The sequence below is a fragment of the Kitasatospora sp. NPDC085895 genome, from assembly GCF_040702125.1.
GTDB lineage: Bacteria > Actinomycetota > Actinomycetes > Streptomycetales > Streptomycetaceae > Kitasatospora > Kitasatospora arboriphila.
Genome location: NZ_JBFBJY010000075.1, coordinates 1 through 42867 on the forward strand (window position 1 = coordinate 1; position 42867 = coordinate 42867).

29 protein-coding genes and 4 pseudogenes are annotated in these 42867 nt (G+C 70.8%); 17 read left to right on the plus strand and 16 right to left on the minus strand.

All coding sequences use genetic code 11. From position 1 onward, the window contains the following. A pseudogene (locus AB0442_RS32800) lies at positions 1–389 on the minus strand (hypothetical protein); the annotation flags it as partial. 370 nt (positions 390–759) lie between these two features. Between AB0442_RS32800 and AB0442_RS32805 the strand changes: the two are divergent. Beyond that, positions 760–2034 (plus strand): glycosyltransferase, encoded by a 1275-nt coding sequence (locus AB0442_RS32805; protein ID WP_366167271.1) that lies wholly within the window; start codon positions 760–762, stop codon positions 2032–2034. Positions 2035–2267: 233 nt separating this feature from the next. Here AB0442_RS32805 and AB0442_RS32810 read toward each other — a convergent pair whose 3' ends face one another. After that, the gene (locus AB0442_RS32810) at positions 2268–2696 is read right to left on the minus strand and encodes a hypothetical protein (protein ID WP_366167272.1); all 429 of its coding nucleotides are present in this window, start codon (positions 2694–2696) and stop codon (positions 2268–2270) included. Between the two features lie 811 nt (positions 2697–3507). Between AB0442_RS32810 and AB0442_RS32815 the strand changes: the two genes are divergently transcribed. Together AB0442_RS32815 and AB0442_RS32820 are read left to right on the plus strand one after the other, a co-directional pair. After that, entirely contained in the window at positions 3508–4176 is a 669-nt protein-coding gene (locus tag AB0442_RS32815; RefSeq protein WP_366167273.1) for a beta-glucanase, read from the plus strand. Between the two features lie 770 nt (positions 4177–4946). Further along, positions 4947–6176, plus strand: a complete 1230-nt coding sequence (locus tag AB0442_RS32820) for an IS21 family transposase (protein WP_366167274.1) — start codon at positions 4947–4949, stop codon at positions 6174–6176. Between the two features lie 406 nt (positions 6177–6582). Here the strand turns inward: AB0442_RS32820 and AB0442_RS32825 are convergent, their stop codons facing one another. Further along, positions 6583–7674, minus strand: a complete 1092-nt coding sequence (locus AB0442_RS32825) for a right-handed parallel beta-helix repeat-containing protein (RefSeq protein WP_366167275.1) — start codon at positions 7672–7674, stop codon at positions 6583–6585. Between the two features lie 588 nt (positions 7675–8262). On the opposite strand from AB0442_RS32825, the gene AB0442_RS32830 reads away from it, so the two are divergent. Continuing rightward, complete coding sequence (locus tag AB0442_RS32830) at positions 8263–9417, plus strand: methyltransferase (protein WP_366167276.1); 1155 nt, start codon at positions 8263–8265, stop codon at positions 9415–9417. Between the two features lie 1148 nt (positions 9418–10565). On the opposite strand, the gene AB0442_RS32835 is transcribed toward AB0442_RS32830, so the two are convergent. Then, positions 10566–10757, minus strand: a complete 192-nt coding sequence (locus AB0442_RS32835; RefSeq protein WP_366167277.1) for a hypothetical protein — start codon at positions 10755–10757, stop codon at positions 10566–10568. 832 nt (positions 10758–11589) lie between these two features. Next, on the minus strand, positions 11590–12606 hold the full coding sequence (locus AB0442_RS32840; RefSeq protein WP_366167278.1) for a glycosyl hydrolase family 28-related protein: 1017 nt from the start codon (positions 12604–12606) through the stop codon (positions 11590–11592). Between the two features lie 882 nt (positions 12607–13488). On the opposite strand from AB0442_RS32840, the gene AB0442_RS32845 reads away from it, so the two are divergent. Next, positions 13489–14481, plus strand: coding sequence for a family 20 glycosylhydrolase (locus tag AB0442_RS32845; protein ID WP_366167279.1), 993 nt, complete (start codon positions 13489–13491; stop codon positions 14479–14481). A gap of 586 nt (positions 14482–15067) precedes the next feature. Here AB0442_RS32845 and AB0442_RS32850 read toward each other — a convergent pair. The 9 genes and pseudogenes from AB0442_RS32850 to AB0442_RS32890 all read right to left on the minus strand — a co-directional run bounded on the left by AB0442_RS32850 (position 15068) and on the right by AB0442_RS32890 (position 27616). Further along, positions 15068–15549, minus strand: a pseudogene (locus tag AB0442_RS32850) (winged helix-turn-helix domain-containing protein). After that, a complete protein-coding gene (locus tag AB0442_RS32855) occupies positions 15546–18095 on the minus strand; it encodes an ATP-binding protein (protein WP_366167280.1) in 2550 nt (849 codons plus the stop codon). The pseudogene AB0442_RS32850 and the gene AB0442_RS32855 overlap by 4 nt, the downstream one beginning before the upstream one ends. A gap of 175 nt (positions 18096–18270) precedes the next feature. Beyond that, the gene (locus AB0442_RS32860) at positions 18271–18906 is read right to left on the minus strand and encodes a potassium-transporting ATPase subunit C (protein ID WP_366167281.1); all 636 of its coding nucleotides are present in this window, start codon (positions 18904–18906) and stop codon (positions 18271–18273) included. A 12-nt stretch (positions 18907–18918) separates the two neighbouring features. Continuing rightward, entirely contained in the window at positions 18919–21018 is a 2100-nt protein-coding gene (gene kdpB / locus AB0442_RS32865) for a potassium-transporting ATPase subunit KdpB (RefSeq protein ID WP_366167282.1), read from the minus strand. After that, a complete protein-coding gene (gene kdpA, locus AB0442_RS32870; RefSeq protein WP_366167283.1) occupies positions 21018–22679 on the minus strand; it encodes a potassium-transporting ATPase subunit KdpA in 1662 nt (553 codons plus the stop codon). Before kdpA ends, kdpB begins: the two co-directional genes overlap by 1 nt. Positions 22680–22681: 2 nt before the next feature. Next, the gene (gene kdpF / locus AB0442_RS32875) at positions 22682–22771 is read right to left on the minus strand and encodes a K(+)-transporting ATPase subunit F (protein ID WP_097237446.1); all 90 of its coding nucleotides are present in this window, start codon (positions 22769–22771) and stop codon (positions 22682–22684) included. Between the two features lie 333 nt (positions 22772–23104). Beyond that, positions 23105–25090, minus strand: coding sequence for an APC family permease (locus tag AB0442_RS32880; protein WP_366167297.1), 1986 nt, complete (start codon positions 25088–25090; stop codon positions 23105–23107). Between the two features lie 244 nt (positions 25091–25334). Next, positions 25335–26377, minus strand: a pseudogene (locus AB0442_RS32885) (amino acid permease); the annotation flags it as partial. Positions 26378–26704: 327 nt separating this feature from the next. Continuing rightward, complete coding sequence (locus AB0442_RS32890; protein ID WP_366167284.1) at positions 26705–27616, minus strand: SDR family NAD(P)-dependent oxidoreductase; 912 nt, start codon at positions 27614–27616, stop codon at positions 26705–26707. Between the two features lie 108 nt (positions 27617–27724). Here AB0442_RS32890 and AB0442_RS32895 point away from each other — a divergent pair, with 108 nt between their 5' ends. The 6 genes and pseudogenes from AB0442_RS32895 to AB0442_RS32920 form a co-directional block, all read left to right on the plus strand. Next, a complete protein-coding gene (locus AB0442_RS32895; RefSeq protein WP_366167285.1) occupies positions 27725–28390 on the plus strand; it encodes a TetR/AcrR family transcriptional regulator in 666 nt (221 codons plus the stop codon). A gap of 67 nt (positions 28391–28457) precedes the next feature. Then, entirely contained in the window at positions 28458–28772 is a 315-nt protein-coding gene (locus AB0442_RS32900) for a hypothetical protein (RefSeq protein WP_366167286.1), read from the plus strand. Between the two features lie 59 nt (positions 28773–28831). Beyond that, complete coding sequence (locus tag AB0442_RS32905; RefSeq protein ID WP_366167288.1) at positions 28832–29662, plus strand: transposase family protein; 831 nt, start codon at positions 28832–28834, stop codon at positions 29660–29662. A gap of 465 nt (positions 29663–30127) precedes the next feature. Beyond that, positions 30128–30619 carry a hypothetical protein gene (locus tag AB0442_RS32910; RefSeq protein WP_366167289.1) on the plus strand — a complete coding sequence of 164 codons (492 nt, stop codon included), beginning with the start codon at positions 30128–30130 and terminating at the stop codon, positions 30617–30619. A 97-nt stretch (positions 30620–30716) separates the two neighbouring features. Further along, a complete protein-coding gene (locus AB0442_RS32915; protein WP_366167290.1) occupies positions 30717–32261 on the plus strand; it encodes a Na+/H+ antiporter in 1545 nt (514 codons plus the stop codon). A 348-nt stretch (positions 32262–32609) separates the two neighbouring features. After that, positions 32610–33827: pseudogene (locus AB0442_RS32920) on the plus strand (KUP/HAK/KT family potassium transporter); the annotation flags it as partial. A 213-nt stretch (positions 33828–34040) separates the two neighbouring features. On the opposite strand, the gene AB0442_RS32925 reads toward AB0442_RS32920, so the two are convergent. After that, the gene (locus tag AB0442_RS32925) at positions 34041–35465 is read right to left on the minus strand and encodes a hypothetical protein (RefSeq protein ID WP_366167299.1); all 1425 of its coding nucleotides are present in this window, start codon (positions 35463–35465) and stop codon (positions 34041–34043) included. An 849-nt stretch (positions 35466–36314) separates the two neighbouring features. On the opposite strand from AB0442_RS32925, the gene AB0442_RS32930 reads away from it, so the two are divergent. Genes AB0442_RS32930 through AB0442_RS32940 form a run of 3 tightly spaced genes read left to right on the plus strand, consistent with a single transcriptional unit; the run spans position 36315 to position 38434 of the window. Beyond that, positions 36315–36677, plus strand: a complete 363-nt coding sequence (locus AB0442_RS32930; RefSeq protein WP_366167298.1) for a MarR family transcriptional regulator — start codon at positions 36315–36317, stop codon at positions 36675–36677. Then, positions 36674–38107 (plus strand): MFS transporter, encoded by a 1434-nt coding sequence (locus AB0442_RS32935; protein ID WP_366167291.1) that lies wholly within the window; start codon positions 36674–36676, stop codon positions 38105–38107. Before AB0442_RS32930 ends, AB0442_RS32935 begins: the two co-directional genes overlap by 4 nt. Positions 38108–38140: 33 nt before the next feature. Continuing rightward, positions 38141–38434, plus strand: coding sequence for a DUF1330 domain-containing protein (locus tag AB0442_RS32940; RefSeq protein ID WP_366167292.1), 294 nt, complete (start codon positions 38141–38143; stop codon positions 38432–38434). A gap of 412 nt (positions 38435–38846) precedes the next feature. Here the strand turns inward: AB0442_RS32940 and AB0442_RS32945 are convergent, their stop codons facing one another. Beyond that, entirely contained in the window at positions 38847–39776 is a 930-nt protein-coding gene (locus tag AB0442_RS32945) for an alpha/beta hydrolase (RefSeq protein WP_366167293.1), read from the minus strand. A gap of 109 nt (positions 39777–39885) precedes the next feature. Between AB0442_RS32945 and AB0442_RS32950 the strand changes: the two genes are divergently transcribed. The 3 genes from AB0442_RS32950 to AB0442_RS32960 all read left to right on the plus strand — a co-directional run bounded on the left by AB0442_RS32950 (position 39886) and on the right by AB0442_RS32960 (position 42854). Further along, positions 39886–40344: a MarR family winged helix-turn-helix transcriptional regulator gene (locus AB0442_RS32950; RefSeq protein ID WP_366167294.1), complete on the plus strand. Its 459-nt coding sequence runs from the start codon at positions 39886–39888 to the stop codon at positions 40342–40344. 1121 nt (positions 40345–41465) lie between these two features. Further along, positions 41466–42047, plus strand: coding sequence for a TetR/AcrR family transcriptional regulator (locus AB0442_RS32955; RefSeq protein ID WP_366167295.1), 582 nt, complete (start codon positions 41466–41468; stop codon positions 42045–42047). Positions 42048–42125: 78 nt separating this feature from the next. Beyond that, a complete protein-coding gene (locus tag AB0442_RS32960) occupies positions 42126–42854 on the plus strand; it encodes an SDR family oxidoreductase (RefSeq protein WP_366167296.1) in 729 nt (242 codons plus the stop codon). The last annotated feature ends 13 nt before the right edge of the window (positions 42855–42867 follow it).

Here is a 42867-nt window from a genome sequence, read left to right on the forward strand (position 1 = left end):
GCGCCCAGGGTGCCCTCGGCGCTCAGGGTCCGCAGGGTGACGTGGGCGCCCAGGGTGCCCTCGGCGCTCAGGGCCCGCAGGGTGACCTGGGTGCCCAGGGTCCGCAGGGCGTCCAGGGTGACGTGGGCGCCCAGGGTGCCCTCGGCGCTCAGGGTCCGCAGGGTGACGTGGGCGCCCAGGGTGCCCTCGGCGCTCAGGGCCCGCAGGGTGACGTGGGTGCCCAGGGTCCGCAGGGCGTCCAGGGTGACGTGGGCGCCCAGGGTGCCCTCGGCGCTCAGGGCCCGCAGGGCGAGGTGGGCGCTCAGGGTGCCCTGGGTGCCCAGGGTCCGCAGGGCACCGCCGGTCCGGGCGGGGCCCAGAGCACCGTCGTCACGGCGGTCGGCGCCCAAGGTGTCGCAACGGCGAGCTGCCCGGTGGGCACCTTCGCGATCGGTGGCGGGTACTCGAACTCGGGTGGGACACCCGTCCTGTTCGACGGTCCCGTCGGTGGCTCGCCGGCGACCGGATGGCAGGTGCAGGTGTCCGACGGCACGGCCACACCCACCGCGTTCGCGATCTGCTCAGCGTAGTGCCCGACAGTTGGTGACAGCGGCTGACCGGTCCAGCGCCATGGCCGCCAACGCATGACGGTTCCCCGGGCAGGCCAAATCCCGGGGAACCGTCAGCACAACGGCCCACCGGACACGGTGCGTCCGGGCCGCCCTGTCCGAACAGTCACATCGTCAGAGTTCTCCATGATTCTCAGGCAGGTATCAACAGATGACGTCATCCGCAGCTCCGAGGTTCTCCGTCTTCACCCCAAGCCACCGGCCACGCTTCCTGGACGAGTGCCTCGAGTCGCTGAAGGCACAGACCTGGTCCGACTGGGAGTGGATCGTCCTTCTCAACAACGGAGCACGGTGGCGCCCCGAGCACCCGGACGACCGCGTCCGGGTGGAGATCGCCGACGACGCCACGGGCGTCGGTGCGGCGAAGCGTCGCGCCTGCGAGCTGGCGCGCGGCGAGATCCTGGTGGAGCTCGACCACGACGACCTCCTCGCCTCGGACTGCCTGAGGTCCCTCGCCCAGGCGTTCGACGAGCATCCCGAGGCGGTCTTCGCCTACAGCAACACCGCGCAGATCTCCGAGGACGGCAGCCGGGACGACACCCGCTTCAACGAGGCACACGGCTGGCGCTACGAGGAGGTGACGGTCGACGGGCGTTCGCTGCTGCAGGCCGTTGCCATGGCGCCGGTCCCGCACAACGTGTCGTACATCTGGTACGCGCCGAACCACGTCCGGGCCTTCCGCAAGGACGCCTATGAACGTGTCGGCGGATACGACGCGACGCGCACCGTGCTGGACGACCAGGACTTGATGTGCCGGCTCTTCCAGGAGGGGGAGTTCGTCCTGATCCCCCGCTGCCTGTACCTGCAGCGCATGCACCCGGGCAACACCCAGCGAGACCCGGAGATCAACGCACACATCCAGCGCGAGACCGTGGCCCTGTACGACAAGTACATCGAGGCGAACGCCCTCGCCTGGACCAGGCGCAGGGGCCTGCTGGCGGTGGACCTCGGCGCGGCGCACCGAAAGCCTCCCGGCTACCTGGGCCTGGACCAGTACTCGGGAGACGGTGTGGACATCGTCGCGCAACTCCCCGGTCGGGTGGAACTGCCCGACGGCTCCGTGGGTCTGCTGCGCGCGGTGGACTTCCTGGAGCACGTACCCGCGAAGGTGCCGTTGATCAACGAGCTCTTCCGGCTGTTGGCGCCCGGCGGAATGCTGATCACTCTCACCCCGAGCTCGGACGGCCGCGGCGCGTACCAGGACCCGACGCACGTCGCCTTCTACAACGAGAACTCGTTCTGGTACTACACCGACGACCAGTACCGGGTGTTCGTGCCGGAGATCGAGGCCCGCTTCCAGACGTCGCGGCTGGTCACGTACTACCCGAGCGACTGGCACAAGAGGAACGACATCTCCTACGTCCAGGCCAATCTGATCGCGGTCAAGGACGGAGCACCACGCTGTGGCGGTCTGCTGCTGGTTTGAGGCTTCCCGCTGCGGCCGGATCCGTTGCTGCCGATCGAGGACAGCCGGCAACTCGGCCTCGTGACCCTTCTTCCCTGACACGTGCTGCACTAAGGAGTTCGCACCGCAGTCACCATGGACCCCGGGGGACCTTGAAGAGGAGACGGTCGGACACCGACCTCGGTTCGGCCCGCGGCGTGCGGCTCCCGCGGCCGCTCCCACTTCTCGGTGGGAGCGGCCGCGGGAGGCGGCCGTCAGGTGAGGGTGATCTGCGCCTCGGCCTCAGCGGCGGGACTGCATTCGAGTACCGCGAACACGTCGACCGGTCCTGCCTGCCAAGTGGCGGCGACCGGGGCCGTCGGTTCGGCGGTCAGCTTGGCGGTCACCGTCTGCGGCGCGCCGGTGCAGTTCACGTCCGTGGTCGCCCAGCCCCACACGGGGATCGGCGTCGCATCGAGCTGCCGCGCAGTGACGAAGACGGAGTGCTGCTCCCCGACGGGGCAGGTGACCGTGAGGTCGACATCGAGCTCGGTGGGGTCCACGGCGGAGATCTGCGCACCGGTGATCGAGAGCGAGGACGGGGCCGGGACCGCGGCGTCCGCCCAGCTGGGCGCGACGAGGACGGCTTGGACGGCGATGACGGAGGCGACGCCGGCAGCGCGAAGAACAGAACTGAATCGCATGGTGCAATTTCTTTCTGGTTAAGGGGTGTTGAGGGACGCCGATGGTCGGCGTCCGCTCTGCAAGGCTCGACCGGCCTCCTGCAGGTCGCAACTTTTAGTGCACTGTCGACTTCACAGTGCGATGACCCGGAGCCCTCAACTGGCGCCCCGCTCGGGCTCGATGCCTGGAGGGATCCTTCAGTCGGCGGACGATCGCGGCCGCTCCCGCCTTCGAAGCGGGTTGCCCCGGGTGGCCCCTCCCCCTGCAGTGAAGTCCCGGACCGCATCAGGGCGGTGGCACATCTCACGGTGCTTCCGGTCTCTACCATCTGGGTAATTTCCTTCGTCCCCCAGCGGGGCTCGCCGAGCCGCTCGGGCGGCCGCTCACCACGTGCCCGAATGATTCAACCCTCGACGATCTGAAGAGATTTGAGAGCGCATGCGCGGGGCTTTCATCCCGCCGCCACGGATCAGTTGACACACCGGCGAGAGCGGCATGAACGTCTGAATGACGAACAGCTGGAGCTCGGCCCGGGCGCCGACAGTGCGACAGGGATCCCGAAATCCCCCTGCCCCTGCTGTTCCATTCGCACCGACCGCGGCTCGGCCCGCACGGTCGGCACCGCCCTGGTGGGTCCGAACCAGCTGCTTGAGGGAGTTTTTCATGTTCTCCACCTCCGCCATATCCAGGCCGGGCCGTTGCCTGGTGACCTTCTCCGCTGCACTGCTCGCTCTCGCCGTGGCGGGCCCTGCCGTCGCCGCGCAGGACGGCCGACCTGCCGACGCGGCTGCGTCGGCGTGCTCCGGGGCTGCCGCAGGCGGGAGGACGCTGGTGTTCGACGAAGAGTTCGACGGCCCCGTCCGGTGGGGGACTCGCTGGATCGGCAACTCCACCAGCGCCTACCGGTACGGGAACCACAACCCGGGCGACGACAAACTGGATTGGCTCAGCCCGTCGGCGGTCACCGTGGCGGACGGCGTCGCCACCTTCACCGCGAGGCCGGGCTCGCGCACCTTGGAGAACGGGAAGCGTTCCTGGACCACCGGGCTCCTCACCACCGAGGGGTCCGCCGAGGGCTTCATGGTCCACGTCGGGGACTACCTGGAGACCCGGGTCAAGCTGCCGTCCGCCGCCGGTGCTTGGCCCGCCCTGTGGACGTGGTACAACGGCACGAACGAGATCGACTCGTTCGAGTACCACCCCGACAATCCGGACCTGTTGGAACTCACCAACGGCCTCCGCCGTGTCGCCTTCTCCTATCGTGACGCAGCCGTCGTCCGCCCGGGCGACTGGGTGGAGGTCGGTGTCCACTACGGGGAGGACTGCAACGATTGGTACGTTGACGGAGTCAAAGTGTTCTCCGACAACGCCGGTACGGGCAGCGGATGGGCCGCCTACCTCATCCTCAACCTGTCCGTGGAGGCCGGCAGGTACCACCAGCCCCCCGCGGGTCCGACCCCGTTCACCTTCTCGGCCGACTACGTCCGCGTGTGGCGCTGATCGGCCGGAGTCGGGCCGGAGCCGGTTCGGGCGCACCCCGCGACCGGGCCGGCTACCTGGCGCCCGGACCCGAGCCCCGGTCGGGTTGCACCCTCCACGAATGCGGAGCAGGCCGCCCGAGACGGCGCCGGCAGCATCCCGCGCAGCCGCAGCCGCAGCTACCGGCGGCGGTCGGGCAGCACCCGTGTGCGCCGACGAATCGGCTTCCCGCCCTGCCGGAGGCCGTCTCCGTCCAGGGTTGCGCACCATACGGACTCCATTAAATAGTCGGTATCTCCCATGCTTGACGAAATTCCCTGAGGCGGCGAAGATCGGCGCGCGGCGCGGCAGGGATTCATACCTGCGCCGGGGAATTCCGTTAGCGGACAGAAGGGCGGGGCGTGGAAATTGCGGCATGGCGCTCCCGAAACTCCCCGGCCGCCACCCACGGCCACCGCCGTGCCGTCACCTCCGGGCCAGGGAGCCCGCGGCGCCCCGCGCTCGGGCAGCCCTCCATCGACACGCTCCGTAGCAGGGCTGAGCGAAATTACCCAGAAGATCACCGACATGGACGTGCAGAAACATTTCTCCGAGGGTTCCGAAATCGAATTGCCCGAACTTGGGTCGAAGACGGCGCAAGGCGCTCGGCGAAACTACTCAGAGGCGCGCGACGATTCGTGCAGAGCGCCCCTTATCCGCGTGTTGCACCGCCGTCGCGTGCTATATTTCCGGCCTCCTTGTGTGTCATCAATTCAGTGCCTGCGTGGCGTGGGCCGGATTGCGAGGTGCTAGTGCTCACCAGAGAGGAATACGCGGAGGCGCGGAGACTGTACGGCGAAGGCTGGTCGCTCTCGGCGATCGCCAGGTCTCTGGGCCGCGACCGCAAGACCCTGAGGTCCTACCTCCTCGGGGGACGGACCCCGGGGGTCAGGAACTCCCCGCAGGACACCTTCGGCCAGTTCGCGCCGTACTGCCGGGACCGGCTGCGCGACGACCCGCACCTGGAGGCGACCGTCCTTCTCAAGGAGATCGCCGAACTCGGCTACCGCGGCGGCTACTCGACGCTGACCCGGGCACTACGCAGATACCACCTGCGACCCGCCTGCACCCAGTGCCGATGGACCGTCGCGAGCCAGGGCCCCGGCAACACATCGACTTCCGGCGACGAGCTGCGCTTCAGCTGGCTCAAACTGCCCGACCCCCCACCACCGTGGGGAGCCGGCAGACACGCCCACATCCTGATCGGTTCCCTGGCGAGCGGCCCCTGGCGGGCGGCCCTGGCCGAGAACGAGCAACCGGCCCAGCTCATCGAAGCCATCGACCTGATCCTCAGACGGTTGGGCCGGACCGGCCGCTACTGGTGGTTCGACTCGGTGCCGGCGGCGATCTGCCACACGGACGGCACGGTCAGACCCGGACTCCTCCACGTGGCCAGACACTACGGCGTGGAACTCGGCACCGGCCCACGTCGCTCCACCACTGCGTCCCCTCCCGCCCCCGACCCACTGCGCCCCATCGAGGACTTCTGGTGGCGTACCATCCGTCCGGACACACGTCTCCAGACGGCACAGGAGAGCCTGGACCACTTCGCCGCCTGGCTCGACTCACGGCACTCGGAATCCGGTGGCTCCGTGGGAGATGCCGGGAGGCGCGGGTCCGGGAGGCTTCCGGCTCCGTTCCCCGCCACGATCCGGGTCGCCCGGACCGTCACTCCTCACGACCTCGTCCCCTTCCGCGGGAACCACTACGCGGTGCCCTCCGGCCTCGTCGGCACCACGGTCGAAGTCGCCTGGCGGCTGGACGAGTCCCACCTGTCGGTCTCCACCACCGGGGGAGCCGTCGTCGTTCGTCACACCGTCGCACCCCGTGGCGCCGGCCGAATCGTCGGCGGCCCCGCACAAACCCTTCCGCTCGAACACCTCGAAGGCCGCGATCAGGGCAACCGCACACCGTGCAACGGCAGGACGCGCTTCCCACCCTCCACGGAGGCCCTCCTCCACGCCCGCGCAACTCGCTGCTGACCCGCAGGGCCCACCCGGGTCCGGCAACGGGACGGCACCTGCCCGTGATCGGTGCTGATCCTCTGCGGCGCGGGAGCGCCGTGGGTCGAACGAGGGCGGATCCGGGACGACGTCCCGCCGAATGGTGCAGCAGAGCTCTTGGTGTGACCCCTGGCCGTGCGGCAGCCATCGCGCAACTCTCCGAGTGGACGAGCTCGTTGAAGTGAGAGGTGCGCGATGGCCTTGTCCCGGTCTGACCTGCTTCGCCTCATGGAGTCACTGTGTTCGGCGGACGGAATCGAGTTGATCAGGGCGCTCGCCCAGCGGATCCGCAGGAGCTGATCGAGGCGGGTACGGCCAGTACCTGCTGGACCTGTTGCAGGAGGAGAAGTCGATCATCGGCCGATCCGCAGGGACTCCGGTGGGGTCAGCACCGACCGGCCGGTTCGGAGACGGTGCAGTGGTTGAGGGTGAACCTGTTGGAAGGGTCGCCCTCGCGGTCGACCAGGTCGGCAGGCGCGTTGCCGGACGCGTGATTGCCGTCGACGGTGTTCCGGGTGTTGGGAACGCCGACCAGACTGTGGAAGAAGACGACGCCGCCGGACATCGGTGAGTCGCCGACGTTGTCACGGAGCTCGTTCTGCGTGACCGAGACGTCGTCGGCGCCGGTGAGGAGGATGCCGGTGCCCTGCATGTGTGCGAGCCCGGCGTAGGGTGCGCAGTACCGGTTGTTGGCGATGACGCGGTTGCGGGTGACGCGCAGCGAACCGGCGCGGGGCACGGTCTCGTCGCCGACGACGAAGATGCCTCCGCAGTTGTCCCGGATCTCGTTCTGCTCGACGTCGAGACCACGCAGGCGGCGGACGGCGACGCCGATCCGGTTTCCGGTCAGGCGGTTCCCACTCACCACGGTGCCGCCGGTGTCGATGGCACCGTTGCCCTTGCTGTCCACGACGTTGGCGAGGAAGATCCCTGACTGGCCGTTGCCGGTGGACTCGTTGCCGACGATCACGGCATGGGTGGAGCCCTCCTGGCTGATGCCCTGCTGGCCGTTGTCGTGAACGTAGGTGGCACGCACGGTCATGCCCTCGGTCGCGGCGGCCGTGATGCCGTTCTTCCGGAACCCGGTGACAGCAAGAGCCTCGACGGTGATGCCCGGGAGCGGGTGCTGCTCGCTGCCGGCCACGCAGAGACCGTGCCCGGCTGCGGCGCAGGTCGGGTCACCCGCAGTGCCGTCGGCCTCGGTGCCCGGAGTGACGACGCTACCGGGACCGGCGCCGCGGAGCGTGAGACCGGGCGTCGTGATCCGGACGCTGCCCGGGTAGGTGCCCGGGAGCAGCTGGACGGTGTCACCGGGGAGTGCCGAGTCGACGGCTCGCTGGATCGATTCGCCCGGCTGCACCACGTGCAGCCGGCCGATGGCATGAGCCGGCGCCGCACCCAGCGCGGCCAGGACGGTGGTGATCGAGGTCGCGGCGGCGGTGACCGCGGCCAGGTGGTGGACTCGCTGCCTGGGCATGCTTGATGACCTGCTTTCGTGGCTCGGGCGATGCGACGGGGGCCGGACCGCGGGCTCAGCCGATGGCCTGCGTCGGCGGCGTCGGGGCTCGCACTGACGCTAATGGTGACGCTCGGGAGCTGCCACCGGCGCTGGGCCGCCGGACTGACGAAGCGTCGGCCGGTGATGGCTGCGGCGGTCGGCAGGATCACCGGCGCTCGGCGAAGGTGTCCACCTCCTGCTCGGAAGTGGGTCGGGCGGCTCCTCCCACGTCGCTCGCCAACCGTCCTCATTCTCTTCAGTCGGAAACGATCTGCGGCGCCGGGCGAGCGGGTGCGGAACTTCGAGTACTCATCAACACAGCGCCGGAGAGCACGGTTCACCGCGGCGCAGTGCGGGACACCGGAGGCCGTGCCAAGCTGACGATGATCCTGGACCGATGGCTGTCCGCGGGGGCCGGTCGACGACAACAGCACCGACAGGAGCAGCCCGTGCGCGGCACCCGATCCGGGCGCCGGCCCTGCACTGCCGATCCGCGCCGTCCTCGGAGAACTCCAGGTGTCCCACCCGAAATACGGGCAACCGCCACTGACGACAGGGAGAAGTCGCGTGGACAACCTCACGGTTCACGGCCAGGAAAGACCGCGCAAGGCCCACGAGGGCCCCGCCGAGCACCCACGGGGGACGGCTCCCCGGCCGACGGATCCACAGGCGCAGCAACGGATGATGGCCCTGCTGCACGGCGCTCTTGTCACGCAACTCCTCGTCGTGGCAGACGAGTTCGGAATAGCGGAAATCCTGGCGGGCGGGCCGGTGCCGGTCTCGCAGCTCGCCCGCCGGTGCGGAGCACACGAGCAATCGTTGCACCGGTTGTTGCGGGCACTGGCCTCCCAGGGCGTCTTCCAGGAGGTGGAGGCGGGGACGTTCGCCCTGACCCCACTGGCCGAGACGCTGCGGGCCGACGTGCCCGGGTCGGTGCGGGCCTGGATCCGGTTCTGGGGGATGCCCGAGAAGCTCCAGGCGATCAACTCACTGTCCTATTCGGTACGCACCGGTCGTCCGGCGTTCCCGTACGTGCACGGCACGGAGTGGTGGTCCTACTTGGCCGCCCATCCGGAGCATGCCGAACTCTTCAACGACGCCATGGGTGAGATGGCGCGCCGTGTGCACGCCGTGGCGGTGGAGAGCTGTGACCTGACCGGCGTGAGGCGGGTGGTCGACGTCGGTGGCGGGCAGGGCCATCTGCTCGCCACGATCCTGCCCCGCCACGCGGAGCTGCAGGCCACCCTGCTCGACCAGCCGTCGGTGATCCGCGGGGCGAAGGCGGTGCTGGAGGCCGCCGGCGTCGCCGATCGGGTGGACCTGGTCGGCGGGGACTTCTTCGACGGCGTGCCGGAGGGCGCGGACGCCTACCTGCTGTCGATGATCCTGCACGACTGGGACGACGAGCAGTGCGTAGGCCTGCTCGACATGATCCGGCGGGCGATGGCGCCCGATGCCCAGGTCGTCGTGATCGACGCGATCGTGCCGGCGGGCAACACACCCCACGACGGCAAGCTGCGGGACACCGTCATGATGGCACTGCACCCGGGCCGGGAGCGCACCGAGGCTGAATTCAGCGCGCTCTTCGCCGCCGCGGGTCTGCGTCACGTCTCCACGACGGGGCTGGCCTCCTCGACGGGCGTGTTGGTCGCGCGGGCCTATCCGGTGGTGGGGCGTCGGAAGGAGTCCGGGGCCGGTGGTGGTCCGGCGCCTGGAGCGTGATCGCGCGAGGAGGCGAAAGCGGCGGGGCCGACCTCCTATGCTTCACCCGGGTCGCGCACCACGTTCATCGCTCCGGGCGTGGGGCGGCCGCCCGGTGGGGAGTTGAGGACGGGGAAGTGACTAGGGCGCAGCGCCGAGTCGCAGACGGGGGGCGTGCGGATCGTCCTGGAGCCCGGGAAGCCGACTGTCCGAGTGGTCCGGGAGCCTCGGACGGTGCGAGAGGCCGCGCTGCAGAACGGGTCCCCCGACCCGGCAGGGACGGGAGCCTGGAGCGCCGCCGGCCGTCAGTCCGGTGGCACTTCACCCATGGTCGGTCCGCTGTCGCGGTTGCGACGGTCGTGCTGTCGTGGACCCTGGGCACGGACGGAGCGGCGTCACGGCATGCCGGTGACACCGTGCCGCCGGGCGGCCCTGCGAGAACGCGTGTGGGGCGGGGCACCGTTGGAGAGCTGCGCGGAGGATCACTGGGGCCCGCCGCTACCGGTCCGGCGGGACGAGCGGGTGCGGCCGGGGAGGACCCTCGACAGGTCTGCGGCGCCTGAACGCCCGCCCGACGCCCGGCAGCCCCGCGGGGTTCCCCGCGGGCAGCGGGGCTCGTGGTCGGGCCGGAGGCGGTAGCTCCCGGGCCGTGCCCGGGAACGGCCGGGCTTTGACGGCGTGCGTTCGTCACCGTGCCCCGGAGCCGGAGCGGGAAGCAAGGGGCCTGAGGACAACGCCGCCGAGGCTGAGCGACCCGCCGCCGGTTCGCAGGCCGGGCCGCCGTCCGCGGTTGCGCCGTGGTCACGGGGACCTGCCGGCGCTCGCCCGTCCGCGTGTTCTCGGCCGGCGGCCGCCCCGTCGACGGACACCACCGCGTCGGCTCTCGCAACCACAGGATGCCTGCACGAAGGTCTGCAGAACGAGTTCGGGACCAGGCAGTGCTGACTGGCCCTGCCCGCCGCCCAGCACGGCAGCCGACCGGTGCGCGGCTGCGCCTGGAGGCTGCCCGGACGGGACCGCATCGCAGGGATGCGAGTCCTCCCCCCTGGGGCCGGAAGGCCACCCTGCGCGTGCCTGACGGCGTGGAGAGCGCCGCCAGGCGGTCGGCCTGGTGGGACGTCTCCACGCCGTGCGCGGCCTGCTCATGCGCGGTCTCGCGGGTGAATCCGTCAGTTGTTGTCGGGTGCGGCCTTGGTGGCGACTTCGTACAGGCCCGGCCCGACCTTTCGGTAGCGGCCGCCTGCTGCCTGGGCGAGGCGGGCTCGCACGACGTCCTGGCGGTCGACGGAGGGCCCTGGAGGGATGTCGACGTACTGCCGGACGAACGCGGCCTCTTCCGGGGTCAGTTCTGGTTCGGACATCGCAGTGGCCTTTCCGGAGCGGTGTACGTGCCGGTCGGCACGACGGTTCATGGCGGCGCGGCGGGGCCGGCGAGAAGCGACCGGGTGGCCCGACGCCGCTGCCGTGGAGCGCCACGCGGACGGCCGGAATGGCGCCGCGGAGGTGGCGGCCCGGACCTTTACGTGAACGAACGGTATGCAGCCGAACAGCTACAAAACGTAACGACCGGTGGTGGGGAATGCAACCAGGGCACGGTCGAAGTCCTCGAACAGGCTTGAGTCCCATTGACTCCGGCACTCCGGCCGGCTCGAGCCGGCGTGCTTGCGGAATACCCCGCCAGTCGCTCGCGAAATTCCCCGCGTGGAGTCGATTCACCAAGGCTCCCGCTGCCGGAATGTGCGCCCCGCCCCATGGAATGATCTTCCCTGGCCGTGCTGAGCCGTCGGCGCCGGCGCCAGCCCCGGGTAGGCGTGATGCCTCTGGCGGGGATGGACCTCGCGGCTTCCACGGTGGTGGTGAGCATCTGTCCCCGCCGGGGCGGCAGGATGCGGCGGGGCGCTCACGAGGATTCCCCATCGGTGAGCCGGCTCGCACAATTCCCCGGCCTATTGCCGAATAATTCCCCACCGGGACGATGCATGCGCATCGGGATGAATGCGGTTTCCCATGGCCGACCCTTCTTTCGGACGGAGGTGTCCCGGGCGCAGAACGGTCATGGTGGGTGACGGGACCGGCATCGCTTCAGCGCCGCGCCGATCCCGTTGTCGGGGAAAATCGCGGGGCGCGGGCGGGGCCCAACCGGTAGGGCACGGTGAGCGGGAGCCCCGCCGAGAGGGTCGGACGACCAGAAGGTCAGAGCACTCGAGTGGTGCCGGTCGCATAGCTGGTGGCCAGGCCCTTGGCGCGGACGCCCAGGACGGCGACGTTCGAGCAGCCCTTGTCGACCTGGATGAAGTAGGGGGCCGTGGCCTCGTCCCCGCCTTGCGACGGATTGATCAGGGTGATGCCGTCACTGTAGCCGGTGATCTTGAAGGGTGTGCTGCCCGGGGCGTCGGACCAGCAGTTGTTCAGCACCACGCCTCCGGAGCCTTCGGTGATCTGCCAGCCGTTGGCGCTGTTCGCTTCGGCACCGCACGCGTTGAACGTGATCGCCTCGGCGGCCTCCGTCTTGTACCCGTTGGTGTTGTTGTCCGCACCGCACCCGTTGAACGTGCAGTAGTAGACGGATTTCAGCCGGAAGCCGTTGCTGTTGTGGTGTCCGTAGCAGGCGGTGAGCGTGACCGATGTGCCGCCGCCGGAGAGGTCGAATCCGGCGGCGCCGCACTCCTTCGCGGTGACGTTCGTCAGGTCGCACATGACCGGGTCCTGCACCGCCAACCCGGAGCCGGCGAACCGGCGGATCATGACATTGGACATCGAGAGGTAGAACATGCCGATGGTGGCGGCGTTGGCGTTGGTGATGTGCACGCCATCGGACGCGGCGGTGCCCTTCGGCCCGGAGATCATCAGGTCTCGGACGGCGACACACTCCAGGTCCGCGCCGACCAGTCCGTGGGCGTCGACCCCGGTCTGGTTGATGACGGTGGACGCCATGCCGTCGCCGACCAGGGTGAGGTGCGAGCGGAGCCTGAGAGGAACCGTGATCTTGTAGGTTCCCGCAGGTAACCGCACGACGGGGTCGCCGCGGTCGATCGCGGTCTGGATCGCGACGGTATCGTCCGCGACGCCGTCGCCCACAGCGCCGGAGTCCTTGACGCTGGCGCCCGCCGGATTCACGGGACGACCGGTGGCCGCGGAGACCAGGCCCCCCGCACCGGCGGTGAGGCCTGCCGCCGTCGCGCTGCCAGCCAGAAAACTGCGTCTGTTCACCCCGAAGTCTCCTGTCTTCCACGATACGAAACCTGCACGGGTCGGCGTACAGCGCGGCGCCGGTCCGGTGCTGCCCCGGGGAGCCGGCGTAACCCCTCCCGAACGGCCGTCGGATTCGCTCGCCGGGGTCGGAGCGCGGCGGCCCACGCACGGCCGGCTCGCTCGGCGCCACCGAACCGACTGGCGCCTCCGCGGCATCGACCCGACGCCCGGGCGCTGCACACGGTCCACGGCGAGGGAGCCGGTGGGCAAGCACAGCGGATCGGCACCGCGTTCCGGCAGCGGCACACGCACACACCTGTACGCGTGGGGATTCGGGGGTGGACCGTCTCGCCCGGTCGGGCCTGATCGCGGCCGGGACGCGAGGGCGGCCATGGCAGTACCGGCCCTCGCCGACCGATCCCATCCCTTCCGGACACTACCCGACCGAAAAGCTTGATCCGCCCCGCACGCGTGAATTCTTCTACGCTTGGCGATTTTCCGCCGGGCGCTACACGAATCTCCGCAACGGTCCGGGCAGGTGGCTCGACCTCTCGCCCTAGGGTGCAGATGTGGACGAACGAAGTCTGATCAGGATTTTGCTGCCGGCCATCGGCTTCGCAGTGGTGAGTTGGCTGATCATCGCAGCTGTCGTCATCTGGTTGTCCTGACCAGCCATCAGGTGAAGGGTGCCTTCCATGAGGCCGAGCCCCGAGAGGGTGCCCGGCTGAACGTCGCGCGGTCGGCGCGGCCAGGGAGCGCCGAAGTGGTCTGCGGCCGTCCGCGGCGGAGGTTGATCCCCGTCGGCGATCTCCGGGCACGTTGCCGGTGGATCAGCAGGGCCGATCCGGTTCGGCTACGAGGAACTGGAGAACCGAATTGAACCGTTCATGGATCTTCTCGGTGGCCCTCGCTGCCGCCATGATGGTCAGCACCGGGAGCTGGCACCGCCGTTCTCCGGAGCTCCCGGCCGGCCTGGCGTCACCCGCCGTGCGGTCCCTCGGTCTCGACGTCGCGCGACGCTGGTATCCGCTTGCCGCCCTGGAAGCCGTCGTGGATGCTCTGGCCCGGAGCCACTACAACCAACTCCATCTTCACTTCACGGACGACCAGGCCTACCGGCTCGAATCCGCGGTCATCCCCGCATGCGTCGCCCCACAGCACTACACCAAGGCCGACTTGCAGACACTCGTGGCCTACGCAATCGGCAAAGGCATCACCGTCGTCCCGGAAATCGACACTCCCGGACACATGGCAGCGGCACTGGCGTGCCGTCCGGACCTGCGCGTCACCACCATGTCCGGCGGCGGGAGCCTCGACCTGCGGCAGGCCACTGCGGTCGACTTCGCCAAGGAGCTGATCGCCGAATGGTTGCCGGTGTTCCCCGGAGCGGATTGGCACATCGGTGGCGACGAATGGATGGTCCACGACGACGCCGTCAGGTACTACGGCGATCCGGTCAGGGCTCGCGATGCCGAATACGCCTACTACAACACCATGGGCGCTTGGCTCATATCCCGGGGCCACCGGCCTCGGATCTGGAACGACCAGATCGTATCCGGCTCCCACGTCAAGATCGACAGAATACTGACCATCGACAGTTGGTACGGGCCCACCGATCCCTCGGCCACGGACCTCGCCGCGCAGGGCTACCGGCAGATCAACTCCAACGGGAATCTGTTGTACGCCCACACCAACAGCGATCAGTACCCCGATCCGGCCGGCCTCGCTGCATTCACCCTCGGGCACTTCGCGTCCGGCACCGTGACGACCGGTGTTGCGGGTGTGCAGCTCTCGGTCTGGTCCATGCCCGGCGACACTCACACCGACCGGCACATCATCGACAGGCTCACGCCCCTGCTCCAGTCCCTCGCCCGACGGCTGTGGGGAGGGTGATGATTCTCGAGAGCAACCCCTTCCAGCCTCCCGGGACCGGCCGGTCCTGGAAGGTCGGTGGGAGTAATGCCAAGGATGCCAGGCCCTACGGTTGGGCCGCGCGTCTCCATGGGCCGGCCCTCCAGGGCGGCCCGGCGAAGCCCGACTGTGACCCTACGGGACATCAAGTCCGTTACCAGGAAGACCAGTACGCCAGGACTTCGGCGCGTGGGCCTGTCACCCGGCGCCCGTCGCCAGCCAGCGGGTACTCACTTCGCCGGGGTTGCCTTGGTCTTGAGCGGCTCCCACCAGGCGCGGTTCTCGCGGTACCAGGCGATGGTGGCCGCGAGGCCGGTCTCGGGCTGCCGTGCCGGCCTCGCCCCGCTCGCTCATGGCCGCGCGTCCCCTCACCCGGCCGCCGGCGGCCCTCATGGCCTTTGCCGCCGGCGGATTCGAAGCCGGTGCGCTCCCCCACCGAGCGGACCGGTTCGTCACCGAGAACGCCAGGGCCGGTGAGGGCTTCCCCCGGCCTTCCTGACGCGTTCCTGGCGCTGTCCGCACCGATCTTGACGGCTCCTTGATCGGGAACGGGCGGGCATCGCCCGGTTCAGGGCTGGTACCGGTAGCCGATGCCCGGTTCGGTGATCAGGTGGCGGGGGCGGGTGGGATCGGGTTCGAGCTTGCGGCGCAGGCCGCCGAGGTAGACCCGCAGGTAGTTTCCGCGGTCCTCGGCCTCGGGACCCCACACCTCGCGCAGGATCTCCTTGCCCGGCACCAGGCGGCCGGGTGCCGCGAGCAGCAGCTTGAGGATGTGCCACTCCGTGGGGGTGAGCCGCACGGGGCCGTCCGGGCCGGTGACGGTGTTCGCGGCACCGGGAGTGAGGCCCGCAGGCCCCGGATGATGTCCACGCCGTCGAAGTCGGGCAGGCCCAGGTCGAGCACGACGGCGTCGGGGCTGCCGCGGCCCACGGCGTCGAGAGCCTGCTGTCCGGTGGCGGCGGTCAGTACGGAGTATCGCCTGGCGTGCAGATTGATCTTCAGCGTGCGCAGCAGCGCCGGTTCGTCGTCCACCACCAGGATGTGGCTCATGCCGCGACACCTCCGTCCGTCGGGTCGGCCGCCTGGGATGCGGGCAGGGTGAGGAGCATGGTGGTGCCGCCGCCGGGGGTGTCCTCGACCTCCAGGGAGCCGCCCATGGCTTCGGCGAGGCCGCGGGAGAGGGCGAGGCCGAGGCCGACACCGGTGGTGTTGTCGTTGTCGCCGAGGCGCTGGAACGGCAGGAAGACCCGGTCGCGGTCCGCGAAGGGAATGCCCGGGCCGCGGTCGACGACCCGGACCTCCACCCGTCCGCGGTGGTGGCTGGCGGCGACCAGGACGGGTGCGCCCGGGGCGTTGTACCTGAGGGCGTTGGTGATCACGTTGGCCAGCACCCGTTCGAGCAGCGGCACGTCGGCGAGCACCGGTGGCACGGTGTCCAGGTCCAGCGGTTGGACGGGGGCGTCCGGCTGGGCGAGGGAGTCCGTCGCGCGCCGCAGCACCTCGTCCAGCGGGGTGGATTCCAGGTGCAGGGTGAGCGCGCCGGCTTGGAGGCGGCTCATGTCGAGCAGGTTGTCGACGAGGCGGGTGAGTTTGACGAGTGACTCGTCGGCCATGTCGAGGAGTTCGGCCTGGTCCTCGGGGGCGAACTCCACCTCGGCACTGCGCAGCGAGCCGACGGCGGCGAGCGCGGCGGCCAGTGGTGTGCGCAGGTCGTGGCTGACGGCGGCGAGCAGGGCGGTGCGCATCCGGTCGGCGGCCTTGATCGGTTCGATCTCGGCTGCGACGGTGGCGAGCCGGTCGCGTTCCAGGGCGGCGGCGATGTGGGCGGCGAACGCGGTGAGCACCCGCTGGTCGGCGGCGGGCAGCCTGCGCCCGCCGAGGATCAGCAACGCCTCCGGCCCGACCGGGACTTCGGTGACCGTGCGGTCCGGGGCAGGTGCGCCGTCGCTGTCACTGCGGCCGAGGGTCTCGCCGCTGCGCCGGTCAAGGAGGGCGACGGAGTCGAGGGCGAAGGCGGTCCGGGTCTTCTCCAGCAGGGCGGGCAGGGCGTCGGCCCCGCGCAATACGCTGCCGGCGAGGGTGGAGAGGGTCTCGGCCTCGGCGGTCGCCCTGGCTGCCCGGGCGGTGAGCCGGGTGGCGCGGTCGACCACGGTGGAGACGGTGAGCGCGACCGCGGCGAACACCACCAGCGCGATGGCGTTGTTGGGCTCGGCGATGGTGAACGTGTGGACGGGCGGGATGAAGTAGTAGTTGAGCAGCAGTGAGGCGACCAGCGAGGCCAGCAGCGCGGAGGTTGCTCCACCGAGCAATGCGACGGCCACCACACCGAGTTGGAAGATCAGGGCCACGGTGGTGAGGTTGAGCGACCCCGTCAGCTGAGAGAGGATCACGGTCAGCAGCACGGGCAGCAGGAGCCCTGCGGAGAAGCCTGCAGCCGTCCGTCGCCGGGAGTGTCGCCGGCCGAGGGAGGGCAGGCGGCCGCGCCCGGTGAACTCGTGGGTGACCATGTGGACGTCGATGTCCTCGGAGAGGTCGACGGTGGTCTGCCCGTTGCCGGGGCCGGTGAGGAACCGGTTGAGGCGGCCGCGGCGGCTGGTGCCGAGGACCAGCTGGGTGGCGTCGTGGGCGCGGGCGAAGGCGAGCAGCGAGCCGGGGATGTCGTCGCCGACGACCACGTGGTAGCTGCCGCCGAGCGTCTCGACCAGCTGCCGCTGTTCGGCGAGCGCTCCCGGTGAGGCACCGGAAAGGCCGTCACTCCGGGTGACGTGGACAGCAAGGAGCTCGCCGCCGGCCGTACGGTCCGCGATCCTCGCCGCCCGACGGATGATGGTCTCCCCCTCGGGGCCACCGGTCAGTGCCACGACGACGCGTTCGCGGGTCTCCCAGACGCGGTCGATGTTGTGGGTGGCGCGGTAGTCGCGCAGCCCCTCGTCGACCCTTCCGGCGACCCAGAGCAGGGCCAACTCCCTTAGTGCGGTGAGGTTTCCGACCCGGAAGTAGTTGGAGAGCGCGGCGTCCACCTTCTCCGCCTTGTAGACGTTTCCGTGCGCCATGCGGCGGCGCAGGGCCTGGGGTGCCATGTCGACCAGTTCGATCTGGTCGGCGCGGCGGACGACCTCGTCGGGGACGGTCTCGCGCTGCGGGATTCCGGTGATCTTCTGGACGACGTCGTTCAGCGATTCCAGGTGCTGGACGTTGACCGTGGTGATCACGTCGATTCCGGCGGCGAGCAGTTCCTCGACGTCCTGCCACCGCTTGGCGTGGCGGCCGCCGGGGATGTTGGTGTGCGCGAGTTCGTCGACCAGGGCGAGCTGCGGCCGGCGGTCCAGGATCGCGTCCAGGTCCATCTCCTGGAAGTCGGTGCCGCGGTAGCTGCGGGTCAGCCGGGGCACCAGGTCCAGGCCCTGGAGCATGTTCTCGGTGTGCCGTCGGCCGTGGCACTCGATGAAGCCGACCACCACGTCCGCGCCGCGGTCGCGCCGTCTGTGGGCCTCGTCCAGCATCCGGTAGGTCTTGCCGACACCGGGGGCCGATCCGAGGTAGACCCTCAGCTGCCCGCGGCTGACGGCGGTGCCGGGGGTGAGGTCACGGGACATGAACGCTGCTCTTTCTCGACGAAGGGCGGCCGGAAACGATGTGGCTCTCGCCGCAGTCCCGAGCGGGTCATCCTGCTCCGCTCAACGGACGCGACACATGGGTGACCGACCCGGGTGCGGGGAGGTCGTCCCCCGCGCCCGGGTCGGCTCGGTCATTCGGACCGCTGCTGCACGGTCACTTGGTCTCGCTCAGTGCCTCGTTCAGCAGGACGACGTTGACGCCGGCCTGGCCGAGGAAGCCGAGCGAGCGGCCTTCGGTGTACTCGTCGATCAGCTGGTTCAGCTGCTCGGTAGGCACGTTGCGGGCCTTGGCGACGCGGTTGACCTGCTCCTTCGCGTAGGCGACGGAGATGTGCGGGTCGAGGCCGGAGCCGGAGGCGGTGACCGCGTCCACCGGGACGCTCGCCGGGTCGACGCCGTCGAAGGCGGCGATCGCGGCACGGCGGTCCTGGACGGCCTTCAGCAGGTCCTCGCTGTTCGGGCCGAGGTTGGAGGCGCCGGAGCTCTTCGGGTCGTGGGCGTAGGCCGAGGGTCGGGGCTGGAACCACTTCGGGTCCGGTTGGGCCTGCCCGTTCGGGTCGTTGACCGTTGTCGAATCGGAAGGAGCCTTCTTCGGCAGGTCGTAGGTCTGGCCGAGCAGGCTGGACCCGATCTCCTTGCCGTCGGACTTCACGATCGAGCCGTCGGCCTTGCCCGCGAAGGCGACCTGGGCGATGCCGGTGACCAGCAGCGGATAGGCGAGGCCGAGGATGACGGTCATCACCAGCAGCATCCGCAGCGCGGTGAGGTGGGTGCGCACGATGGTGGGCATTTTCTCGTTCTCTCAGCTCAGGCCGGGGATGAACTGGACGACCAGGTCGATCGCCTTGATTCCGACGAAGGGGACGATCAGGCCGCCGAGGCCGTAGACCCCGAGGTTCCGGGCCAGCAGCGAGCCGGCGTTGGAGGGGCGGTACTTGACGCCGCGCAGGGCGAGCGGGATCAGGCCGATGATGACCAGGGCGTTGAAGACGATCGCCGAGGTGATCGCGGACTGCGGGCTGTGCAGGCCCATGATGTTGAGGTGGCGCAGGCCCGGGTACACGCCCGCGAACATCGCCGGGATGATCGCGAAGTACTTCGCCACGTCGTTGGCGATCGAGAAGGTGGTCAGCGCACCGCGGGTGATCAGCAACTGCTTGCCGATCTCGACGATCTCGATCAGCTTGGTGGGGTTGGAGTCCAGGTCGACCATGTTCCCGGCCTCCTTGGCCGCCATGGTGCCGGTGTTCATCGCCACGCCGACGTCCGCCTGGGCCAGAGCCGGGGCGTCGTTGGTGCCGTCGCCGGTCATCGCGACCAGCTTGCCGCCGGCCTGCTCCTTCTTGATCAGCGCCATCTTGTCCTCGGGAGTCGCCTCCGCGAGGAAGTCGTCCACGCCTGCCTCCTCGGCGATCGCCTTGGCGGTCAGCGGGTTGTCACCCGTGATCATGACGGTGCGGATGCCCATGCGGCGCAGTTCCTCGAAGCGTTCCCGCATGCCTTCCTTCACCACGTCCTTCAGGTGGATCACGCCGAGGACGCGCGGTGCCTTCGCGCCGTCCTTCTCGGCGACGACGAGCGGCGTTCCGCCGGCGGCGGAGATGCCGTCCACCAGCTGCGCCACGTCCGAGCCGACGCTGCCGCCGTTCTCGATCACCCAGGTGGCGACCGAGCCGGATGCCCCCTTGCGGACCTGCTTGCCGTCCACGTCGACGCCCGACATGCGGGTCTGGGCGGTGAACGGAACCCAGGTGGCGTGCGCCAGCTCGCCCTGCGCGCGGGCCCGCAGGCCGTACTCGGTCTTGGCGAGGACGACGATCGAGCGGCCCTCGGGGGTCTCGTCGGCGAGCGAGGAGAGCTGGGCGGCGTCGGCGAGTTCACCGGTCTCCACGCCGGCGGCGGGGAGGAATTCGGCGGCCTGCCGGTTGCCGAGGGTGATGGTGCCGGTCTTGTCCAGCAGCAGGGTGTTGACGTCGCCCGCGGCCTCCACCGCCCGACCGGACATCGCCAGCACGTTGCGCTGCACCAGCCGGTCCATGCCCGCGATGCCGATCGCCGAGAGCAGCGCGCCGATCGTCGTCGGGATCAGGGCGACGATCAGCGCGACCAGCACGACCATCGACTGCGGCGCTCCCGCGTAGGAGGCCATCGGCTGCAGGGTGACCACCGCGATCAGGAACACGATCGTGAGCGAGGCCAGCAGGATGTTGAGGGCGATCTCGTTCGGGGTCTTCTGCCGGGCGGCGCCCTCGACCAGGGCGATCATCCGGTCGATGAAGGACTTGCCGGGCTCGGAGGCGATCTTCACCACGATCCGGTCGGACAGCACCTTGGTGCCGCCCGTGACCGCGGAGCGGTCGCCGCCGGACTCGCGGATCACCGGCGCGGACTCACCGGTGATCGCCGACTCGTCGACGCTCGCGACGCCCTCGACGACATCGCCGTCACCCGGAATGATCTGACCGGCCTCCACGACGACGTGGTCGCCGAGCCGCAGGGTGGTGCCCGGCACCTCCTCCTCGGCGTTCGTGGCCGGCCAGTTGACGAGCCGGCGGGCGACGCTCTCGGTCTTGGTCCTGCGCAGGGTGTCGGCCTGGGCCTTGCCGCGGCCCTCGGCGACGGCCTCGGCCAGGTTGGCGAAGACGACGGTCAGCCACAGCCAGGCGGTGATCGCCCAGGCGAACACGGACGGATCGGCGACCGCGGCGACCGTGGTGACGACCGAGCCGACCTCGACCACGAACATGACGGGGTTCTTGACCATCACCCGCGGGTCGAGCTTCTTCACCGCGTCGGGGAGCGAGGAGACGATCAGCTTCGGGTCGAGCAGGCCGCCCCGGACTCTGTGCGGCGCCTCGCCGTTCTCGACCGGTGCGGGGGCGGGGGTGAGCGTGGTGGACATCAGTGGAGACCTTCTGCGATCGGGCCGAGGGCCAGGGCCGGGAAGTAGGTGAGGCCGACGACGATCAGCACGACACCGGAGAGCAGGCCGACGAACAGCGGCTTGTGGGTGGGCAGGGTGCCCGCGCTCGCCGGTACCGGCTGCTGCTGCGCGAGCGAGCCCGCCAGCGCCAGTACGAAGACCATCGGCAGGAACCGGCCGAAGGCCATCGCCAGGCCGAGCGCGGTGTCGTACCACGCGGTGTTCACGGTGATGCCGGCGAACGCGGAGCCGTTGTTGTTCGCGGCGGAGGTGAAGGCGTACAGCACCTCGGAGAAGCCGTGCGGGCCGCTGTTGAGCATGCCCGCGCGCTCACCGGGCAGCGCCATCGCGACACCGGTGCCGATCGGCACGATCGCGGGGGTGGTGAGGATGTAGAGGGAGGCGAACTTCATCTCCCGGCCGCCGAGCTTCTTGCCCAGGTACTCCGGGGTGCGGCCGACCATCAGGCCGGCCACGAACACGGCGACGATCGCCAGGACCAGCATGCCGTACAGGCCGGAGCCGGTGCCGCCGGGCGCGATCTCGCCGAGCATCATGTTGAAGACCGTCAACCCGCCGCCGAACGGCGTGAACGAGTCGTGGAAGGAGTTCACCGCACCGGTCGAGGTCAGCGTCGTGGACGCCGCGAAGAGCGAGCTGGCCGCTATGCCGAACCGCTGCTCCTTGCCCTCCATCGCCCCGCCCGCGGCCTGCATCGCGGTGCCCGCGTGCTGGGACTCGGCGAAGGTGATCAGTGCGGCGGAGGCGACCCAGAACAGCGCCATCACGGCGACGATCGCGTAGCCCTGACGGTGGTCGCCGACCATCCGGCCGAAGGTGCGGGGCAGCGAGAACGAGATCACCAGCAGCAGGAAGATCTCCAGCCAGTTGGTGAAGCCGTTCGGGTTCTCGAAGGGGTGCGCCGAGTTGGCGTTGAAGAAGCCACCGCCGTTGGTGCCCAGCTCCTTGATGACCTCCTGCGAGGCCACCGGGCCGCCGGGGATCGACTGGGTGCCGCCGCCCAGGGTCGCGACGTCGTGGAAGCCGTGGAAGTTCTGCACCACGCCGTTCGCCACCAGGACGAGGGCGAAGACGATCGACAGCGGCAGCAGCAGGCGCAGCACGATGCGGGTCAGGTCGACCCAGAAGTTGCCGACCCGGTCGGTGCGGTTGCGGGTGAAGCCCCGGATCAGGGCGGCGACGATCGCGATGCCGACCGCGGCGGAGACGAAGTTCTGCACCGCCAGGCCCGCCATCTGCACCAGGTGCCCCATCGCGGACTCGCCGCTGTAGGACTGCCAGTTGGTGTTGGTGGTGAACGACACCGCGGTGTTCCACGCCTGGTGCGCCTCCATCTCCGGCACGCCCAGGCTCAGCAGCAGGTGCGTCTGGAGACGAATCAGGCCGTACAGGAAGACGATCGACAGGGCGGAGAAGGCCAGCACCGAGCGCAGGTACACCGGCCACCGCTGGTCGGCGTCACCGTCGACGCCCACGACCTTGTAGAGGCCGCGCTCGATTCTCAGGTGCTTGGCCGTGGTCAGCAGCTTGGCGATGTAGTCGCCGAGGGAGCGGTAGCACAGGGCCAGGGCACCCACCAGGGCCAGGGCCTGCAGCCAGCCGGCAAGAGTGGAGCTCATGGTCAGAACTTCTCCGGGTAGATCAGCGCGACGACGAGGTAGCCGACGAGCGCGACGGCGACGATGAGACCTGCGATGTTCTCGGCGCTCACAGCTTCTCGACCCCCTTCGCTATCAGGGCGATGACGGCGAACACGGCGACCGTGACACCGACGAAGACGAGATCCGGCATGACTTCCACCAACTGGTCAGGGGACGTGGCCGCGGGCCCTGGAAAACCTGCTCACGGCACCGGCGGCGGGCCGGCGAGAGCAGCAAATCAGCTGGTCCTGCGCCTTCCGCGGTCCCTGACACCCTCCATACGGGTGAGCCGGAATTATTGACACCGCCTTGACGGCGGCGTCACCCGGCCGGGACCGCACATCGTCCGAAACGAGTCCGGGCCCGGGGCAGCCAGGCTGCGCCGGGCCCGGACACCGCCGGTCTCAGAGCTTCTCGGGTTCGGGGACGTCCCGTACCGGGGCCGGCTCGCCGCGCCGCATCGCCCCCGGCGCCCGTCGCGCGGGCCGGTCGGCACGGGGAGCGGAGGAGAGCTGCCACGGCACGCTGATCACCATCACACCCGGGGTGAACAGCAGCCGGGACTTGAGCCACAGCGCCGACTGGTTGTGCAGCAGGTGCTCCCACCAGTGCCCGACCACGTACTCCGGGATGAACACCGCGATGGCCTCGCTGGGGTGGGTGCGCCGGTAGTCGCGGACGTACTGGACGACCGGCTTGGTGATCTCCCGGTACGGGGAGTCGAGCACCTTCAGCGGCACCTGCACGTCGTAGGCGCTCCACTGTGAGCCGAGCTCCTCGGTGGCGTCCTTCTCCACCGCCACCGTCAGGGCCTCCAGACTGTCCGGCCGGAACGCCTGGGCGTAGCCGAGGGCCCGCAGGGTGGCCTTGTGCAGCTTGGAGACCAGCACGACCCCGTGCACCCTGGCCGGCTGCACCGACTCGGCGCGGGCGTCCTCGACGGCCAGTTCGTCGGACACGGCGTCGTAGTGGCGGCGGATGCCGCGCATCATCAGCCACAGCACCGCGGCGGCCAGGACCGCGAGCCACGCCCCCTGGGTGAACTTGGTGGCCAGCACGATCACCAGCACCAGGGCGGTGAACACGCCGCCGAAGGCGTTGATCATCCGGGAGCGCCGGGCCGAGGAGCGCACCGCCGGGTCGGTCCCGGTGCGCAGCACGTCGTTCCAGTGCCGGACCATGCCGAACTGGGAGAGGGTGAAGGAGGTGAACACGCCGAGGATGTACAGGTGGATCAGGCTGGTGACGTTCGCCTGGTAGAACCACAGCAGGGCGCCGGCCACCACCGCCAGGGCGATGATGCCGTTGGAGTACGCGAGGCGGTCGCCGCGGGTGTGCAGCTGCCGGGGCAGGTAGCGGTGCTGGGCGAGGATCGACGCCAGCAGCGGGAAGCCGTTGAACGCGGTGTTGGCCGCGAGGATCAGCACGAGCGCGGTGGCGGCCTGGACCACGTAGAACAGGGTGCTGTCGCTGCCGCCGAAGACGGAGGCGGCGAGCTGGGCGATCACGGTGGGCTGGGTGTAGTTCGCGCAGTCACCGGAGACGCCGGTCAGCCGGCAGGGGTCGTCCACGTAGTGGACCTTGGCGATCATGGCGAGCCAGGTGACGCCCACGAACATCACGACCGCGGTCAGGCCCATCGCCGCCATGGTGGTGGCGGCGTTCTTCGACTTCGGTCTGCGGAAGGCCGGCACCCCGTTGGAGATCGCCTCCACACCGGTCAGCGCCGTACAGCCGGAGGCGAACGCCCGCAGCGCGAGGAGCAGCAGCGCCAGGCCGGCCAGGTTCGCCTTGCCCGGCTCCGGTTCGATGCCGTACGCCGCGCTCTCGGCCACCGGGGTCTCGCCGAACACCACCCGGATCATGCCGGTGACGATCATCAGCAGGATCGCGGCGATGAACAGGTAGGTCGGTGCGGCGAACGCCCGCCCGGACTCGCGGACGCCCCGCAGGTTCATCGCCGTGAGCAGGACGACGAAGCCGAGCGCGAAGCCGACCCGATAGTCCGCCAGGCCGGGGAAGGCGGAGATGATGTTGTCCACGCCGGAGGCCACCGACACGGCAACGGTCATCACGTAGTCGACCAGCAGCGACGCCGCGACCACCAGGCCGGCGCTCGCCCCGAGGTTCTTCGACACCACCTCGTAGGAGCCGCCGCCGCTCGGGTAGGCGTGCACGACCTGGCGGTAGGACATCACCACGACGGCCATCAGCACGACGACCGCCGCGGCGACCCACGGCGTCAGGTGGAGGAAGGCGGTACCGCCGACCGTGAGGACGAGCAGGATCTCGCCGGTGGCGTAGGCGACGGAGGACAGCGGGTCGGAGGCGAAGATCGGCAGCGCCAGTCGCTTGGGCAGCAGCGTCTCGCCGAGCTCCTCGCTGCGCATCGCCCGGCCGATCACGAGACGCTTCAGCGCCTGGGGCAGGTTGAACACAAATCGAGCGTATGACTTGCGCACACGGCTGCAATGTTGTCGTACGGCCCCCTCCATTGCTCCATCTACTCAACATTTCCGCAGGTGGGAGGGGTAGAAGGTTTCATTTGGCGCCGTTTCGAGTGCGGTAAGAGCACCGTTAAGGGATCGTCAATATCCGCATACGGAAAACGCGATAAGGGGCATACCGGGCACCTCACGTACGCAGGCGGAGGCGGCGGACGACGGTGTCGGTGTGGCGGCGCAGGGCGCGGTCGATGACGGCGCCGCGCTGGTTCTGCAGGGCGCGCTGCCACAGCCGGGCGGGTTCGACCTCGGGGATCAGGACGGTGATCCGGTCATGCGCGCGTTCGACGATCAGGGCATTGACGTGGTCGGCGATGGGCCGGCCGAGGCGCCGGCGGCCGTCCGTGATCTCGACCAGGGGGACGCCGGGTCGCCACAGTTCCCGGTCGCGGCGCAGGGCCTCGGCCGCCTGCCGGTCCTCGGCGTCCGGTGCGGCATGGACGACGGTGACGACCAGGGTCGCGATGCCGGTGAACAGGGCGCCGAAGCCGTTCAGCAGCGCCTTGCCGTGCCAGCCGGGGCCGCGCTGCTGCCGCCGGTGCCGGACCATGCCGACCTGGCAGATGGTGAAGCCGACGAACACACCGATCGCGAAGAGCGGCACCAGGCTGTTCACGTCGCCGCCGGAGGCGACCAACAGGGCGGCCGAGACGAGGGCCAGGAAGAGCACGCCGTGCCGGTGGACCTGGTGGTCGGCGCGCAGCGCGAAGACGTGCGGCAGGTGGTTGTCGCGGGCCAGCAGGTGCATCAGCACCGGCAGGCCGCCGAAGGAGGTGTTGGCGGCCAGGGCCAGCAGGACGACGGTGGCGAACTGGACCAGGTGGAAGCCGAAGCCGTGGCCGAGCGAGGCGTCCGCGAGCTGGGCCAGCACCGTCACGCCCTCGGCCGGCTGCAGGTGGAAGTGGCCGATCAGCACGGCCAGGCCGATCAGCATCACGCCCGGCAGCGCGCCGAGCGCCACCTCGGTGCGCTGCGCCCGCTTGACGCCGGGTGTCCGGAAGGACGGCACCGCGTTGGCGAGCGCGCGGATTCGGCGATGCCCCGCAGGTTGACCGCCGTGACGAGAGCCAGCTCACCGAGACAGAGCCAGACCCGGTCCGCATACAGCGCCGGGAACGCGGAGGTCAGCGCAGCCACTCCGGCGGTCACCGAGACCGCGACGTTCAGGATGAAGCTTCGCCGTCTTCGAACGTGCCGGTCGGAGGGGCTGGCGTGCGGGCCCTCCGGGGTGCTCGGGCTGGTGGATCGTAGGAGTCTGGGCTCTTGATCGTCCGTCACGGTGCTGTCAGCGGCCGGCTCGAGGTTGGTCAGGACGAGTAGGGCGCCCACGAGAGCGGTGGCGCGGGCGGGGTCGGTGCGGAGCTTGGTGAGCGGATAGTCGCCCTCGAAGCGGAGCGCGGCGCCTCATCGGTCTGGCGTCACCCGCTTGCGCCGCGGCGGGTCGGCACCTGCTAGCAGCGCGGGCTACATGGTGGTGGCCGATCCGGAGGGAAACGGGCTCTACTTGGAGTCAGCGATGGGGAACTGCACCCCGGTGAGGTCTTCGGAGACGGCCCACAGCCGCTTCTGGACGGCTGCCTCGTACGACTGCAGGCTGGAGGTGACCGGCCGGGGGTGACCCTTGACCTCGTTGCGTCCGCCGGGGCCGTAGTACTGACCGCCGAGCGCGGCGGGGTCGGTGGCGGCGCGCAGGGTCGGCAGCGCGCCCATCGCCGGCGTCTGAGTGATCAGCGGCGCGAGCCAGGTGAGCGGGAGCCGGAGGGCCGCGGGGCTGTTGCGGGCGAGCTCGGTGCTGGAAAGGCCGGGGTGGGCGGCCACCGCGACGGTGGTGCCGTGCGCGGCGAGCCGGCGTTGCAGTTCGTAGGTGAACATGAGGTTGGCCAGCTTGGACTGACCATAGGCGGCGGCCCGGCTGTACGACCGCTCCCCTTGCAGGTCGTCGAAGTGGATCGCGGCCCGGATGCGGTGGCCGGTGCTGCTGACCGTCACCACGCGCGAACCGGGCACCGGCAGCATCAGATCCAGCAGCAGCCCGGTGAGCGCGAAGTGGCCGAGGTGGTTCGTGCCGAACTGCATCTCGAAGCCGTCCCGGGTGGTCTGCTTCGGGGTGTACATCACGCCGGCGTTGTTGATCAGCAGGTCGATCCGGTCGAGCCGGGACCGCAGCGACGCCGCCGCGGTCCGGACGGAATCGAGCGAGGTCAGGTCCAGCGCCTGGACGGTCACGTCGCCGGTCATGCGGGCCGCGGCCTGCTCGCCCTTCTCGACGTTGCGCACGGCGAGCACCACGGACGCCCCGTGCTCGGCGAGCGCCTTGGCGGTCTCGTACCCCAGTCCGGTGTTGGCCCCGGTCACCACGGCCACTCGCCCGCGCTGGTCCGGAATATTCGCCGTCGTCCACTTTTCACTCATGCCGGGCTCCCACCTAGTTACGTACCGCAGGTACCTTGTGCCGAGGACGTTAAAGTACTACCGGTACGTTGTCAACGTACCGCAGGTACCTAAGTTAGGATGGTGATCATGACGTTCCAGCGGGCGCGAACCGAAGAGCAGCGGGAGATCCGCCGACGGGCGATCCTCGACATGACCTCGGCGATGCTCGCCGAGATGCCCGTGGCCGCGGTCACCCTGAACGAGCTCAGCCGCCGGGTAGGACTGGCGAAGCCGAACGTGCTGCGCTACTTCGAGTCTCGTGAGGCGGTGCTGCTAGAACTGCTGGACCGCCTCCTGCAGGAGTGGCTGACGGAACTGGCAGGCGAGTTGGCCGCCGGCGTCGACGAAAATCTACCCATGGACGAGCGAGCGGCAGCAGTGGCCGAGATCCTCAGCCGCTCGCTCTCCGGCCGAGTGGTGCTGTGCGACCTCTTCGGCGCACAGAGCAGCGTCCTGGAACACAACGTCTCCGTCGAGGTCGTCGCACGCTACAAGCGCGCCTCCCTGGACCGCCTGACAACCATGACCGCCCTGATCCAGAAGTACCTGCCGGAGCTGGGCGAGAACGCAACACTGTTCAGCCTGCAAACCATGCTCACGGCCGGCGCGCTGCCGGCGTACAGCACACCCCCACCCAGCCTGCAGGCGGCCTACCAGGCCGAGCCCGACCTGGCCCGCTTCCACTTGGAGCTGAAGGACTACTTGAAGCTGGCCCTGACCGCAACCCTCCTGGGCGTGCTACCCCGCCGCTGACCCGTGTTGCACCGGAACAGGCAAAAATCCTCTGCACTTCTCGAGCGCTCGGACGGCGGAGGCCGGGGTGCCCGAGCAACTCGCCGCGGAACAGGACGCGGCGTCCCCGGCTGCGGTGCAGGTGGCCGGCCGCGCGGTGCTGCTGGTCCCGCACCGCGGGCCCGGCGTCGGTGAGGACGCGCTGCCGCCTGACCACCAGAGGATCCTCGCGATCGTGCGGGGCGAGGGCGGGCCGGTGGCGGTCAAGGTGGTCGGCGAGAAGCCGGGGCTGGAGGTGGTGGTGCGGGGCAAGCTGGAGCCGCTGCGCGGGAAGCTGTCCAAGCTCGCCGGGCGGGGCTGGCTGCGTAAGCTGCCTGACGGCCGCTTCACTACGCGCCAGTGACCTGTGGCGCCGCGGACCGGGGGCGTAACCGCGGTGCCCCCGGCGGCCGTTGACGTTCTGTGACGAACACCAACAAGCCCGCCGAGGGCGTCTCCCTTGTCTACCGGTGCCGCCTGGACCTGTCCACGAGCACCATCATCTACCTCGCCGACCTGCTGCGATCCCACCTGAGAGCGATCCGGTCCCCGTTCCAGCCTGCGAGACGGATCGCGGTACTGGTGCCGGCGATGCTGCGGCACGACCAACGGCTGCTGGACCTGGCCGGCGGCAACGGCGTGCCAGAGTCCACCCTGCGGCGCTGGCACGACGAGATGATCGACCTGCTCGCCGCGCGGGCCCCGCGCCTGGACCGTGCGCTTCGCAAGACAGCCGCCCGGGGCGGGGAGGTCATGCTGATCGACGGCACCTTGATCCCCACCCAGCGCCGCACCGGGAAGGCGAACCGGCCCAACTACTCCGGCAAGCACCGCCGTCACGGCCTGCACTTCCTCGCCCTGACCGACGAGCGGGGCCGCCTGATCTGGATCTCCGCCGCACGGCCCGGCCGGACCCACGACGCCACCGCCGCCCGCCGCGACAAGATCGTCGAGCACCTGAAGGCAGCCGGTCTCGGCGCCCTGGCCGACCTCGGCTTCCTCGGTGTGGACAAACCCGAGAACCCCGATGACCAGGTCATCGTCACCGGCTACAAGGCCACCCGCGTTCGCAAGCTCACCACCGGCCCAAAGCAGGCCAACCGGATCCTGGCCGCCGGACGCGCCCCCGTCGAACACGGATTCGCCCCCCTCGAGGCATGGCGGATCCTCACCAAGCTCCGCACCGACCCCGCCCGCGCCACCGCTCTCGTGCGCGCCCTACTCGTCCTGACCAACCTCGAAGCCGGCCGCTGACAGCACCGTGACGGACGATCAAGAGCCCAGACTCCTACGATCAACCAGCCCGAGCACCCCGGAGGGCCCGCACGCCAGCCCCTCCGACCAGCACGTTCGAAGACGGCGAAGCTTCGATGTAGTCGATCACCAGCGAGGCGGCGGCCGTCGGCGCGGTGCGTCTGCCGAGGTGTGCCCTGGCGACGGCGTACGAGCGGCTGTCGGGCGGCTGGGGTTCGGCCGCCCCCTGGACTCCGGCGGGCAACGGATCGACGGGACCGGACATCGGGTACCTCCGCGGACAGGGGATGCTGGTGCGATCGTCCGGCACGTCCCGACCGGCGGAGTCCTTCCCTACGGCGTCCTGACGGCATGTCCCGTGATCTTGATGCCGTTCTGACGGCGGAGCAGGCCGAACCCCCGACGGGGCTCCCGGGGGTTCGGAGGTGACACCCGGCGCCGGTGGCACGCGGCGCCGGGTGGTTCATGGCCGGCCACCCGCCGAGCCTGCAGCACGACGGCTCCATCACCGTGGGGCGCCGCACCTGGGACGCCGACACCCTCGGCCTGCCCGAGGAGGGCGTCGAACTGCGGATGTTCGGCAACGGCATCTACGTCGGCCGGTTCATGCTCGAACCCACCCCCGGAACCGTGCCGTCCCGCCAGGCGCGGCTGGTCGCCGTGACCCTGGCCGACCACGCCGGTGCCGCGCTCGACAGTCTCACCCGACCCGTCAAAGCCGCCCTGACCGACGCCGGACGCACTGCATGGCGACGGGCCGTCGAAGTCGGTTTCGGTGGGCCCGACGCCATGTCGCGCACGGCGGCTTTCCGGACATCCCTCCGCGTTCCTGCCGTCCGCCCGAGCCGTCCTGACGAATCACTGACGGCACGGCATCCATGCGCGAACGCTGCCACCGGGGCCACGCCGACACCGACCCGCGAATCGGAGATTCTTTCGCATCGATGTGCTTGGTAAAATGAGCGCCAACGGTGTGCCGGGAAGTCTGGTCGGCCGGGGGACGGACCGCGGCGACCGCCGTGGCGCCCTCGCGAACTGAGCTGGAGTTTCGGCGATGCGCGCGGTCGGGGCAGTCCTTCTTCTCGTGGTCCTGGCCACCGCGGTGGCCACCGGCGCCCGCCGCTGGCGCATCCCGGCACCCTCCCTCCTGGTACTCGCCGGGATCGCGGTCGCCCTGATACCCGGGGCGCCCGCCCTGCACATCGCCCCCGAGACCATCGGCCTGGTCGTCCTGCCCCCGCTGCTCTACGCCTCCGCCGAGGAACTGTCCCTGCGCGATCTGCGCTCGGTGTGGCGGCCGGTCACGATCCTCGCCTTCGGCCTCGTCCTCGCCTCCGCCGCCCTCGTCGGCGCACTCGCCGCCGCCCTGACCCCGTTGCCGGCCGCGATGGCATTCGTTCTCGGCGCGGTCCTGGCCAGCACCGATCCGGTCGCGGTGACCGCACTCGGTCGGAGGCTCGCCCTGCCCGGCCGGGTGCAGGTCCTGGTCCAGGCGGAGAGCCTGTTCAACGACGCCACCTCGCTGGTGCTGTTCCGGGTCGCCGTCACCGTCGCCGTCGCCACCGGCGCGGTCAGCTGGCAGGCGGCGGGCGGGCAGTTCGTCCTGCTGGCCGGTGGAGGCAGCGCGATCGGCGCCGCCGTCGCCGGCGGAGTCACCCTGATCCGCCGCCGCACCACCGACCCGGTGCTGGAGACGGTCATCGCCCTGGTCACCCCGTACGGCGCCTACGTGCTCGCCGAGTCCGCCCACACCTCCGGCGTCACCGCCGTGGTCGTCGCCGGCGTGCTGCTGGGCCGCTCCGGGCACCGCCTGACCGACGCCCGGATCCGGCTCCAGCTGCACGCCGTCTACGCGGTCGTGGTCTTCCTGCTGGAGAGCGTGGTCTTCAGCATCGTCGGCCTGGAGCTGCCCACGCTGGTCCGGGAACTCCCCGGCGGAAGCGGAATGTGGCCGCTGCAGGCCCTCGCCATCGCCACCGTGCTGATCGCACTGCGCGTCTTCTGGATGCTCCCCCTCTCCGCAGCGGTCGGGCCGAGCCGCGGACGACCCTCTTGGCGGATCGCCGCCGTGGTCAGTTGGGCCGGCACCCGCGGGGTGATGCCGCTCGCCGCCGCGCTGTCGATCCCGCTCGCCGCCGAGAACGGCACCCAGCTGCCCGGGCGGGCCCTGGTGCTCGTTCTCACCACCGCCGTCGTGGTCTTCACCCTCGTCGTCCAGGGGCTGAGCCTGGCACCCGTCGTCAACCGCTCCGGGCTGGCGCTCGAACCGGAACACACCGCCCGCGAGGAAGAGGACGCCCGTGGCGCACTCACCCGGGCGGGCCTCACCCACCTCGACCAGCTCGCCGACCTGGAGACCATCCCCGGGCACGTCGTCGACCGCGTCCGCCGAGGCCTGGAGGCCAGGCTCGAACCCCACGACGAACCGGCCACCGGAACACCCGCGCTGGTGGTCTATCGCGAACTGCGCCGTGAGGTCATCGCCGTCCAGGGCGACGAGCTGCGCCGTCTCTACGACGACCACCGGATCAGCGACACCACTCGGCGCACCCTGCAGCGCGACCTCGACCTCGAGGAGACCGGCCTCGGCACCGCCTGACGGCCGGCGCGGGCGGCACGGTCCCCCCCTGCAGCCCGTCCGTGGGATCGGTATCGTCCGCCCCGGTGCACCAGCCCTGCAGCAGAGGGCCCGCGCGGAGGAGGACCCATGGCCGACAACGGCCCCGAAGCCCGGCACCCGACACCCGGTCACCCGGTCACCCGGGTCGTACCACCGGCTTGGCGGGCCTCGCACTGACGATCGGTGCCCTCGGCGTGGTCTTCGGTGACATCGGCACCAGCCCGATCTACACCCTGCAGACCGTGTTCAACCCGGAGGACCCGCACCCCGTACCGGTCTCCACGGAGAACCTGTACGGGGGTGGTCTCGCTCATCTTCTGGTCGGTGGTGGTCATCGTCCTGGTCACGTACGTCCTGCTGGCGATGCGCGCCGACAACGACGGCGAGGGCGGCATCACGGCGCTGATCACCCTGCTGCGGCGGTCGGCCTCACAGCGGGGCCGGAGGACCACCGTCGTCCTGGCCGCGCTGGGCGTCTTCGGTGCGTCGCTGTTCTTCGGCGACAGCATGATCACCCCGGCGATCTCGGTGCTCTCCGCGGTCGAGGGGCTCAAGGTCGTCGAGCCGTCACTGGAGGACGCGGTCGTCCCGATCACGGCGGCGATCATCGTGGTGCTCTTCCTGGTCCAGCGCAGGGGAACCGCAGCGGTGGGCCGGGTGTTCGGGCCGGTGATGATCCTCTGGTTCACGGCCATCGGGGCGTGCGGGATCTCCGGCATCGCCGACCACCCGGAGATCCTCAAGGCGCTGTCCCCGAGCTACGCCCTGGGCTTCCTGTTCGGCCATTTCGACATCGCGTTCTTCGCCCTGGCCGCGGTCGTGCTCGCGGTCACCGGCGCCGAGGCGCTCTACGCCGACATGGGGCACTCCGGCCGCCGGCCGATCACCCGCGGCTGGCTGTTCCTCGTCTTCCCCTCCTGCACCCTGAGCCACCTCGGACAGGCTGCGCTGATCCTCGACGACCCCGCCGACATCAGCAGCCCGTTCTTCCTGCTGGTGCCCGGCTGGGGACGGCTGCCGATGGTCGTGCCGGCCACGGCGGCCACCGTGATCGCCTCCCAGGCCGTGATCACCGGCGCGTACTCGGTCGCCTCCCAGGCCGCACAGCTCGGCTACCTGCCGAGGCTGCGGATCGCGCACACCTCCGAGTCCACCATCGGCCAGATCTACGTCCCCTGGATCAACTGGCTGCTGATGGTCTCGGTGCTCACCCTCGTCTTCGCGTTCCGCAGCTCCACGGCGCTCGCCTTCGCCTTTGGCATGGCGGTCACCGGCACCATCACCACCCTGCTGTTCTTCTACGTCGCCCGTGCCAGGTGGGGCACGCCGAAATGGCTGGTCGCCGTCGGTGCGACCGTCCTGCTCCTCGTCGACCTGCTCTTCGTGGCCGCCAACGCCACCAAGCTCTTCCACGGCGCCCGGCTGCCCCTGCTCATCGGCCTCACCGCGTTCACCGTCATGTCGACCTGGCAGCGTGGCCGGGAGATCGTCACCGCCGAACGGGAACGCCACGAAGGATCGCTGCGCCAGTTCGTCGACCAGCTCCACAGCGGGCGAGTGCGGGCGCTGAAGGTCCCCGGCACGGGCTTCCTCTGCGCCCGCACCACCGCTCGGGGATTCCGGTCCCCGGACCTCCGTGAAGTGCTCGCGGGCGCCCTCCAGCCACCGGTGCCCGGTCACCCGGGCCAGACCGAGTTCGCCGGCCTCCGCGCGGACCCGGTCCGCCGTGCCTCCCCCGGTGTGTGGACGTACTCGCCATCAGCGGTACTCGCGCAGGCGGGGCCTGACGCCGAGGACGGTGAGCGCAAGGAGCGCAGCCAGCAGCGCGGTACCGCCGGCGGCTGCAGCTCCGTCGAGTTCGCCGTCCGCATGCGCCACTGCGCGGTCCATCGCCTGCCGGTTGACGGCGAGGACGGCGTCCAGCGCGTCGCCGAGCTCGGCGAAGTCGGCATTGGACTGGCCGGCCGCGAGGCCGGTGTTGAAGGTGACGGCTTCCTTGAGGCGGCCCCGGGCTCGCAGGGCGCGCATCCTCCGGTCGTCGAGCTGGTACTGCCGGAAGCTCTCCAGTACGCGCTCGGCGGTGTCCTGTTCACCGGCGAAGGTGATGTTGCGCAGCTCGTCGCCGAGGTATCCGCCGAACGGGACGTCGCTGCGGTCGGCGCGATGCGCCTCGGCCGCGGCCTTCAGCCGCAGGTCGTAGTCGCCGAGCGAGGCGCCCTCGATCCGTGCGAAGGCCTGGGTCTTGTCGAAGAAGCCCTGCTCGTACGCGGCGGCCCGGACCGGGTCGGTGAGGTAGCGGCTCTCGTCCGCGTTCATGTCGTAGGCGGTGGCGCGGGCGCGGCTGAGGGCGAGGACGGAGTCGTAGGCGTTGCTCTTGGCCACCACCAGGTCACGGACGGCCTGCGTGGAGAGGTGCAGCCCGGTGAGCAGGGCGACCGCGGTCAGCAGGGTGACGGCGGCCAGCAGCGGGTTGACCAGGCGGCGGAAACGGACGGTGAGCGTGTGCTGCAGGACGCCGAGCGCCACGAGGGCGAGCAAGCCGGTCGCCAGGATCCACCACCAGCCGGCCGCGAGGCCCTCACGCTGCTCCGTGTAAACGCGGTCCACGGTGGCGGCGTTGGCGGCGGTGACCTGGTCCGCCGCGGGCAGGAGGCGCTGCCGGAGCAGGTCGGTGGCCTGCCGGTAGGTCTCCAGTGCCTGTGCGGGCGGTCGGCCGGCGGGGGCCTGGGCCTGGTCCTCCAGCAGCTGGGTGCGGGCCACCAGCGCCTCGTAGCGGCCGAGTTCGCCGATCACGGTCTGCACCGCGCGCTGCCCGGCCGGGTCTCCGAGGGCGGCCTCGGCGGCGCGCTGGAGGTCCTCGCCGGCCTCGGTGCGGCGCTGCTCGTAGGTGTCCAGGGTCTGCCTGCGCAGGGCGAGGTGGTCGGGGTCCGCGCCGATGAGCAGGAGGTTGGCCGCCTGGGCGTCCATGTCGCTGAGGGCGAAGTAGAGGTCGGCGGCGCGGACGGCCTGCGGGGCGGCCCGGTGGCCGATGGCGTCGATGCCGTCCCGCGCACCGGCGAGCACCGAAGCGACGGCCCCGCCGAGGCCGAGCACACAGACCAGGCAGGCCGCGGTGAGCGCCCGGACCAGCCTCGGGGTGGTCCAGGAGGACCGGCCGACACGCCTGCGGGCAGCCGAGACCACGGCAAGGGGAGCGCGCGATCCGGGCAGCCCGGCTGCTGCCCCGGGGCCCGCCACCGCCGGCGAGCCCGTCCTCTTGGTACCGGTCGTCGTATCCAGCGCACCCGGTGCCATGACCGCGCGTCCCCCTCCCCCTGCCGGTGGGCCGCCGAACGCCCTCCTCGGTGTGCCCGTCCGGAGAGCCGGACTCCGGCACGGCCCCGCACTCCTTCCCCACGAAGGACGGGGGCCGTTCGGCGCAGCTCACGCTAGGGGCCGCCCGACCGCGGCAGACCGCTCCCTGACGCTCCCTTGACGCCTGCGACGGTTTCCCTGACGGATCATTGACGGTGGAGGCGCCGTCAGCTCTCGAACCTCCTGCGGCCCGAGCACCTCCTTGACGAGCCCGTACAGCGCCTTCGGAACTCCCGTGCCGGGTCGACGACGGCGTTCTTGCAGCCCGCATCGGCCCAGGTCTTGGGACGGTGGGGGCTCTTGGCGGCGACCGCGGTCAGCAGCATGTCTCCCGGCCCTGTCGTCCTTGGTGCTCGCGGCGGTGACCAGGACTGCCAGCCGGGGGCCGGGAGTGTCGGTGCTGATGTCCCGCCTCCTGATTGCGGTCCTCCTCCCGAGCAGCAGTGCCGCGGGGGCTGCGGTGCCCGCCACCACGGTGACGAACCCGAGGGTGACGGCGATCAGTGACGCGCTTGAGCGAGGCCGCCCGCGCCGGTCGACCATTTACATAAACTATGAATATAAAAGCGCTATGCTTCGACCATGAGTCGTCAAGACACCGCTCCTGGCGCGTCCGCCGCCATCGGGGCAGCCCTCTACGGCCTGGCCACCAGGGCCGCGAGACGCCTGCCCCGGGACATGAGCCTGACGTCCGCCGCCACCCTGGCCACCCTGGACCGGACGGGCCCGCGGCGCATCACCGATCTGGCCGCGGTCGAGGGCGTCACCCAGCCCGCGATGACCGCGCTGGTCCGGGTGATGGAGGAGTCCGGCCTGGTCGAGCGGCGGGGCGACGCGTCCGACAGGCGGGTCACGCTGGTGTGCCTGACCGAGGCCGGTGCCTCCTACGTCCGGACGCGGCGCCAGGCGGGCGTCCAGGCGTTCGAACGGTTGATCGGCGAGCTCACCGGCGACGAGGTCGAGGCGCTGGTGGCGGCCCTTCCGGCGCTGAAGCATCTGGCAGAGCTCGAAAGCCAGGACCGCGAAGGGCCGGAGCGGTGACCGGGCAGCCGGTCGACGGGGTCGCGGTGAAGGCGTTCCCGGCGGCGCGTTCCGAGGCTCGGCTGCTGGTCCCCGCCCTGGTGTTCATCGCCCTGGTCGTGGCGGCGGTCGCCAGCCTCGGGACGCCGCTCATCACCAGCGTGGCGACCTCGTTCCACGTCTCGCTCGGCAGCGCGCAGTGGACGCTGACCGTCGCGCTGCTCAGCGGCGCCGTCGCCACGCCGGTCCTGGGCCGGCTCGGAGCCGGCCCGCACCGGCGGGCCACGATCCTCGCCACGCTGGCGGTCGTCGTCGCCGGCAGCGCGCTCACCGTGCTGCCGCTGCCGTTCGCCTGGCTGCTGGCCGGCAGGGCGGCCCAGGGCGTCGGGCTCGGGCTGACGGCGCTGATGATGGGCGTGGCCCGGGACCACCTCCCCGAGGAGCGCAGCGCGGCCGTGATCGCCCTGATCTCGGTGGTCTCGATCATCGGGGCCGGCGTCGGCTACCCGCTGGCCGCACTGCTCGCCGAGCTCGGCGGGGTACGGGCCGCCTACGGCCTCGGCCTGGTCGTCACCGCCGCCGCCCTCCTGACCGCGTGGCGCTCCATGCCCGAAGCCCCCGAGGGCCGCTCCGCCCGCGTGGACGTGGCAGGCGCGGTCGTCCTGGCCGCTGCGCTGCTCCTGGTGCTGTTCCTCGCCGGCGAACGGAACCTGTGGAGCCGGCACCTCGCCGTGGCGGCGGGCCTCGCCGTCGTCGCGGTGGTGCTGCTCTGCGTCTGGGCCGTCATCGAGCTGCGCAGCACGACGCCCCTGGTCGATGTGCGGGCGGTGCGGCACCCGGCGGTCGCCGGGGCGAACCTCGCCATGTTCGTCGGCGGGATCGGCATGTACCTCCTGCTCACGCTGATCACCCGGTACGCACAGACGCCGCACGGCGCCGGCTACGGCTTCGGGCTGACGACCTCCGTCGCCGGGCTGGTCCTCGTCCCGTTCTCGGTGCTGGGGTTCGTCGCGGGCAGGCTCACGCCGCGGGTCCGGACGCGGATCGCCGACCCTCTGCTCCTGGCAGGCAGCGCCGTCGTGGTCGGCGGCGGGTTCGCCCTGTTCGCGGCGGCCCGGTCGGACCTGGCCGAACTGTTCGCGGCGATGGGCGTGCTCGGCTTCGGCGTCGGCGGCTTCTCGGCCGCGATGCCCGGCGTCATCCTGGCCGTCACCCCCAGGAGCGAGACGTCGAGCGCCATGAGCTTCAACTACGTCGTCCGCAGCGTCGGGTACTCCCTGGGCAGCGCCGTCGGCGGCCTGATCCTCGCCGCGGGCACCGACCCCGGCCACCTCTTCCCCGACGACGGCGCCTACACCACCGCGGCGCTGGTCGGCATCGGCGCCATGGCGATCACGGCGCTGACGGGCCTCGCCCTCGCCCGCCGACGCCCGTCCGAGGCCAACTCGTAAGCTGGGTGCACGTATGACAACACTGGAGGTGTCATGCCCAAGGGCTACTGGGTCAGCGTCTACCGCACCGTTTCAGACCCCGAGAAGCTGGCTGCTTACAACAAGCTGGCCGCTCCGGCCGTCAAGGCCGCAGGCGGTCGGACCTTCGTCCGCGGCGGTCGGGTCGTGGCGCATGACGCCGGGATCGCCGAGCGCACCGTGCTGGTCGAGTTCGACAGTTTCGAGCAGGCCGTCGCGGCGCACGAGAGTGCGGCCTACCAGGAGGCGCTGGTCGCCCTCTCCGACGGCGTCGAGCGCGACTTCCGCATCGTCGAAGGCATCGACTGACCGAGGTCCGGTCGGATCTTCACTGAAGACCCGACCGTCTTGGTTTTCGCTGCTGCGGCTGCTGGTGCGGCGGGGTTCGTGGGTGCTCGTGCCGGTCGTGGGCGGCTGTCTTCGGCCTTGATTCCCTGTCAGCGGTCGAGTTCGAGGTTCGGCAGGACGAACAGGGCCCGGAGCAGGTTGGTGGCGCGGGTGATGCGTGAGTGTCGGGGGCCGGGACCAGGCCGCGGCTGCCGAGAGGTCTCACGGCGCCGAGCGGCACAGGCCCCTCGACGCCGCGATCACCGCCTGCCGGACGGGTCACCCGCGCGGGCCGGGGCCACCGTGGCGGGCACCGGCAGCGACCTCGACCGACCTCGACCGCGCGACCGAGGAGGCGGCGCCCACCCGACCGTCCCGGCCACCGGGGTCCGTGTCAGTGGACCGGTTCGAGATGGTCGGCGCCCGGGCGCCCGACGCTCACACGGGCGGCGAGGAAGCGGGCGGCGCGGTCGAGTGCGGCGTCCGCCTCGTCGAGGCGGCCGTAGTGGTGCTGGTAGACGTGGGGAAGGCCGGGGCCGATTTCGAGCGTGACCTCGACGTCGTCGGCGCCCGCTCGGCCGGCCAGCCGGACCGCGTCGTCGAGGAGCACCTCGTTCGCCCCGACCTGCACGAGGAGCGGGGGGAGTCCGGTGAGGTCGGCGAACACCGGACTGGCCAGGGGATGCGCCCTGTCGCCTGCGCCGACGTAGAGATCGGCGCAGTCGCGCACCTCGGCCTCGGTGAAGATGGGGTCGGCGCTCTCCTTGGAGCGGATGCTTCCTCCGGAGAGGGTGAGGTCGGCCCAGGGGGAGAAGACGACCACGGCGGCCGGCTGCGGCAGCCCGGCCTCCCGGGCGGCGAGCAGCGTGGCGATGCTCAGTCCGCCACCGGCGGAGTCACCGGCCATGACGAGGTCCCGTGGGTCGGTGCCCGACGCCAGCAGCTCGCGGTAGGCCGCGAGCCCGTCGTCGACGGCCGCGGGGAAGGGGTGCTCGGGCGCCAGCCGGTAGTCCACCGACGTCGCGCGCAGCCCGGCTCGGCGGGCCAGTTCACCGGCCAGCCCTGCATGGGTGTCCGGTGAGCCGATGACGTAGCCGCCGCCGTGCAGGTAGAGCAGTCGACCGCGGCCGGAGGCTTCGGCCGGCTCCAGCTCCAGGGCCGGCCGGCCGCCCAGGACGGTCCTGCGGGTGACCACGCCCTCCGGAGCGGGCCGGGTGAGGGCCGCGGCGAAACCGCTGCGCTGCTCCTCGGGAGTGGGCCGAGTCTCGTTGCGAGGGGCGGAGCGGAGTACGGCGTCCAGGGCGTCGCGCTGCTGTCGGGACATGCGGGCCTCCATGGGTCGGGGGTGCGAGGATGGATTCCTGGGAATCCACCTGCCCGACCCAACCGGATTCCGAGGAAGATGATTCCCAGGAATCCACTGGAAGGCCAATGTGAGCCACATCACCCCGATCTTCACCGATCTGGTCCGCGTCGAGACTCGGCTCTACAACGCGGTGAGCGCCCGGTTGCGCGCCGAACAAGGGCTGGGACTGGGGCAGTTCGAGCTTCTGGAGATCATCGACCGCGTGCCGGAGTGCCGCGTGCTCGACATCGTCGGCGAACTGGCGATCACCGTGGGAGCCGTCAGCAAGGCCGTCGACCGGCTGGTGGCCGCAGGCTGGTGCCAGAGGGTCGCACACCCCCAGGACCGCCGCTCGTCCGTCCTGCGCCTCACATCCGCGGGTGAGAAGCAGCTGTCCGCCTCCCGTCCCGTCGTCGAGGGCGAGCTCGCCTCGCTGACCTCGACGGTTCCCCCCGACGACCTGGCCCGCATCGCCTCAACCCTGGCCGCCCTCCGCGCGGCCCTCGAGGCGAGCCCCCACTGGGCCGGCCGGGGGGAGGGGAAATGACCCGCGAACGGCATCCGACCCCGGGTTGAGTGATACCGCCCGGACGGCCTGCACCGCGCCGGCGCCGGCCGTCGGCCGCGCACTCGGTCCACCGCCGTTCCGCCTGCGGCCAGGGTCCTCCCCCGTGACGGGTTGACCCGCGCTCCACTTGGCGGCCTTTCGTCAGCTCTCGCGCTCGGTCCCGGCCGAGGCGCCTCGGTGCCGGCGTGCCGGCGTGCCGGCGTGCCGGCGTGCCGGCGGCTGACCGATGAACCCGTCGGCCGACCGATGACCCAGCCGGCTCACCGGTGGAACCACCCCGACCCGGGGAGAAGGTCGGGCCCCGAAAACGCGGAGCGAGGTGCCGAGTCAGAGCACGAGCGCGCGCCGGCCCCCGGGTGATCTGATCCCGCAGCGTGTCTGCGGACTCAGGCGGATCCGCCTGCGCGGCCGTCAGGAGCCCGACCAGTGCCGCGCCGTCCGCCGGACACGCCGCCGGGTCGGCGGTCAGCGCCCGTCCCACGACGGCCGCCAGCGCCGGGTCGAGGGCCTGCACCGCTTCCAGCGCGAGCGGCCCGGGCCCGGTGTCCACGATCCGGCGGATCACCGCACCCGTGCCGGTCGCGGCGAACGGGCTCGCCCCGTGCGCGGCACACACCACGCAGCACGCCCACGCCCAGACATCAGCGGCCGACCCGACCGCACCGTCGTCCAACTGCTCGCGTGCCATGCACGTGAGGGTTCCCGGGCCGCCACCGGTCCGCGTCAGCCGGGGGCCGTCCACCATCGCGGCGATGCCGAAATCCGGCGGCCGCGGACCGGCGTGCCGGCCAGGCGTACCGATGGCGGTGTCCGCGCCGGATCGGGAACAGGCCGAGACACCGGCCACACATGGCCGGTGTGCGGGAATCACCCGCCGACGCCCGCACCCGTGGGCGCGGTCCACCGCGGGTGCCGTCGGACGGCCGACCGTCGCGCACGGGCGTCGCAGGGACCTCCCAGCACTGGGCCGTCGACAAGGGCGCTTTCCGCGTCCGTTCTCCCGGACCGCAGGCGACCGGAGGACTGGGTGACTGGATGACTGGATGACTGGATGACTGGATGACTGGACAGAAATATGACGACCGGTCTACTTTGGCGGCATGGGAGTCAAGGGCGAGGAGACGCGGGCGCGACTGGTACGGGCGACCCGGGACCTCGTCGAGGAGCGGGGCTACTACGGCACCGGGCTCAACGACGTCCTGGCCGCCAGCGGCGCACCCCGCGGGTCGATGTACTTCCACTTCCCCGCGGGCAAGGACGAGATGGTCGCGCTCGCGCTCACCGAGGCCGGTCAGGACATCGGAGCACTCATCGCGGGCGCCGCCGAATCCGGGGAGCCCCCCGCCGACGTGGTCCGTCGGCTGCTGGAGGCGCTCGGCGACCGGATGGAGGAGTCCGGCTACGCCAAGGGGTGCCCGGTGGCGACCGTCGCCCTCGAAGCCGCGGCGGGCCACGAGCAACTGCGCCGGACGTGTGCCGACACCTACCAGGCATGGCAGGACGCGCTCGCCGCCATGCTGGTCCGCCACGGCCGCGACAGCGACAGGGCCGAGGCCGCGGCGTGCGCCGTCCTCGCCCTGGTGGAGGGGGCGCTGCTGCTGTCCCGCGTCGCGCACAGCCGAACCCCGCTCGACCGGGCCGCCCGCGCCGCCGAACTGCTGATCCGCGCCGACACCGCCTGATCCGGCCCGCACGGTCGACTCCGCGCGGCCATGCCATGACCAAAAAATATGTAGACCGGTCCGTTTGAAAGGATCCCCATGTCCAGTCCCGGCATCCTCGTCCTCGGCGCCAGCGGCTTCATCGGCCGCTGGTACGTCCTCGAGCTGCTCACCCGCGGCGAACACGTCGCCGTCGGCCTGCGCGGTGGCGCCGCCCGCGACGGCGATCTGCGCAGCTGGCTGACCGCCCGCGGCGCCGCACCGGACGCGGTCGCCGAGCGGCTCACCACGGTCGCCGCCGACATCACCCGACCCGGCCTCGCCCTCCCGGCGGCCGACGAACACCGGCTGGAGGGCGTCCGCGACGTCGTCAACCTGGCGGCCCGCTACGCCTTCGGCCTCACCCGCGACGAGGCCCGCGCGGCCAACGTGGACGGTGCGATCCACCCCCTGCACTGGGCCGCCGGCCGCCCGGAGCTGCGGCGGCTGGTACACCTCTCCGGCTACCGGGTCGGCCGCAGCACCGGACAGCACCATCCCCTGCCCGCCGCCGACGCCGACCGCCTCTACCGCGAGCTCGGCGCCTACGAGGCATCCAAGACGGAGGGCGACATCGCCGTGCGCACCCTCGCACCACGGCTGGGCGTGCCGCTGACGGTGGTCAACCCCGGCGCCGTGATCGGGCACTCCCGCACCGGTGAGGCCGGTCAGCACCTCGGCCTGGCCACCCTCGTCGAACAGCTCTGGCCTCGATCGTTCACGCGCGCGCGCCGGCATGAGGGGTTCGGCTGGGCTGTCCGGTTCCTGATGATTCGTCCTGCGGTGTGATGCTCGCTGGTCA

Excerpts from the sequence above, each read along its gene's own strand:
- AB0442_RS32825 (WP_366167275.1), bottom strand. The coding sequence starts at position 7,674 with ATGCCCAGGCAGCGAGTCCACCACCTGGCCGCGGTCACCGCCGCCGCG.
- AB0442_RS32880 (WP_366167297.1), bottom strand. The coding sequence starts at position 25,090 with ATGCGCAGCGAGGAGCTCGGCGAGACGCTGCTGCCCAAGCGACTGGCG.
- AB0442_RS32805 (WP_366167271.1), top strand. The coding sequence starts at position 760 with ATGACGTCATCCGCAGCTCCGAGGTTCTCCGTCTTCACCCCAAGCCAC.
- AB0442_RS32855 (WP_366167280.1), bottom strand. The coding sequence starts at position 18,095 with ATGTCCCGTGACCTCACCCCCGGCACCGCCGTCAGCCGCGGGCAGCTG.
- AB0442_RS32890 (WP_366167284.1), bottom strand. The coding sequence starts at position 27,616 with ATGAGTGAAAAGTGGACGACGGCGAATATTCCGGACCAGCGCGGGCGA.
- AB0442_RS32930 (WP_366167298.1), top strand. The coding sequence starts at position 36,315 with ATGAGCCTGACGTCCGCCGCCACCCTGGCCACCCTGGACCGGACGGGC.
- AB0442_RS32835 (WP_366167277.1), bottom strand. The coding sequence starts at position 10,757 with ATGTCCGAACCAGAACTGACCCCGGAAGAGGCCGCGTTCGTCCGGCAG.
- AB0442_RS32940 (WP_366167292.1), top strand. The coding sequence starts at position 38,141 with ATGCCCAAGGGCTACTGGGTCAGCGTCTACCGCACCGTTTCAGACCCC.
- AB0442_RS32910 (WP_366167289.1), top strand. The coding sequence starts at position 30,128 with ATGGCCGGCCACCCGCCGAGCCTGCAGCACGACGGCTCCATCACCGTG.
- kdpB (WP_366167282.1), bottom strand. The coding sequence starts at position 21,018 with ATGTCCACCACGCTCACCCCCGCCCCCGCACCGGTCGAGAACGGCGAG.
- AB0442_RS32960 (WP_366167296.1), top strand. The coding sequence starts at position 42,126 with ATGTCCAGTCCCGGCATCCTCGTCCTCGGCGCCAGCGGCTTCATCGGC.
- AB0442_RS32895 (WP_366167285.1), top strand. The coding sequence starts at position 27,725 with ATGACGTTCCAGCGGGCGCGAACCGAAGAGCAGCGGGAGATCCGCCGA.
- AB0442_RS32915 (WP_366167290.1), top strand. The coding sequence starts at position 30,717 with ATGCGCGCGGTCGGGGCAGTCCTTCTTCTCGTGGTCCTGGCCACCGCG.
- AB0442_RS32860 (WP_366167281.1), bottom strand. The coding sequence starts at position 18,906 with ATGCCCACCATCGTGCGCACCCACCTCACCGCGCTGCGGATGCTGCTG.
- AB0442_RS32955 (WP_366167295.1), top strand. The coding sequence starts at position 41,466 with ATGGGAGTCAAGGGCGAGGAGACGCGGGCGCGACTGGTACGGGCGACC.
- AB0442_RS32810 (WP_366167272.1), bottom strand. The coding sequence starts at position 2,696 with ATGCGATTCAGTTCTGTTCTTCGCGCTGCCGGCGTCGCCTCCGTCATC.
- AB0442_RS32945 (WP_366167293.1), bottom strand. The coding sequence starts at position 39,776 with ATGTCCCGACAGCAGCGCGACGCCCTGGACGCCGTACTCCGCTCCGCC.
- kdpA (WP_366167283.1), bottom strand. The coding sequence starts at position 22,679 with ATGAGCTCCACTCTTGCCGGCTGGCTGCAGGCCCTGGCCCTGGTGGGT.